At 59.6% G+C, this 57,671-nt stretch carries 50 protein-coding genes and 1 other RNA gene (2 of these 51 only partly in view); 38 read left to right on the forward strand and 13 right to left on the reverse strand.

Annotated elements, in window-relative coordinates; genetic code table 11:
• The 6 genes from ACFVTJ_RS02170 to ACFVTJ_RS02195 form a co-directional block, all read left to right on the forward strand.
• Positions 1–52: the 3' portion of a glutamine synthetase family protein gene (locus ACFVTJ_RS02170; RefSeq protein ID WP_386904244.1), read on the forward strand. The gene continues 1,316 nt to the left of window position 1, outside the view; the window shows 52 of its 1,368 coding nt (coding positions 1,317–1,368); its start codon lies off the left edge, out of view; its stop codon occupies positions 50–52.
• An 18-nt stretch (positions 53–70) separates the two neighbouring features.
• Positions 71–1,459, forward strand: coding sequence for an aldehyde dehydrogenase family protein (locus ACFVTJ_RS02175; protein ID WP_386904246.1), 1,389 nt, complete (start codon positions 71–73; stop codon positions 1,457–1,459).
• The gene (locus tag ACFVTJ_RS02180) at positions 1,456–2,601 is read left to right on the forward strand and encodes an iron-containing alcohol dehydrogenase (protein WP_386904248.1); all 1,146 of its coding nucleotides are present in this window, start codon (positions 1,456–1,458) and stop codon (positions 2,599–2,601) included. Before ACFVTJ_RS02175 ends, ACFVTJ_RS02180 begins: the two co-directional genes overlap by 4 nt.
• 157 nt (positions 2,602–2,758) lie before the next feature.
• Positions 2,759–3,475: an AAA family ATPase gene (locus tag ACFVTJ_RS02185; RefSeq protein WP_386904250.1), complete on the forward strand. Its 717-nt coding sequence runs from the start codon at positions 2,759–2,761 to the stop codon at positions 3,473–3,475.
• 166 nt (positions 3,476–3,641) lie between these two features.
• Entirely contained in the window at positions 3,642–4,265 is a 624-nt protein-coding gene (locus ACFVTJ_RS02190; RefSeq protein ID WP_386905249.1) for a TetR/AcrR family transcriptional regulator, read from the forward strand.
• A gap of 46 nt (positions 4,266–4,311) precedes the next feature.
• A complete protein-coding gene (locus tag ACFVTJ_RS02195) occupies positions 4,312–5,517 on the forward strand; it encodes an MFS transporter (RefSeq protein ID WP_386904252.1) in 1,206 nt (401 codons plus the stop codon).
• Between the two features lie 57 nt (positions 5,518–5,574).
• Here ACFVTJ_RS02195 and ACFVTJ_RS02200 read toward each other — a convergent pair whose 3' ends face one another.
• On the reverse strand, positions 5,575–6,978 hold the full coding sequence (locus ACFVTJ_RS02200; RefSeq protein ID WP_386904254.1) for a L,D-transpeptidase family protein: 1,404 nt from the start codon (positions 6,976–6,978) through the stop codon (positions 5,575–5,577).
• A gap of 155 nt (positions 6,979–7,133) precedes the next feature.
• Between ACFVTJ_RS02200 and ACFVTJ_RS02205 the strand changes: the two genes are divergently transcribed.
• From ACFVTJ_RS02205 to ACFVTJ_RS02215, 3 genes are all read left to right on the forward strand, one after another.
• Positions 7,134–7,967 (forward strand): aldose 1-epimerase family protein, encoded by an 834-nt coding sequence (locus ACFVTJ_RS02205; protein WP_386904256.1) that lies wholly within the window; start codon positions 7,134–7,136, stop codon positions 7,965–7,967.
• A 117-nt stretch (positions 7,968–8,084) separates the two neighbouring features.
• On the forward strand, positions 8,085–8,423 hold the full coding sequence (locus ACFVTJ_RS02210; RefSeq protein WP_386904258.1) for a TIGR01244 family sulfur transferase: 339 nt from the start codon (positions 8,085–8,087) through the stop codon (positions 8,421–8,423).
• A 47-nt stretch (positions 8,424–8,470) separates the two neighbouring features.
• The gene (locus ACFVTJ_RS02215; protein WP_004442838.1) at positions 8,471–8,812 is read left to right on the forward strand and encodes a RidA family protein; all 342 of its coding nucleotides are present in this window, start codon (positions 8,471–8,473) and stop codon (positions 8,810–8,812) included.
• Positions 8,813–8,981: 169 nt separating this feature from the next.
• Here ACFVTJ_RS02215 and ACFVTJ_RS02220 read toward each other — a convergent pair whose 3' ends face one another.
• The 4 genes from ACFVTJ_RS02220 to ACFVTJ_RS02235 form a co-directional block, all read right to left on the reverse strand.
• Positions 8,982–9,734 (reverse strand): HugZ family protein, encoded by a 753-nt coding sequence (locus ACFVTJ_RS02220; RefSeq protein WP_386904261.1) that lies wholly within the window; start codon positions 9,732–9,734, stop codon positions 8,982–8,984.
• Positions 9,735–9,921: 187 nt separating this feature from the next.
• Positions 9,922–11,574, reverse strand: a complete 1,653-nt coding sequence (locus ACFVTJ_RS02225; protein WP_386904263.1) for a thiamine pyrophosphate-binding protein — start codon at positions 11,572–11,574, stop codon at positions 9,922–9,924.
• Positions 11,571–12,773 carry a CaiB/BaiF CoA transferase family protein gene (locus ACFVTJ_RS02230; protein ID WP_386904265.1) on the reverse strand — a complete coding sequence of 401 codons (1,203 nt, stop codon included), beginning with the start codon at positions 12,771–12,773 and terminating at the stop codon, positions 11,571–11,573. Before ACFVTJ_RS02230 ends, ACFVTJ_RS02225 begins: the two co-directional genes overlap by 4 nt.
• Positions 12,774–12,874: 101 nt before the next feature.
• The gene (locus ACFVTJ_RS02235) at positions 12,875–13,825 is read right to left on the reverse strand and encodes an alpha/beta fold hydrolase (protein ID WP_386904267.1); all 951 of its coding nucleotides are present in this window, start codon (positions 13,823–13,825) and stop codon (positions 12,875–12,877) included.
• 147 nt (positions 13,826–13,972) lie between these two features.
• Between ACFVTJ_RS02235 and ettA the strand changes: the two genes are divergently transcribed.
• The 3 genes from ettA to metF all read left to right on the forward strand — a co-directional run bounded on the left by ettA (position 13,973) and on the right by metF (position 17,855).
• Positions 13,973–15,622, forward strand: a complete 1,650-nt coding sequence (gene ettA, locus ACFVTJ_RS02240; RefSeq protein ID WP_386904269.1) for an energy-dependent translational throttle protein EttA — start codon at positions 13,973–13,975, stop codon at positions 15,620–15,622.
• Positions 15,623–15,946: 324 nt separating this feature from the next.
• Positions 15,947–16,960 carry an ArsR/SmtB family transcription factor gene (locus tag ACFVTJ_RS02245; protein ID WP_386904271.1) on the forward strand — a complete coding sequence of 338 codons (1,014 nt, stop codon included), beginning with the start codon at positions 15,947–15,949 and terminating at the stop codon, positions 16,958–16,960.
• 1 nt (position 16,961) lies between these two features.
• Positions 16,962–17,855: a methylenetetrahydrofolate reductase [NAD(P)H] gene (metF, locus tag ACFVTJ_RS02250; RefSeq protein WP_386904273.1), complete on the forward strand. Its 894-nt coding sequence runs from the start codon at positions 16,962–16,964 to the stop codon at positions 17,853–17,855.
• 466 nt (positions 17,856–18,321) lie between these two features.
• Here the strand turns inward: metF and ACFVTJ_RS02255 are convergent, their stop codons facing one another.
• The 7 genes from ACFVTJ_RS02255 to ACFVTJ_RS02285 form a co-directional block, all read right to left on the reverse strand.
• Positions 18,322–19,548 carry a lytic murein transglycosylase gene (locus ACFVTJ_RS02255; RefSeq protein ID WP_386904275.1) on the reverse strand — a complete coding sequence of 409 codons (1,227 nt, stop codon included), beginning with the start codon at positions 19,546–19,548 and terminating at the stop codon, positions 18,322–18,324.
• Positions 19,549–19,671: 123 nt separating this feature from the next.
• Positions 19,672–20,451, reverse strand: coding sequence for a GH25 family lysozyme (locus tag ACFVTJ_RS02260; RefSeq protein WP_386904277.1), 780 nt, complete (start codon positions 20,449–20,451; stop codon positions 19,672–19,674).
• A gap of 235 nt (positions 20,452–20,686) precedes the next feature.
• Positions 20,687–21,406, reverse strand: coding sequence for a class I SAM-dependent methyltransferase (locus tag ACFVTJ_RS02265; RefSeq protein ID WP_386904279.1), 720 nt, complete (start codon positions 21,404–21,406; stop codon positions 20,687–20,689).
• A complete protein-coding gene (locus ACFVTJ_RS02270) occupies positions 21,403–22,653 on the reverse strand; it encodes a DUF3419 family protein (protein ID WP_386904281.1) in 1,251 nt (416 codons plus the stop codon). The genes ACFVTJ_RS02265 and ACFVTJ_RS02270 overlap by 4 nt, the downstream gene beginning before the upstream one ends.
• Before the next feature lie 234 nt (positions 22,654–22,887).
• Positions 22,888–23,961 (reverse strand): transglycosylase SLT domain-containing protein, encoded by a 1,074-nt coding sequence (locus ACFVTJ_RS02275; protein ID WP_386904283.1) that lies wholly within the window; start codon positions 23,959–23,961, stop codon positions 22,888–22,890.
• A gap of 136 nt (positions 23,962–24,097) precedes the next feature.
• A complete protein-coding gene (locus ACFVTJ_RS02280) occupies positions 24,098–24,733 on the reverse strand; it encodes a LysE family translocator (RefSeq protein WP_386904285.1) in 636 nt (211 codons plus the stop codon).
• A gap of 52 nt (positions 24,734–24,785) precedes the next feature.
• A complete protein-coding gene (locus ACFVTJ_RS02285; protein ID WP_386904287.1) occupies positions 24,786–25,997 on the reverse strand; it encodes a pyrophosphate--fructose-6-phosphate 1-phosphotransferase in 1,212 nt (403 codons plus the stop codon).
• A gap of 331 nt (positions 25,998–26,328) precedes the next feature.
• Between ACFVTJ_RS02285 and ACFVTJ_RS02290 the strand changes: the two genes are divergently transcribed.
• The 19 genes from ACFVTJ_RS02290 to ACFVTJ_RS02380 all read left to right on the forward strand — a co-directional run bounded on the left by ACFVTJ_RS02290 (position 26,329) and on the right by ACFVTJ_RS02380 (position 46,980).
• On the forward strand, positions 26,329–27,069 hold the full coding sequence (locus ACFVTJ_RS02290) for a DnaJ family molecular chaperone (RefSeq protein ID WP_186376822.1): 741 nt from the start codon (positions 26,329–26,331) through the stop codon (positions 27,067–27,069).
• A complete protein-coding gene (locus ACFVTJ_RS02295; protein ID WP_386904289.1) occupies positions 27,066–27,845 on the forward strand; it encodes an N-acetylmuramoyl-L-alanine amidase in 780 nt (259 codons plus the stop codon). Before ACFVTJ_RS02290 ends, ACFVTJ_RS02295 begins: the two co-directional genes overlap by 4 nt.
• 246 nt (positions 27,846–28,091) lie before the next feature.
• Complete coding sequence (locus tag ACFVTJ_RS02300) at positions 28,092–28,631, forward strand: lytic transglycosylase domain-containing protein (protein WP_386904291.1); 540 nt, start codon at positions 28,092–28,094, stop codon at positions 28,629–28,631.
• 92 nt (positions 28,632–28,723) lie between these two features.
• Positions 28,724–29,911 (forward strand): FAD-dependent oxidoreductase, encoded by a 1,188-nt coding sequence (locus ACFVTJ_RS02305; RefSeq protein ID WP_386904293.1) that lies wholly within the window; start codon positions 28,724–28,726, stop codon positions 29,909–29,911.
• 59 nt (positions 29,912–29,970) lie between these two features.
• Positions 29,971–31,161, forward strand: coding sequence for an NAD(P)/FAD-dependent oxidoreductase (locus tag ACFVTJ_RS02310; protein ID WP_386904295.1), 1,191 nt, complete (start codon positions 29,971–29,973; stop codon positions 31,159–31,161).
• Between the two features lie 56 nt (positions 31,162–31,217).
• An RNA gene (gene rnpB, locus ACFVTJ_RS02315) (RNase P RNA component class A) lies at positions 31,218–31,619 on the forward strand.
• A gap of 401 nt (positions 31,620–32,020) precedes the next feature.
• Positions 32,021–32,461 carry a division/cell wall cluster transcriptional repressor MraZ gene (gene mraZ / locus ACFVTJ_RS02320; RefSeq protein ID WP_386904298.1) on the forward strand — a complete coding sequence of 147 codons (441 nt, stop codon included), beginning with the start codon at positions 32,021–32,023 and terminating at the stop codon, positions 32,459–32,461.
• A gap of 14 nt (positions 32,462–32,475) precedes the next feature.
• Positions 32,476–33,501: a 16S rRNA (cytosine(1402)-N(4))-methyltransferase RsmH gene (gene rsmH / locus ACFVTJ_RS02325; protein WP_386904299.1), complete on the forward strand. Its 1,026-nt coding sequence runs from the start codon at positions 32,476–32,478 to the stop codon at positions 33,499–33,501.
• Position 33,502: 1 nt separating this feature from the next.
• Positions 33,503–34,063 carry a hypothetical protein gene (locus tag ACFVTJ_RS02330; protein WP_386904301.1) on the forward strand — a complete coding sequence of 187 codons (561 nt, stop codon included), beginning with the start codon at positions 33,503–33,505 and terminating at the stop codon, positions 34,061–34,063.
• Positions 34,063–35,805: a peptidoglycan D,D-transpeptidase FtsI family protein gene (locus tag ACFVTJ_RS02335; RefSeq protein ID WP_386904303.1), complete on the forward strand. Its 1,743-nt coding sequence runs from the start codon at positions 34,063–34,065 to the stop codon at positions 35,803–35,805. The genes ACFVTJ_RS02330 and ACFVTJ_RS02335 overlap by 1 nt, the downstream gene beginning before the upstream one ends.
• A 57-nt stretch (positions 35,806–35,862) precedes the next feature.
• Complete coding sequence (locus tag ACFVTJ_RS02340) at positions 35,863–37,332, forward strand: UDP-N-acetylmuramoyl-L-alanyl-D-glutamate--2,6-diaminopimelate ligase (protein WP_386904304.1); 1,470 nt, start codon at positions 35,863–35,865, stop codon at positions 37,330–37,332.
• Positions 37,329–38,762, forward strand: coding sequence for a UDP-N-acetylmuramoylalanyl-D-glutamyl-2,6-diaminopimelate--D-alanyl-D-alanine ligase (locus ACFVTJ_RS02345; protein WP_386904306.1), 1,434 nt, complete (start codon positions 37,329–37,331; stop codon positions 38,760–38,762). The genes ACFVTJ_RS02340 and ACFVTJ_RS02345 overlap by 4 nt, the downstream gene beginning before the upstream one ends.
• Positions 38,763–38,785: 23 nt before the next feature.
• Positions 38,786–39,886 carry a phospho-N-acetylmuramoyl-pentapeptide-transferase gene (mraY, locus tag ACFVTJ_RS02350; RefSeq protein ID WP_003494882.1) on the forward strand — a complete coding sequence of 367 codons (1,101 nt, stop codon included), beginning with the start codon at positions 38,786–38,788 and terminating at the stop codon, positions 39,884–39,886.
• Between the two features lie 3 nt (positions 39,887–39,889).
• Positions 39,890–41,299, forward strand: coding sequence for a UDP-N-acetylmuramoyl-L-alanine--D-glutamate ligase (gene murD, locus ACFVTJ_RS02355; protein WP_386904308.1), 1,410 nt, complete (start codon positions 39,890–39,892; stop codon positions 41,297–41,299).
• 5 nt (positions 41,300–41,304) lie between these two features.
• A complete protein-coding gene (gene ftsW / locus ACFVTJ_RS02360; protein WP_386904310.1) occupies positions 41,305–42,459 on the forward strand; it encodes a putative lipid II flippase FtsW in 1,155 nt (384 codons plus the stop codon).
• 6 nt (positions 42,460–42,465) lie between these two features.
• Entirely contained in the window at positions 42,466–43,602 is a 1,137-nt protein-coding gene (murG, locus tag ACFVTJ_RS02365) for an undecaprenyldiphospho-muramoylpentapeptide beta-N-acetylglucosaminyltransferase (protein WP_386904312.1), read from the forward strand.
• On the forward strand, positions 43,599–45,014 hold the full coding sequence (gene murC / locus ACFVTJ_RS02370) for a UDP-N-acetylmuramate--L-alanine ligase (protein WP_386904313.1): 1,416 nt from the start codon (positions 43,599–43,601) through the stop codon (positions 45,012–45,014). The genes murG and murC overlap by 4 nt, the downstream gene beginning before the upstream one ends.
• Positions 45,011–45,976, forward strand: coding sequence for a UDP-N-acetylmuramate dehydrogenase (murB, locus tag ACFVTJ_RS02375; protein WP_386904315.1), 966 nt, complete (start codon positions 45,011–45,013; stop codon positions 45,974–45,976). The genes murC and murB overlap by 4 nt, the downstream gene beginning before the upstream one ends.
• A gap of 194 nt (positions 45,977–46,170) precedes the next feature.
• Complete coding sequence (locus tag ACFVTJ_RS02380; RefSeq protein WP_386904317.1) at positions 46,171–46,980, forward strand: GGDEF domain-containing protein; 810 nt, start codon at positions 46,171–46,173, stop codon at positions 46,978–46,980.
• Positions 46,981–47,071: 91 nt separating this feature from the next.
• Here ACFVTJ_RS02380 and ACFVTJ_RS02385 read toward each other — a convergent pair whose 3' ends face one another.
• Entirely contained in the window at positions 47,072–48,376 is a 1,305-nt protein-coding gene (locus ACFVTJ_RS02385) for an MFS transporter (RefSeq protein WP_386904319.1), read from the reverse strand.
• A gap of 544 nt (positions 48,377–48,920) precedes the next feature.
• On the opposite strand from ACFVTJ_RS02385, the gene ACFVTJ_RS02390 reads away from it, so the two are divergent.
• The 7 genes from ACFVTJ_RS02390 to recN all read left to right on the forward strand — a co-directional run.
• Entirely contained in the window at positions 48,921–49,847 is a 927-nt protein-coding gene (locus tag ACFVTJ_RS02390) for a D-alanine--D-alanine ligase (RefSeq protein WP_386905251.1), read from the forward strand.
• Complete coding sequence (locus ACFVTJ_RS02395; RefSeq protein WP_386904320.1) at positions 49,835–50,764, forward strand: cell division protein FtsQ/DivIB; 930 nt, start codon at positions 49,835–49,837, stop codon at positions 50,762–50,764. Before ACFVTJ_RS02390 ends, ACFVTJ_RS02395 begins: the two co-directional genes overlap by 13 nt.
• On the forward strand, positions 50,761–52,092 hold the full coding sequence (ftsA, locus tag ACFVTJ_RS02400; RefSeq protein ID WP_063950569.1) for a cell division protein FtsA: 1,332 nt from the start codon (positions 50,761–50,763) through the stop codon (positions 52,090–52,092). Before ACFVTJ_RS02395 ends, ftsA begins: the two co-directional genes overlap by 4 nt.
• Positions 52,093–52,183: 91 nt before the next feature.
• Positions 52,184–53,932, forward strand: coding sequence for a cell division protein FtsZ (ftsZ, locus tag ACFVTJ_RS02405; RefSeq protein ID WP_386904322.1), 1,749 nt, complete (start codon positions 52,184–52,186; stop codon positions 53,930–53,932).
• Positions 53,933–54,203: 271 nt separating this feature from the next.
• Positions 54,204–55,163 carry a UDP-3-O-acyl-N-acetylglucosamine deacetylase gene (gene lpxC / locus ACFVTJ_RS02410; protein ID WP_386904324.1) on the forward strand — a complete coding sequence of 320 codons (960 nt, stop codon included), beginning with the start codon at positions 54,204–54,206 and terminating at the stop codon, positions 55,161–55,163.
• Between the two features lie 233 nt (positions 55,164–55,396).
• Positions 55,397–56,263: an outer membrane protein assembly factor BamD gene (locus tag ACFVTJ_RS02415; protein ID WP_386904326.1), complete on the forward strand. Its 867-nt coding sequence runs from the start codon at positions 55,397–55,399 to the stop codon at positions 56,261–56,263.
• A 15-nt stretch (positions 56,264–56,278) separates the two neighbouring features.
• On the forward strand, positions 56,279–57,671 hold the 5' portion of the coding sequence (recN, locus tag ACFVTJ_RS02420) for a DNA repair protein RecN (protein WP_386904328.1). 281 nt of this gene lie beyond the right edge of the window; only the first 1,393 of its 1,674 coding nucleotides appear in the window; the start codon lies at positions 56,279–56,281; its stop codon lies off the right edge, out of view.

Genomic DNA, 57,671 nt, shown 5'->3' on the forward strand with positions numbered 1-57,671 from the left:
CGACCGCCGCGTGACCGACTGGGAAGTGGCGCGCGGTTTCGAACGGGCCTAATCATTACGGGAAAACATCATGACCATGATCCAGAATATCTCGCCCATCGACGGTTCGGTCTATGCCGAGCGGGAGGCGATGTCGCTGGAGGCGGCGCGCGCCGCCGTTTCGAAAGCGCGCAAGGCGCAGAAGGACTGGGCGCGACGTCCGCTTGAGGACCGCGTTCAGCTTGTTCTGAAAGGTGTCGCACGCCTCAATGAAATGGTGGATGAGGTCGTGCCGGAACTTGCCCATATGATGGGCCGTCCGGTTCGTTATGGCGGCGAGTTCAAGGGCTTCAACGAGCGCTCGAACTATGTCGCGTCCATCGCCACCGATGCGCTGGCGCCGCTCGTCATCGAGGAAAGCGGCAATTTCGAACGCCGTATCGAGCGTGAGGCACATGGCGTGGTCTTCGTTATCGCGCCTTGGAACTATCCCTACATGACGGCGATCAACACCGTCGCGCCTGCGTTGATGGCCGGCAATACGGTTGTCATCAAGCACGCGGCGCAGACGCTGCTGGTCGGCGAGCGCATGGTGCGGGCCTTTGTCGAGGCCGGCGTGCCTGACGATGTCTTTATCAATGTCTTCCTCGACCACGGCACGACCTCGGCGCTCATTTCCGAGGGGCTGTTCAATTTCGTCAACTTCACCGGTTCGGTGGAAGGCGGCCGCGCCATCGAGCGCGCCGCGGCCGGCACCTTCACCGGTCTCGGGCTTGAGCTCGGCGGCAAGGATCCCGGTTATGTGATGGAGGATGCCGATCTGGAGGCCGCCGTCGATACGCTGATGGATGGCGCGACGTATAATTCCGGGCAATGCTGCTGCGGTATCGAGCGTATCTACGTTAATGAAAACCTCTACGACGCCTTCGTCGAGAAGTCGGTCGCGTGGGTGTCCAACTACAAGCTCGGCAATCCGCTGGAGCAGGAAACCACGCTCGGGCCGATGGCCAACAAGCGTTTCGCCAAGGTGGTGCGTGCGCAGGTCGCCGATGCTGTTGCGAAGGGCGCCAAAGCGCTGGTCGATCCGAAGCTATTCCCTGCCGATGATGGCGAAAGCGCCTATGTCGCGCCGCAAGTCCTCGTCAATGTCGATCATTCCATGGAGTTCATGACCGAAGAAACCTTCGGCCCATCCGTTGGCATCATGAAGGTGAAGAACGATGACGAAGCCATCGCGCTGATGAATGACAGCAAATACGGGCTGACCGCTTCGCTCTGGACGCAGGATGCCGCCCGCGCCGGGCGCATCGGCCGCGACATAGAAACCGGTACCGTGTTCATGAACCGTGCGGACTATCTCGACCCGGCGCTTTGCTGGACCGGTGTGAAGGAAACCGGCCGTGGCGGCTCGCTCTCCGTCCTCGGCTTCCAGAACCTGACCCGTCCGAAATCATACCATCTGAAGAAAGTCACGAAATGAATATCGTCGCCAACTGGAGCTACCCCACCGCCGTGAAGCTTGGCCGTGGCCGGATCAAGGAACTGGCGGAAGCCTGCAAGACGCTCGGCATCAAGAAGCCGCTTCTCGTTACGGATCGCGGCCTTGCCAATATGGCGATTACCGCGCATGCGCTGGATGTGCTGGAAGAGGCGGGTCTCGGCCGGGCGATCTTCGCCGAGGTCGATCCGAACCCGAACGAAATCAACATGGAAGCCGGCGTGAAGGCCTATCGCGATGGCGGCCATGACGGCGTCGTCGCTTTCGGCGGCGGTTCCGGGCTCGATCTCGGCAAGACCATTGCCTTCATGGCCGGGCAGACCCGCCCGGTCTGGGATTTCGAAGATATCGGCGACTGGTGGACACGGGCGGACGCTTCCAAGATCGCGCCTATCGTTGCCGTTCCGACGACGGCGGGCACCGGTTCGGAAGTCGGTCGCGCCAGCGTTATCACCAATTCGCAGACCCATGTGAAAAAGATCATTTTCCATCCGAAGCTCTTGCCCGGCGTCGTCATCTGCGATCCGGAGCTGACGGTCGGCATGCCCAAGGTCATCACGGCCGGCACGGGTATGGATGCCTTTGCCCACTGCCTCGAAGCCTATTCGTCGCCGTTCTTCCATCCGATGAGCGCCGGCGTGGCTCTTGAGGGTCTGCGTCTCGTCAAGGAATTCCTGCCACGCGCCTATAAGGACGGGACGGATATTGAAGCCCGCACCAACATGATGGCAGCGGCGGCGATGGGGGCGGTAGCCTTCCAGAAGGGTCTCGGCGCCATCCATTCGCTCTCGCATCCGATCGGTGCAGTCTACAACACCCATCACGGCATGACCAATGCCGTCGTCATGCCGGCCGTGCTGCGCTTCAACCGTCCGGCCATCGAGGACAAGATTGCCCGCGCCGCTGCCTATCTTGGCATTTCCGGCGGTTTCGACGGCTTTTATGACTATGTGCTGGAGCTTCGCAAGGAACTCGGCGTGCCGGAGAATCTCACCGCCATGGGCATCAAGCCGGATCGTATCGACGAACTGGCGGCGGAAGCGATCAAGGATCCGAGCTGCGGCGGCAATCCGGTGCCGATGACGCTTGAGAACACGAAGAAATTGTTCGAGGATTGCTTCTGACGCAGACGAGCCCGCGAGATCAGTCGCGGGCTTTTCTTAAAACGCTTCGCCCCGACGTTAGCTTTTTATTAACCCTGTTCGTTAAGATTATGGAAAGCACCATGAAGAGGTCGGTGCGTGAATGAGCATGAAACGGCTCTGACAAACAGGGGGTATCATGTCAGTCATCACTTTCGCCAATACCAAGGGCGGCGCGGGGAAAACCACGGCCGTGCTGCTTCTCGCCACCGAACTCGCCCGCAGCGGTCATCGAGTGACGGTTCTGGATGCCGATCCGCAATTGTGGATTTCCCGATGGCACGAATTATCCGGCGTGGTTGAAAATTTGGCTGTAATCTCGCATGTGACGATGGCTTCGCTCGAAGCGCACATTCGCGAGAATAGAGCCAATACCGATTGTTTCATCATTGACCTTCCGGGAGCGAAAACGCCGCTGCTAACCATGGCTCTCGGTATTTCCGATCACGTTCTGATCCCTGTTCAGGGCTCGGCAATGGACGCGCGAGGCGCCGCCGAAGTGCTCGACCACATTGAATTCCTTAACCGAAAGATGAGGAAGCAGATTGCGCATTCTATCGTTTTAACACGGGTTAACGCGATGGTGGCGACGCGGTCGTTACTGCTCGTCAAAATGCTGCTGTCGGAAAAAAACGTTTCCATGCTCAACACGGCGATTGTGGAGCGGGCGGCCTATCGCGATATTTTCGACTATGGTGGAACTCTTCTCTGTCTGGATGGAAAGAAGGTCAGTAATATCGACAAGGCGGTCGAAAATGCTGCAGCCTTTGCCGAAGAAGTCGTTACTCTTCTGCCGAAAAGACTTCCGAGGCGCGTCGCGCACCTTGCACGCCTGGTGACGCGCAGGGCTGCCTGATCCATTATTTCGATCCCAGCTGCTTGCACGCAAATCGCGGCGTTGGGCGAAATGGACTTCCCACAAAATACGTAGCAGAAGCGCCGTTACGAGGCGCTTTCTGGTACCTCTTCGCGGCGCGAAAATTTTTCTTGATTTGGAAACGATCGTTTCCTATATTCCGGTGATGAGCAATTTGAGCCAGTCCAGTTCCCCCCAACAACGCCATCGCGGCCGCCCGCGCGAGTTCGATCTCGATCGCGCGCTCGACGGCGCAATCAAGGTGTTCTCGCGGCGCGGCTACCACGCGACCTCGGTTGGCGATCTAACCGATGCGATGGAACTGGCGCAGGGCAGTCTCTACAAGGCCTTCAAGGACAAGAAAGCCATCTTCATCGCAACGATGGAGCGCTACAGGATTATACAAACCGAGCGTTTCGAGGCGGCTGTGGCTGGTTTCGAGACCGGTTATGAGCGTCTGAGAGCCGGGCTGATGTTTTATGCCGAACGATCTCATGGCGGAGTCGGCTCCGACGGCTGTCTCGTGGTTGGTGCTGCTGCCGATCTGGCTGCGCTAGATGACGACATCGCCGTCGTGGTCGAGCGGGCGGTGAAGGCGAGGGAACGGATCGTCGCCCGCATCATCACCGAAGGGCAGAAGGATGGTTCAGTGCATTCGAAGGCCGACCCGGATGATCTTGCCCGGGCGATGCTGTGCATGATGTATGGTATGCGCGTGGTGGGTAAAACCGGGCGCAGCCTCAAGGACATGGTGGCCGTGGTTGATATCGCCATGAAGCTTGCCGCGTAATTTTGTGAATATTTAGGAAACATTCGTTTCCATATTGGAGAAAATGATGACGACGCGTGTAATTGATGGGGAGGATGTTGAGGCAACATCCATTTCCCCGGCTCTGACGTTTTTGCTCGCGACAGCCTGCGGGCTGATTGCAGCCAATCTTTATTATGGCCAGCCGCTTGCCGGCATCATTGGATCGGAGCTTGGTCTTTCCGCCGGTGCCACTGGCCTGATCGTCACGCTGACGCAGATCGGTTACGGCGTCGGCCTGCTGTTCGTCGTGCCGCTCGGCGATCTCATCGAAAACCGCAAGCTGGTGGTCAGTTCGGTCTCGATGGCGGTATTGTCGCTCGCCGCCGCTGCGTTCGCCCCGCACGCGGCACCGTTCCTGATCGCGGCCTTTCTGGTCGGCGTCAGTTCGGTGGCGGTACAAGTTATCGTTCCCTATGCCGCGCATATGGCGCCGCATGCCATTCGCGGAAGAGTGGTCGGCAATGTTATGAGCGGGTTGATGGCCGGCATCATGCTGGCGCGGCCGGTTTCCAGCCTGCTGTCTGAAGTTGTCTCCTGGCGGGGCGTTTTTCTGACGTCGGCGGCCGTCATGGCGCTTCTCGCCGTGGTGCTTTTCCGGCTTCTTCCCATCCGCATGCCCGAGGCCCGGCTGAGCTATGGCTCATTGATGGCCTCCATGGGCAGGCTCGCCCTCCACACGCCGATCCTGCGGCGGCGGGCGATCTACCATGCTTTCCTCTTTGCCGCCTTCAGCCTGTTCTGGACGACGACGCCGCTTTATCTGAGTGGACCGCATTTCAATCTCAGCCAGGGTGAGATCGCGCTGTTCGCACTGGCGGGCGCAGCCGGCACCGTGGCCGCACCGATTGCCGGGCGAATGGCCGATCGTGGCTGGACCCGGGTGGCTACCCTTTTTGCACTGGTATCGGTGGCACTCTCCTTCGCCGTCACGCATCTGGCGCCGGAGGGCTCACATCTGGCGCTCGCCATTCTGGTCGTCGCCGCCATCGTTCTGGATTTCGGTGTTACCACCAATCTGGTGCTTGGTCAGCGGGCGATCTTCACGCTCGGAGCGGAATTCCGCAGCCGCCTGAACGGCATCTACATGGCGACGTTTTTCATGGGAGGCGCGATCGGTTCCGCCGTGGGGGGCTGGGCCTATGCCGTTGGTGAATGGCAAGCCGCCTCGTGGATCGGTTTTGCCCTGCCGGTGGCGGCGCTACTTTATTTCCTGACGGAAAAGCGCGGATAAACCCCACTGACGAAAAAGCCCGCGTCGAGACGCGGGCTTTTCTTTTTTGCCGTCGATTTATTCGGCGAATTCGACCACGACGCCGGGGCGGACCATTTTCGCCAGTTCGGTCGCATCCCAGTTTGTGAGGCGAATACAACCGTGGCTGTTGGTCTTGCCGATCTTGGACGGTTCCGGCGTGCCGTGAATACCGTAGGTGGGCTTCGACAGGGCGATCCAGACCGTACCGACCGGACCATTCGGGCCGGGCGGGATTTGCAGGATCTTGTCGTTCTGGCCCTGCTTGAAGTTGATCTTCGGATTATAGGTATAGCCGGGATTAAGCGCTACGCGCTCCACGGTATGCGTGCCGCTCGGCGAAGGGGTATCCGTGGAGCCAATGGTGGCAGGATAGGCCGCAATCAGATTGCCGTCCTGACCATAAGCAAAGACTTGCTTGATCCCTTTATGCGCGACGATGCGGGCGACCTGGCCCTTCTTCGGCTCACCGGGATTGACGACCTTGATGATGGTGCCTGGCACGGTGAAATCAATGCCGGGGTTCAGTTCCTTCAAATAGGTCTCGTCCATATGAAAGCGTTCGGCCAGCGCTTCCGTGGTCGAGGTGAAGGAGAGTGCGGGCAGCTGCGATTTCGCGGCATAGTCATCCGGAATGGAGGCGACGTAGGGGCCGGCGGCATCGGCGGCGGTGATCGTGTAGTCGACGATCGGCATGCCGCCGGAAGCACGCAGCCTTTCCAGAATATCATCGGAATTGTTCGGATCCAGCTTTTCGCCGGTCATGTCCTGCCACGCGGCAATCGCCTTGTTGACGTTGTCGCCCATCTTGCCGTCGATGACGCCGGGCGAAATGCCTTCGCGATCGAGGAAAGTCTGGAGCGCGACAATCTCCTGGCGCGAGCGGTTGACCGGCGTCGTCACCGGCGTGTGGCGCTCGATCAGATGTTCAGGCTGTGGAACGGCGGCCGTGGTGCTTTCGCCCGGCATCGGCTGTCCAAGTGGTCCGCCTTCGACCGCGCCGGGGGCGGGAACGGAGCCGGTATAGACATCGTCGTCGGAGCCATCGCCGCGATATTCGCGATAGTCGCGTACGCTGCCATTGTCCTGATAGCCGTAGTCGCGCTGCGGTTCCCGGTACTGGCCGTCGTACTGGCCACCGGGGGCAGGCGGATAATAGGTGGTGTCGCGCTGGCGGACTTGCTGCCGCTGCTGATAACCGGAGGGCATTTCGGTGGCCAGCAGATTGCCGTAGCGATCGTAAAATACAGTGCGGCCCATCGTGTCACGGCTGATGACGATATCGCCACGCTCGGGCATGAAGTCGAGAACACGACCATCCGGCGTGACCAGCATGGTCTGCTGTTGGTCGCCATAACGCTGCTGCGCGCCAGCCTGTAGCGGGGCGAAAACCGACGCCAGCGCGACCGTCAGACCTAGAGCTGCGTTAAGAAACTGTTTCACGATTCTGCTATCCCTTGCTTCGTCACCGATAAACACACGCTAATCTTGACCCTATTGTGAAAAAGGTGAATTCGCGGTTAATGCAATCTTAATTTCCGTCACGGTTAGTAGCGTTTCCGTGATCCATGCGTTTTTACTGCCACAGGGAGGTTGTCTTGCGTTCGTTTCAGGCTGGCAGATCGCCACGCATTTTCCTCGACGAAACCTCCGTTTTCGATATTGGCTCCTGTGTCGTCGACGGCATCGACATCGCGCCCGGCCGCGCCATTCCCGACGATGGCGATGCACGCATCGACCACTCACTGGAAGGTTTTCTGTTCACCTGCGGTCCCGATCACATCCGCCATCCCGAGCCGATCCATGGCGACGGTGAGGGACGTCGATATCCGCTGCATGGATCCTTTTCCTCGCATCCGGCGACGGTCATTGCGTTCGATGTTCATGAGTCCAATGCACTAGCGCGCGTCGAGGTTCCCGTGAAGCTTGCCGATGGCGGCACTGCGCTTCTAGAACGGACATGGCGAATCGACGGGGAAAGCGGCGAAGTCAGCCTCGATGATAAGATCGTCAACACCTCGGCGCGGCCCATCCCGGTGTTTCTGATGTATCATATGAATGTCGGCGCGCGCCTTTTCGACGATGCCGTGCGGCTTGAAGGCGCGATGTTGGATGGTGGCGGCCACGGCTGGCGTTTCGGCGAAGAGCCGGGCACCGTTTTCTGCGTTCCCGCCGGTGATGACGAGTGGGCGTCGCTCGCGCTCGGACCGATTGCGGCCATCGGCGGGAAGACGCTGACCGTGCGTTTTCGCACGGAAACGCTGCCCTATCTGCAGATGTGGCGCAACCAGCAGGCGCCGGCCAATGTGCTCGGCATCGAGCCGGTTTCGCATCGCTGGGTGGGGCGGAGCGAGCTTGAGGCTTCCGGCGAGTTCAATATTCTCCAGCCGGGCGAAAGCCGTTCCTTCGGCCTGCGCTTTTCCATCCTCTGAACTGTAGCGAATGACGGTGCGCCATCATTGACGCACAGGGTTTGACCGCTTACATCGGATGCGGATTTCAAGGGTGACAGCCAGCGGCGCGGGCGCCGGTTTCAGCGGAGGCATGACATGGATATCAGGCGCATAGACGACGACTATTCGGTAACGGGACAGATCAGCGTCGCCGATCTGGATGAGGTCAAGGCGCTCGGCTTCAAGTCGATCGTCTGCCACCGCCCTGACGGCGAAGAAGAGGGCCAGCCGCTCTTTGCCGATATTGCCGAGCGCGCAGAGCAGCTCGGTATTACCATCATGCACGTCCCGGTCGGCCGCTATGGCGTCGATGCCGATGCCGTTGCCGGCATGGTGGATGCACTCGATGAATTGCAGCGCCCGATGCTCGGCTATTGCCGTTCCGGCGCGCGGTCCACGGCGATCTACGAAAAGACCCACCATCTGCGCGGCTGATTTTCCGCGCATCTTCGATTTTTAATGCCAATCAACAGGAGTTCTCCATGACCATCAAGCGTATCGAGCCGGGCAAGCGCATGAGCGGCGCCGTCGTTCACGGCAACACCGTTTATCTGGCCGGCCAGGTTGGTGAAGGCACCAGCGTGACGGAACAGAGCAAGTCGGCTCTCGCTGAAGTCGATCGCCTGCTGGCCGCTGCCGGTTCCGACAAGTCGAAGATCCTGCAGACCATCATCTATCTCTCCGACATGTCCACCTTCGGCGAAATGAATGCCGTCTGGGAAGGCTGGATCGATCCGGCAAATCCGCCGGCCCGCGCGACAAGCGAAGCAGCGCTGGCAACGCCGGACTACAAGGTTGAATTCATCGTGACCGCTGCTCTCTGAGCAATGGTTTGATTTTTTAAGAAAAGGCCGGGATGCGGAATGCATCCCGGCTTTTTTTGATGGAAAATTCGAAGTGCCTGTTTCGTCGTCCTCGGCACAGGCCTGAGCACGACGGTGGAGAGGCGATTGTCCCAGGTTTTTGAATCGCTTGCGCCCTTCACCTCAAAAGCTAAGAAAACGCCTTCTTAAACTGCTTCAACGTCGTCACCCGCTCTGGAAACCACAGCCGGGCCAGATCGCTGGCCGAGGCGAGATCGATTCCATCCGGGTCGATGGAGGTGATCTTCCAGCGGCCGGTTTTTGCGCCAGCTAGAACGGCGAGCCGAGCTGCTTCGCCCTTGACGGCGTTAAGGCGGGTCGCTTCGCTTTCCGCCGCCGCCATCAGTTCCTCTGCGCCTGATAGATCGGTGCGCAGATCGGCGGGGATAATATTGCTGGCGTTGCGGGCCGGGCCGCCATTGATCTGCACGCCTTCCGTCCGCAGCCGGTAAAGCCTCGTGTCGGGAAGGGAGAGATAAAGTTTCGCTTTGGGGTAACGGGCAATGTAGCGCGCGATGGCGAGCGGTACTTCATCCGGGCTGATTTGTTCCGCCTTGCCCACCAGTGTCAGGCGCGGCAGCGTCAGCGCGTCACCCTTGCCGAAGGGGGCGAGTGTCAGCGAGATGCGCGCGTCCGTCTCCATGTTACGGGCGTGCAGCGTCAGCCCCGCTGCAAAGAAGAACGGTGTGCCATCGGGCTCGATGCCGATATTGGTGGCGGTCGTATATGGATAACCGCTGACGGGATCGAGGGTCGCAAGTGCTGCGGTGCGGGAAGTGTGTAACACATCCCGGGCCACGCGCACAGCCTCGAAAGGCGCGCCGGCGGAGGGCTCGATCTTTGTACCGCGTGGGGTGATGACGGGAGGGGCAACGTCCGGCATGTTTTATCCTGAGTTAGTGTATGCTGAGAGAAGCGTAAAACCTCTCCACGTCATGCTCGGGCCTGTCCCGAGCATCTGCAACCCATCGATTTAACACGACGTGTTTGGATCCTCGGGACAAGCCCGAGGATGACGTCCAGCGAGCGTCAGGATTTACACCATGCCGGAGGCATGTCCATGCGTCATGTCAGCTTTTTGTCCTAATCTGCGTCAGGGTACGCGTCGGCGTGATGGCTTCGGCATCCAGTTTCACCTCGATGATGGCCGGCTTGCCGCTCGCACGCGCCCGCTCGAAGGCAGCGGCGAAGTCTTGCGTTCTTTCCACGGTTTCGCCGTGTCCGCCATATGCTTTGGCAAAGGCGTTGAAATCCGGATTGACGAGATCGGTGCCGCTCACACGGCCGGGATATTCCCGCTCCTGATGCATGCGGATCGTGCCGTAGGTGCCATTATTGACTAGCACGGTGATGATCGGCAGACCGTAACGCACAGCGGTGATGAATTCCTGTCCATGCATCATGAAGCAGCCGTCACCGGCAAAGCAGATCACCTCGCGCTCGGGGAACAGATGCTTGGCCGCGACCGCCGCCGGCAGGCCGTAACCCATGGAACCTGATGTCGGGGCCGATTGCGTGTTGAAGCGGCGGAAGCGGTGGAAGCGGTGGACCCAGGTAGCATAGTTGCCCGCGCCATTGGTGAAGATCGCGTCCTCTGGCACATTGGCCTCGATCCAGTCCATGATTGGACCCATCTGCACAGCGCCGGGGCCGGTCTGCGGTGGGGTAGACCAGCTGAGATAAGCTGCATGCATGGCGGCGGTGCGATCCGCCCATTCGGCGCTGCCGGAAAGTGCGATGGAGGATAGGGCGGCGATAAAATCATCCGGTGCAGCGCAGATCGCGAGATCGGGGCGGTAAACGCGGCCAAGCTCTTCGGCTTCCGGATAGATATGGACGAGTTTCTGCGACGGGTAGGGGATATCGAGCAGCGTATAACCGGATGAGGGCATTTCGGAAAGGCGGCCGCCGAGGAGGATCACAAGGTCCGATTCCTTGATCTCCTTTGCCAGCGCCGGGTTGATGCCGATGCCGACATCGCCGGCATAGGAAGGGCTCAGGTGATCGAACAGCATCTGGCGGCGGAAGGAACAGCCGACAGGCAGCTTGTTCTGTTCCGCGAAAATTCTGAAGTTCGTCACGCTCTCCTCGGACCAACGGGTGCCGCCGACAATGAAGATGGGCCGCTTTGCCTCGCCGAGCATTTTTGCGAAGGTCGTTATCTGCGACGGGCCCGGGTGCGCTTCAACGGGCGTGTACGGCTTTGCGTCGGGTGCTTCGACCTCTTCCACCAGCATGTCTTCAGGCAGCGTCAGAACCACCGGGCCGGGGCGGCCGGACGTGGCGACGGCAAAGGCGCGGGTGACGAATTCGGGGATGCGGCGGGCATCGTCGATCTCGCCTACCCATTTTGCGAATTCGGTAAAGGCGCGGCGATATTCTACTTCCTGAAAGGCTTCGCGCTCGCGCGCTTCGCGCTGCACCTGACCGATGAACAGGATCATCGGAATGGAATCCTGCCGTGCGATGTGCAGGCCGGCCGAGGCGTTGGTTGCACCCGGGCCGCGCGTCACCATGCAGATGCCGGGTTCGCCCGTCAGCCGCCCCCAGGTGTCGGCCATCATGGCGGCGCCACCTTCCTGGCGGCAGACCACGGTTTCAATGCCGCTTTCATAGAGCGCGTCCAGCACCGCCAGATAGCTTTCGCCCGGAACGCAGGACACGCGGGAGACACCGTTGGCCTTCAGCGCTTCGACGATCAATTGCCCGCCTGTTCTTTTCATGGCGTCGTGGTCCTTTCGATGTTTTCCAGTTCGGCCAGCACCTGCGCCTGATGTTCGCCGAGCTTCGGGCTCGGGCGTTCGTAACGCAGCGGCGTCTGTGACATGATAATCGGTGTCCGCACTCCGGGGATGACAGTGCCATCCTGAGCCTCGAGATCAACACGCAGGCCGCGTGCCTGAACCTGTGGGTCGGCGAACATTTCCTCGATGGAATTGATTGGCCCGGCTGGCACCGCATTCTGTTCGCAAGCCGTCAGAAGATCGCGCTTCTGCCATTTCAGCGTTTCGGTGGAAATGATCTGCCGGACCTCGACCTTGTGCGCCACGCGGGCTTTGTTTGTCGCGTAACGCTCGTCATCGGCAATCGCGCCAATGCCGAGAATATTGCAGAGGCGGCGGAACTGGCCGTCATTGCCGACCGCGAGGATCAGGAAGCCATCGGCCGTTGGCACCACCTCATAGGGCGAAATATTCGGATGGGCGTTGCCGAGCCTGACGGGTGGCGTGCCGGAAATGAGGTAATTCATATTCTGGTTGGCGAGCACGGCCGACTGCACGTCCAGAAGCGCCATGTCGATATGCTGGCCTTCACCTGACCGCATGGCGTGGATGAGGGCGGCCTGAATGGCTGTCACGGAATAGATACCGGTGAAGATATCGGCAACCGCCACGCCAGCCTTCATCGGCTGGCCATCCGGTTCGCCAGTGATCGACATGAAGCCCGACATGCCCTGCACGATGTAATCATATCCGGCGAAATCGGCATAGGGACCGGTCTGGCCGAAACCGGTGATGGAGCAATAGATCAGCTTCGGATTGAGAACCCTCAGGCTCTCGTAATCGAGGCCATATTTGTCAAGCCCGCCGCGCTTGAAGTTTTCGATGACGACATCGGCGGTGCGCACGAGGCGGCGCACCAGTGCGCAGCCTTCGGGTGTCTTGAGATCGGCAACGATGGAGCGTTTGCCGCGATTGGTGGCGTGGTAATAGGCGGCAGACAGGTTTTCTCCGTCGGCACCTTCAACGAAGGGCGGGCCCCATGCGCGGGTATCGTCGCCGCCTTCGGGGTTTTCCACCTTGATGACGTCTGCGCCCATATCGGCCAGCATCTGCCCCGCCCAGGGACCGGCCAGAACGCGCGCCAGCTCGATGACGCGAATGCCTGATAGCGGCGGTTTCCTGTTCGGCATGTCGGTCATCTGTCCCCCGGGATTTTCTGCTTGCCGGTTTATAGACCGCTGCCTGCCGCGCCGCATGTGATTTTATCTCATGGGCTTATTCCGTTTCGGCAAAGAGGTTTTCAGTCACCCACGACGCGGCCGCACCAGGCGGCGAAATCCGCCGCCACCGCCTGCCAGCCGATCTCGTTCAGCGTCTCGTGCCGCATGCCCTTGTAGATGGTGTGCTCGACATGGCTGAAACCTGCCTCCCGAAACCGCTCCGCCAGCCACACAATTTCCCTGCCGTCATTGGTCGCGGCGTCCTGATCGCCGCTGACCAGCAACAGCGGCAGCGTTTTCGGCAGGCGCGCGATGAGGTTTGGGCCACGATAGGAGAGTGCGAAGACATCCTGCCAGAGGGAAACGCTCGCCTCGAACTGGCAGAGTGGATCTTCCACATAGGCGTCCACCGCTGCCTTGTCGTGGCTCAGCCAGTCCGCATGGGTGCGCTTTTCCGGCATTTTCGCGTTCCAGGCGCGGAAGGTGGCTTGAGGCAGGATGGCGCTCGGCACATCCGAGCCCTTGAACATCTTTTCAAGCCGCAGCACCGCCTGCGCGAGGCGGCCCATGACGCCGGGATTGAGATTGGAATTCCAGATCGACAGACCATCGAAGGCATCAGGATGACTGACGGCGGTGTTGAGCGCAACAAGGCCGCCCATGGAATGGCCGAACAGGATGACCGGCAGGCCGGGATGTCTTTCGCCGACCATCCGCCGCATCGCCATGACATCGGCCACGACCTTGTCCGCGCCATCCTTCCAGGCAAAGCGGCCGAGAGGCGCATCCGCCGCTCTCGTGCGACCGTGGCCACGATGGTCATGGGCATAGACCTCGAAACCCTGCTGCGCCATGACCTCGGCAAAACGGCGGTAGCGTCCGACATGTTCAACGAGGCCGTGGCAGATCATCAGCACGCCGCGGGCGGAAGCGAGGGCGGAAGGCTGATGACGGAAGGCGATGGATGCGCCGGAGGGGGCTTCCAGCCTCTCAATCCGGCTGAAGGCGAAGTTATCCGTCGTCTCATTCATCGTCATACCCGTCGTGTCATCACTGAGCTTGTCATAATCATGGGGTCATAATCGTGCCAGAGGTTGCCCCAAGGTCCTATTTACCCTACATAGCGGCAAATTTCCCGATACGTACTCTTAAAAATCCGATGTGGAGCATTCGCTACAATGGCACGTCAATTCATCTATCACATGGCTGGGCTGAACAAGTCCTATGGCGCGAAGAAGGTTCTGGAGAACGTTCATCTCTCCTTCTACCCTGATGCCAAGATCGGTATCCTTGGCCCGAACGGTGCCGGTAAGTCGACCGTCCTCAAGATCATGGCCGGCCTGGACAAGGAATATACCGGTGAAGCCTGGCTCGCCGAAGGTGCAACGCTTGGCTATCTCGAGCAGGAGCCGAAGCTCGACGAAAACAAGACCGTGATGCAAAACGTCATGGAAGGCGTGGCGAGCAAGACGGCGATCGTCGACCGCTACAACGAATTGATGATGAATTATTCCGACGAAACGGCGGATGAGGGCGCAAAGCTTCAGGACATCATCGACAGCCAGAACCTGTGGGACCTCGAAAACCAGGTTGAAATGGCCATGGACGCGCTGCGTTGCCCGCCCGGCGATTCGCCCGTGACCGGCCTTTCGGGTGGTGAGCGCCGCCGCGTGGCTCTGTGCCGCCTGCTGCTGTCGCAGCCGGACCTGTTGCTGCTCGACGAACCGACCAACCATCTGGATGCCGAAACCATTGCCTGGCTCGAAAAGCACCTGCGCGACTATCCCGGCGCCGTGATGATGATCACCCACGACCGTTACTTCCTCGACAACGTCACGGGCTGGATTCTTGAGCTCGACCGTGGTCGCGGCATTCCTTACGAAGGCAACTACTCCGCCTACCTGCAGGCGAAAGCCAAGCGCATGCAGCAGGAAGCCCGCGAAGATGCCTCGCGTCAGAAGGCCATCAGCCGTGAACAGGAATGGATCGCATCCAGCCCCAAGGCCCGCCAGACGAAGTCCAAGGCACGTATCAAAGCCTATGACGAGCTGGTGGAAGCAGCGGAAAACCGCCGTCCCGGCGATGCGCAGATCGTTATCCCGGTTGCCGAGCGTCTCGGCCGTGTGGTGATCGAGGCCGAGAACCTCACCAAGTCCTATGGCGATCGCGTGCTGATCGAGAACCTGTCTTTCAAACTGCCTCCGGGCGGTATTGTGGGCGTCATCGGCCCGAACGGCGCCGGTAAGACGACGCTGTTCAAGATGATCACCGGTCAGGAAAAGCCTGATAGCGGTTCTGTAACCGTTGGTGACACCGTTCAGCTCGGCTATGTCGACCAGAGCCGTGACGCGCTGGCGGGTGACAAGACCGTGTGGGAAGAAATCTCCGGCGGCAACGACATCATCAAGCTCGGCAAGTTCGAAGTGAACTCGCGCGCTTATTGCGGCGCCTTCAACTTCAAGGGCGGCGATCAGCAGCAGAAGGTCGGCAACCTTTCAGGTGGTCAGCGCAACCGCGTGCACCTTGCCAAGATGCTGAAGGCCGGCGGCAACGTGCTGCTACTCGACGAACCGACCAACGACCTTGATACGGAAACGCTGGCAGCGCTTGAAGAAGCTCTGGAAGCCTTCGCCGGCTGCGCCGTTATCATCAGCCACGACCGCATGTTCCTCGACCGTCTGGCCACGCACATCCTCGCATTTGAAGGTGACAGCCACGTTGAATGGTTCGAAGGCAACTTCGAAGACTATGAAAAGGACAAGGTCCGCCGCCTTGGCCCGGAAAGCATCAAGCCAGGCCGGGTGAGCTACAAGCGCCTGACACGGTGATCCTGTCAAAATTTCTTCATGAAGGCCCGCCTACAGCGGGCCTTCGGATTTATGAGGACGTTCCGAACGCTCTCTGACGTCATCCTTGGACTTGTCCCAAGGATCTAAGCACGCCACCAAAATCGCTGTGTTGGCAGATCCTCGGGACAGGCCCGAGGATGACGGCAGAGTGTTCGGAGACGTTCGTCTTACGGCTGACAGCAAAGCGCTTTTTCCAATAAGAGATAGTCTTGTAGGGCGTAGGTACCACTTTGCGCTTGCATCTCGCGCCACATCGACATAAAGATATCTTTATATCTTGATTAGTATGTGAGGCGCGACAGAGTGGCGTTCGGTCTGGACAAATTGGTGGATCTCTTGAAGGCGGCGGGTGAACCGACGCGCTTCCGATTGCTGGCGCTTCTTTCTGCCGGCGATCTGACGGTCACTGACCTTACCGAAATTCTTGGCCAGTCTCAGCCGCGTATTTCCCGTCACCTCAAGCTATTGACGGAAGAGGGGCTGATCGAGCGGTATCAGGAAGGCGCATGGGCTTATTTCCGCCTGCGGCAGGATGGTGAGCCCGCCATTGTCATCCGGCAGCTGCTTAGCGCCGCATCGTCCTCGGACGCCGTTCTTCTGCGTGACAGCGAGCGTCTTGCCACCGTCAAGCGGGTGCGCGCGGAGCGGGCGCAGGATTATTTCAGCCGCAACGCATCCGCATGGGACGAGCTGCGCCGTCTGCATGTCAGCGACGAGGCCGTGGAAGGCGCGCTGCTGAAGCTCGTGGGCACAACGCCGATCGATTCGCTTCTTGATCTGGGCACCGGCACTGGCCGCATCCTCCAGCTTCTGAGCGGTATCTATCGCCGCGCGATCGGTGTGGATGCCAGCCGCGACATGCTGTCGGTGGCGCGCGCCAATCTCGATAAGGCGGGCGTGGTGAATGCATCCGTTCGCCATGGCGACATTCTGAACCTGCCGCTTGAGGGACAGGATTTCGATCTGATCGTCATCCATCAGGTTCTGCATTTTCTCGACCAGCCGGAAATCGCGCTGTCTGAGGCCGCGCGCATGCTGCGTCCCGGTGGGCGGCTGATCGTCATCGATCTTGCGCCGCATTCCTTCGAATATCTGCGCGATGAACACGCGCATGTGCGGCTCGGCTTCTCGCATCCGCTGATGGAGGAATGGTTGAAGAAGGCCGGGCTTTCATTGGAGCGCGCCGTCGATCTTCATTCTGAAAAGGCGTCCGACGAAGCTTTGGACGTGACTATATGGGTTGCCCGCGACCAGCGGCTGCTGATGGCAGACGATGTGTTGCAAGAGGCGGTTTTACTTCGCTCCGGGAGGGCATGATATGTTGAGGTCAGAAACCGCACGCCGTGACGGCGACATCCGGTTGTCTTTCGAATTTTTCCCGCCCAAGAACGCCGAGATGGAAACCCAGCTCTGGGAAACGGTTGCCGAGCTGAAGAAGTGGAACCCGGATTTCGTCTCCGTCACCTATGGCGCGGGTGGCTCCACCAAGGCGCCGACGCTGGATGCTGTGCGCCGCATGATCGGTGACAGCCATCTGCCGACCGCTGCCCATCTGACTTGCGTCGATGCCAGCCGTGATGACGTACATCAGGTCGTGGACGAGTTTCGCAATGCCGGCGTTCGCCATTTCGTGGCACTGCGCGGCGATCCCTCCACCGGCATCGGCACAGTCTACCAGCCGCATCCGGAAGGGTATGAGAACGCCGCCGCTCTGGTAAAGGGGCTGCGTGAAATTGCCGATTTCGAGATTTCCGTTTCGGCCTATCCGGAAAAACATCCGGAAAGCGCAAGCGAGGCTGTCGATATCGACATGTTGAAGCGCAAGGCCGATAATGGTGCGACCCGGGCGCTGACACAGTTCTTCTTCGATAATGACGTGTTCGAACGTTACATGGAACGGGTCACGGCGGCGGGCATCACCATTCCGGTGGTTCCGGGCATTATGCCGATCCAGAATCTCACCCAGCTCAAGCGTTTCGCCGGCCGTTGTGGCACGAGCATTCCCTGTTTCCTGGATGAGCGTTTTGAAGGCTATGACGAGGATCTGGAAGGTCGCGCCCGCGTGGCAGCAGAGGTTGCCGCCGAGCAGATAGCCGATCTTCAGCGGCGCGGTGTGAACGAATTCCACCTCTATACCATGAACCGCGCCCCGCTGGTCGACGCGGTACTTGAGAACCTCGGGCTGGAGCGTTTGCGCCGCAGCGCCGCCTGATTTCCGGCAGTGGATTACCGACATGAAAAAAGCGCAGGTCCCTTAAGGCCCTGCGCTTTTTAAATTCGTGTCATCTACGGTTCTTAACTGCGTTTGGTCTTCACGTCTCGTCAGATGAACAGCATCATCGCTACGAACAAAAACGCCAAACCGACTGCCAAGGCATTGAGAGATTTTGTAAGTCCCATGGGTGCCTCCTGTTGTTGACAGGTTCGATAATATGACCGTTTTGTGGCAGTTGAAAAGCGGTTTTTGTGATGCGGTGCAGCACAGCTCGGCACGCTGTGAAAAAGCGGTTTCTGTAATTCATTGAAAATAAAAGATTATTTATCCATCACGCAGTGCTTCATAAGTTTAAAAAAAGTAAATGACCGGGGTGTTATCCCCAGTCATCAGGTCGAGATTAACGATTTCTGCCTTGATTCCGGCCGACAGATTAAGGGCCGGAGAGCGCCGTTAAGAGGTGTTAAAGCGCCTGCAAAAGAGCAGCCGTCGGCCAGCCATCCGCGGGCAGTCCGAGGAGCTGCTGTTCCTTCTGGATGGCGACGCGGGTGCCGGAACCGAGAATGCCATCCACCTTGCCGACATCGTGTCCGCGCGCTTCGAGCTTGGTCTGCAGCTGCTTCATGGTCGCATCATCGAAGCCGGGATCCGGGTTGCCCTTCTCGTAGACGGGCGCGCCCATCAGACGGTTGGCGAAATAGGCAGCCGAGGTCGTGTAGATGAACGACTGGTTCCATTCCAGATAGATGTTGAAGTTCGGGTAGGTGAGGAAGGTTGGTCCCTTGCGACCCTGCGGCATAATGAGCGCGGCGGGCAGGGCGGCAAAGTTCCGGTTGCCGTCGCGCGGGGTGACGCCAAGCGCGAACCATTCGCCGGCCGTCAACGGGCCACCAAGGCCGGATTTTTCCCAGGGCAGATTTTCCGGCAGTGAAACTTCCTGAATCCAGGGTTCGCCCTTCTTGAAACCGAGATGCTGGATGAATTTCGCCGCGGTCAGGATGGCGTCCGGCGCGCTGCTCTTGACGTTGATATGACCGTCGCCATCACCGTCGACACCGAAAGCGATGATGTCCTTGGGCAGCATCTGTACCTGGCCGATTTCGCCGGCCCATGCACCCGTATTGGTGGCGGGGTCGAGATCGCCGTGCTGGACCATTTCGATCAGCGCCAGCAGCTGCGGGCGGAAGAGTTCCGGGCGGCGGCAATCATGAGACAGGGTCACCAGCGCGTTGCGGGTGTTGAAATCACCCTGGACGGCGCCGAAATCGGTCTCCATGGCCCAGAAGGCGGCGATGACGCCGGCCGGCACGCCATATTCACTTTCGGCGCGCGCGAAGGTCGAGGAGAGCTCCTGCAGCTTCCTGCGGCCGATATCGAGGCGCGCTTGGCTGACGGTGCGCTGGGAGAATTCCAGGAAGGTCTGGCGGAAGACGCCCTGGGCGCGGTCACGCGAGAGCACTTTCGGGTCGATCTGTGCGCCAGCAAGCGCCTTCTGGATTGCGTCGGCCGGGACGCCCTTGGCGAGCGCATCTGCTTTCACGCCCTCGAGAAACGCGCCGAGATCACCGCCGCAGGCAACCTGCTTGGGATCGTCAGGCGAGGCGACGGGCGGCGTCGCGAGTGCGGAGCCAGTGGAAAGAAGCGACAAAGCGGCGGCAAAAACGATGCTGCGCGACCGGAAGGTGGGCATGGGGAATTTCCTCGATAGGTTGTCGGCCCGCTTTACCCATATGTTTGCGACAAAAAAACGGACCGAACGATCTGACGTTGCAGAACAACGCCGATTTTTCGAAAGTGTTGCTTCTTGGCCGTGTTATTTGGCGGAAGCAATCCATTTCCGCCAGTTTTTCTCACTTCCGGCGAAGACATTGATGTCTGTGGGACCGTTTACGCCGGGCACGACGCCGGTTGCGGTATATTGCCAAAAGGCCCATTTCCGGTCTTCGTAAATCTTGGCCGGATGGGCGGCAACGGAACGCACCCAGAAATGGTAGTCCTTGAATTGGCCGACGAGATTGTCACGGTGGAAATCGACCGAGGTATAGATGATCGGGCGCTTGCCATAATGGGCCTCGAGGCGGTCGAGGAAGCGCTGCATTTCGGCGCGCACGATACCCGGGGCAGGGCGGGTCTTGCAGGTGGGGGAGGAAGGATTCCACTCCACGTCGAGAACCGGCGGCAGGGTGACGGCTTCTTTCGGCACGTTGCTGATGAACCAGTCGGCCTGAGCGTCCGCCGTCGAACAGAAATAATAGAAGTGGTAAGGCGCATGCAGAATATTCGCCGAGGCCGCGCTGCGCCAATGGTCGCCGAATTTCGGATCGATGCGGTCCGACCCTTCGGTCGCCTTGATGAAGACGAAGGAAACGCCCGACTTGCGAACGGTTTGCCAGTCGACATCGCCATTCCATTTGGACACGTCGATACCGTGTACCTCATGGCGGTGCGGGTTGTTGATGCCGAAATCCTGTGGGTCGGTATCGGAGAATTTCGGTTTGGAAACGGATGCGGTTTCCAGCAGGTCGTAACTGGTGGACGTGCAGCCGCTGATCAACAGCAAAGCCGACAATAGTGCCGAAAAACGCAGCCGCATTGGAACCCTGATGATTATTGTTGCCCATCCCGCGGCCGCAAAACGGCGCGCCGTATCTCCCGATTTACCCATAACATGGTAAACAAATCGATATGGCAAGGGGGAGCGTGTTTTTTGCACCTCGCAAGCCGCTGGATTTCAAGCGATTTGCGGTTTTAATGCGGAGCTTCGGCCTGGAGGAGGCCTTGAAGTGGGTGCCACATGCTATTGGCTCGGTTTCGCAATCCGCCGGGAATCAGGCGTCGGCCAATATGCGGTGAACCTTCGGCTGCTGTGCTTCGGCAACCGGAAGCGTGATGACAGCCCGCCATGCATAACCCCGGGCGATTTCCTCGAAGACGAGATTGCCGTCGAAACGGCCGGCCATATTGGCGAGGACGTAACGGAGATTAGCGCGGGGCGTCACGTGAAAGCGGGTGAGCCAGGCCTGCAGAAGGGTGCGGAACCACTTCGGCAATTGCTCCTGCTGGCCGAAATCGACGATATGCAGCGAGCCGCCGGGTTTCAGGGCCGTGAGTGCCTGTTCGATCGCCTTTTCCCAGTCCGGTATCATCGACAGCGCATAGGGGATCATGACGCGGTCGAAACCGTCGGGATGGCCGAATTCCGACGCACGGAAGGCGGTGGCATCGGCGACACGCAGAATGGGGCGTTCGGCTTTGCCGGCAAAATTCTCGGATGCGGTCAGCAGCATTTCGGCCGAGATATCGAGACCGAAGAGCTTCGCATCCGGGAACCGACGGCTGGCGAGCAGCAGGTTGCGGCCGGTGCCGCAGCCGATTTCAAGCAGCGTGCCACCCTTCGGCACATCAAGGCCGGAAATGGTCCGGTCACGGCCGAGAAGGTAATATTTGCGGGTGATATCGTAGATATGCCGCTGGTGGCGATACATGCGGTCCATCAGGGTTGCATGTGCGCTGTCTGCAAGGCCCACATTCTCGCCGACGGTTTTCATGCCATAGCCCTCTGGTAGATATGGAAACCGCCGTAGATGGCGGAGCGGTCCATGGCGTTGAGCTCGTTGGAGCGCTCTTCGAGATAGACCCACTGATTGCGGATGTCAGGCGAAAGCCGGCCTTCGATCACGCTCTTTTCCGCCGCCGTGCGGAAGATGACACGCGCGCCGGGTGCGGCGGTGCGGCTGATCTGAGACCACAATTCGTTGAGCTGCACATCCGTCATCCAGTCCTGCGCGTCGAGCAGGATATAGCGGTCGACACCACTTGCCGGCTTGCGGGAGAGAAGCTCGGTATAGGTGGCGTGATGGACGGCGACGCGGGCGGTGTTGTTACGGATCGTCTCGTAATATTCCGGTTTGAGATAGGCGGGCAGGGCACCCTCGTGCGGCTCGGGATAACGGCGCGCGAAGGCCTGCCAGGCGAAATAATTGTCACGCAGCGGAAAGTTGCAGGCGAGCTTTTCCAGCCTCTCCCTCAGCACCGAGGCAACCGTACCGTCGCTGGAAAGGCTTGCCAGCTCGTCATATTGGCGCGGCGGAATGCCGAGACCGAAAAGCGAGCTTTTGCGCTTCGTCAGCCAGCGCACGACGGGCTTGTCGAACAGCGGCGCGACCTTGCTGTCGAAGAACTGGCGCTGTTCGTCCAGCGTGCGAGTCTTGGCCATTTCGGTGAGCTTCACGCCGTGCAGCCGGGCCATGAGGTGGCCGGCGCCGATGAAGCGGCCGAGCAGGCCGGTACGATAAATGTTCCTGTCGAACACCGAAATGCGGCGGCGGCCGGAAAGGGTGCGCTTCGACCAGTATGCCTTGGTCGTGGCATCCAGATGCTCGGCGATGAAACGGTCATAACCGACGCTGTTGCTGCGAGTGCCGGCGCGGCCGAATTGACGCACTACATCCTGATAGGCGGGCAGATGGCTGAAGGCGGCGAGCTTCAGCTTGTTCAGTGCGATGTGGTGCGGGTTGAGGTCCACCACATCGATGCTGGCCGGATTGCGCGAGAGATAAGCCAGCATGTTGCAGCCACCGGAGCCGATGGTGACGATGCGGTGACCTTCGCCAAGCTCCATCGCTTCCATGTCGATCTCGGGGTCTTCCCAGATCTGCGGATAGACGAGGCCGGAAAAGAGGACGCCGAAGAACCGCTCGGACAGGCCGCTTTTGGAGAGTGCCTTGTGCTGGAGCAATGCGGACTTCAGTTTTGTGTTTTTGCTGAAGCCGGTCTTGGGTGCCGCACTCGTCATATGTTCACCTCTCAGTCGATTGAGAGGCGTCTACAGCCGTGACGCTACAGTTTGATGACACGGACTGGCGACGTTCAATGTTTCGATTGCATTGAGCAACGGCCTCAAAACAATACTCCACGGCGCAGACGCGCCATGGTTGGGTGCAGAGTTAAGCCCAGCGTGATGGAGGGTGGTTTTTCAATTCTGGCGCGAGGCCGGAATGCTGCTTGGAAGCACTCGGCGGTCTTGCAGCTATTTCCGCAGAACGTGCAGCATGCCCTTGCGTTTTGCGTCGTAATAATAGCCGCGCGCATAAAGACGGACTGCATTGTCGCGGTTGTTATCGGCGACAAGCCATGCGCCGCGCAAGTATTTCACGGCATATTTGAGGTTCGTTTCCGCATCGAACAGGCCGGAGGCCGGGCCATCGAAGCCCATGGAACGGGCCGTGGCGTGCTTGATCTGCATCAGGCCGAAATGGCCGCCATTATAGGCGCCAGGATTGTATTTGCTTTCGCGCTGCACCACACGGTGAACCAGATCTTCCGGCACATCATACATGGTCGCGTATTTGGTAATAAGGCCGCTCAGCTTTTCGCGTCCCGCGGGTGCGGGTCTCAGCGGTGCCGTCAATGATTCGTTCTGGCGGATGGCGGCAAGAGCAGCATTGGTCGGGCCAGCGGCATAAGCGAGAACCGTGCTGTCCGGTTTCGGCAGCGGAATGACTTTGCGTTCCGCCGTCAACTCGGTGCCGATGGAGGGCGAGCCGGGTGGTGGCGGTGCGGCCGGGAAGCTGCCCTTGACCGCTGCCACCTGCGGCAGATCGGCGGCGGTATTATGCATGGCCGGTTTTACCGCCGCATTTGCCGTTTCAATGGCTGCTACCGCCGGCGTGGCGTGTGTCGGTGCAAGCGCCGCGGCTGTGGTCGGTGCGGCTGTCGTTGCTGCGGCTCCAGCCACCTCGGTCGCCTGCATCTGCGCGGCAATGGCGGCGGCGGCTGCAATTTCAGAGGCAGGCGGCAGCGCCACGCGTCCGCCCTTGACGGCGACGGCAGTGGGAAGTGTTGCTGCTTGAGAAGAGGATGCGGCTTCGGTGGCCTGAACTGCCGATGCAGCCGGTGTGGCGCCAGCCACGGCTTCAGCCGTTGCGGGCTGCGGGGATGTTTGGCCCGGGGCGGTGGGGGTGACCGCTGCAATTTTCGGCCCGTTCGGCCCTTCTTTCGCGGCGTACTCAACGCTGGTGCATGCGCTCAATGCCAGTGCCAGACCCACGGTGGAAGACAGAAGAAGTGCACTTCTTCCGCGGAATTTGCCCGAATTTCGCATGTTGCCGCCTTCGTTATGCCTGTCTCTCGATACCCCCGCGTCAAGCGAAGCAGGCAGTGTCCCGTCGCGCTTTCATTAACCTATTGTAAGGAAAGCGGCAAGCGGGGACGTGGCACCCCTGCTTTCAGGCAGATTTTCAGGCGGCGATCCGCCTGTATCCGGCACTGACGGCACGGCCGGAAATGAAGTGGGTTCGGTATTTCGGCCGGATTTTTTTATCGCCGGACATGCGGCGTACCAGCGCAAGCGTCGGGGCGGCGAACGTGGCCTGCGCAGCCAGAATCACACATGCCAGAACCAGGATAGCGGCCTGCGCCATGGCGAAAGTTTCAACCGCATTGCCCGATGTGGAAACGAATTGCGGCAGCAGCGCCAGGAAGAAAGCGAAATAGCGCGGGCGCAAGGCGGCAATGGCGTAACAATCTCGGAAGATGCCGCTCCAGGATTTACCCGGCAGATTGTCATTGTCGGCATTGGCCGCCTGGGCGGCAGGCGTAGCGAAAGTCCATAACAGGAAGAGCATCAGCCAGCCGATACCTGCCCATTGCACGATTTCGACGAAGGGTTGCGGGACATAGACGAGACCGGCTACCGGAATGGCGGAAATCGTCATGGCCGTGACGATGCCAAGCGCGCCGCCGCCAACGGAGGCGAAGACCGTCTTCCTGCCGCGAATGGCGGCATAGGAGGCGACAGAGAATACAAGGGGAGAGGGAAGTGCGAACACAATGGCACATGCTGCACAGAAAATCAGCCACGCCTGTCCGGACATTCTCTTCCTCCTTGCCCTCCCTGTCGCAGTCTTATTTTAGACTATCGTAAAATCAGGCCGCTGTGAACGGCTGACCGACGTGTTCCATCACTTCGGTAAACCATTTTGCAGAGAGGTCGAAATGCTTCCCGCCCTTGATACGCGGAAACTCGATGGTCCGCAATTTGCCATTCTGGTCTTCGTCATGGCCGGTGACGCCGGAGACCTTGTTGAGGGCGCTTTCAACGGCGAGATCGACCATGCCCTGGATGAGGCGCAGGTCATCACCATTGGCCGGAGCGGAGCGGGCGAAATAGCCTGATTTCTGCACCATGGAGCGTTCCGCGCCGATGAGGCTGGCAAACTGCTTCTGGAACCAGCCGCCGACATTGATGGTGTCGATCTTGACGTGACCGAAGGCGTCACGCTTGACGGCTTCGCCGGAGGCTTCACGTTCGGCAACGATCGAATCAAGGCCGGCGCCTTCCGAAACGAACAGCGTCACATAGCCGTGTCTGTCCATGATTTCCTTGAGGCGCTCGGCTTCCGCTTCGATGTCGAAGGCCATTTCCGGCAGGTATATGCCGTCTATGTTCTTCATCTGCGAGTTCATCATCAGGCCTTCGACATAGTCGTTGCGGCTGGTCTTCTGAATATAGGCACGGGCGGTGGCGGCCGTCAGCCAGCCGCAATGGCGGCCCATGACTTCATGGATAACGAAGGTTTTCGGGGCCGCGCTCTGCTCGTTGCTGACATTGTCGAAGAAGGCGGCGCCGACTTCCGCGGCCGTCCAGGCGCCGAGCGACTGCTTGATCGGCACGACGTCGTTATCCACCGTCTTTGGCAGGCCGACGACGGTGAGGTTGTAGCCGTTGGCGCCGAGATAGGCTGCAAGGTCCGCAGCCGTCGTGTTGGTGTCGTCGCCACCGATGGTGTGGAGAATGGTGATGCCGTCAGCCGCCAGCCGTTCGGCGGCGACGCGCAACGGATTGTCGCCTTCCTTGACGAGGCCGCGCTTGGCGCAATCGGCGGCATTGGTGAGCTTGACGCGGCTGTTGCCGATCGGCGAGCCGCCGTAACGGTGCAGCAGATGCGCCTTTTCACGCATATCCTTCGTGATCTCTATACGGTCGCCCAGAAGCACGCCCTGATAACCGGAGCGGTAAGCGATGATATCGATTTCAGGCGCGATGTCGCTGTAGCGTTCGATCAGGCCACCCACGGCCGAAGAGAGACAGGGCGCAAGGCCACCCGCGGTCAGCATTGCGACTTTCTGTTTGGCCATCATGGCTCTCCTTTTTGCATAAACTCAAAGACATCTCTGGCAAATGGATGCGACAGCCGCGTGTAGGTGTAAAGTGAATTTATCAAGAAAAACTCCGATTTCTCGCGGTTTTTCAGCGGCTTGACGAAACCAGTCGAATATAATCGTTTCAATCCGTATTCGCGCGGTCGCACGGACGCCTTGGCCTGCCACGCCTGTGGAAAACCACGTCTGCGGCTTACGTCGCGCACTTGTTCCTGAAGCAAAACTGTCGCAAAGATGAATAAAAGTTAATGCCATCGGGCTGCCCGGTGTATTGCATTCGCGGCAATATCCCGTCATGCTTGCCAGCATGATGTTTGATTTCGCCTGTCTGCAAATTTCATCCCTGTGGGAACGGCTGCTCGGCGCAATCGGCGACGCGGCAGGCAATGCGCTCGGGCGCGTTGTCGAAGCCATCCGCACCCTGTTCGAGGGCGACCCGGAAACCCGCCGCAAGGTATCCTTTTCCGTGGCCATCATCGCACTTTCCGCCAAGATGGCGAAGGCTGACGGCGTGGTCAACGATGCCGAGGTTCGCGCCTTCCGGCAGATTTTCGATTTTCCGGAAGAAGAAGCTAAGAACGTTGCCCGTCTTTATAATCTCGCGCGTCAGGACGTTGCCGGTTACGAGGCCTATGCGGAGCGGCTCGCGGGTCTTTGCGGTTCCGGGCACGACAATTGCGAGATGCTGGAAAGCGTCATCGACGGTCTGTTCCACATTGCCAAGGCCGATGGGCTGATCCACGAGCGGGAACTGGCCTTCCTCGGCCGTATCGCAGAGATCTTCCGTATCACCGAAGATCATTTCGAAACGATCATGGCGCGGCATGTGCATATGGACGGGCGCGATCCGTACCGCGTGCTCGGTGTTTCGCCGTCCGACGACTTCCTGGATATACGCAAGCGTTACCGTTCACTGGTCGCCGAGCATCATCCGGACAAGCTCATCGCCCGCGGCGTTCCCATGGAATTGCATGCGGCCGCGAATGAGCGTATGGCGGCTCTCAACGCCGCTTATGCGGCCATCGAGAAAGAACGCCGCGTCGCATGAATGAATGTCTGCCGGAATTTACCCCGGATTTCGGGGGCGCGACTGTTGCGCCTTCGCCTAACCATGGCGAAAGGCTGGGCGTTGCTGGCCCCAATATTATTCTTCTCCACTATACCGGCATGACGACGGCTGACGGCGCGCTTTCGTGGCTCTGTAACCCCGAAAGCCAGGTGTCCAGCCATTATTTCGTTTTTGAGGATGGACGCGTCATCCAGCTCGTGCCGGAAACCCGCCGTGCGTGGCATGCGGGGAAAAGCTTCTGGGCAGGGGATGAAGACATCAATTCCCGCTCCATCGGCATTGAAATCGCCAATAAGGGCCATCCCGGCGGCCTGCCAGAGTTTCCCAAAGCGCAGGTGGCAGCCGTCATCGAATTGTGTCGCGATTGCGGCCAGCGCTGGTCAATCGCCCCTGAAAGAGTGCTTGCCCATTCGGATGTCGCGCCGATCCGCAAGGTCGATCCGGGTGAAAAATTCCCGTGGGACATCCTGTCGCAACACGATGTCGGCCACTGGGTGGAGCCCGCGCCGATCCGCGGCGGACGCTTTTTCCAGCGCGGCGACCACGGTCAGCCCGTGGAGGCGCTGCAGTCGATGCTGTCCATTTACGGATATGGCGTTGAAATAACTGGTGCTTATTGCGAGAAAACCGAAGGTGCCGTGGCCGCCTTCCAGCGGCATTTCCGCCCCGCGCTGGTGGATGGCATCGCAGATTTTTCCACCATTGACACGCTTCACCGGTTGATTGCCAGCCTGTCGAAATTTTCGGCCGCCTAAACGCTAATTCTGGAAAATGGTTCCCCGTTTCCCGACTGTTTAAGTCGCTTTTTTTGATGTGCCACAGTTAATCCGCATTGAGGAAGTTTAAGAACAGCACTGGATGCGGTGCCGTTCTTCAGGGGAACCAGCCGTCAATATCAATCAAGGAGACTGGACTGCGGAGGTTGCAATCGACTTTCTGCGCGCTGGACATTTGTATCGTTTCATTGTTCCGGTTATCCGATCTGGAGACTTTTTCTACATATGAACAGAGTTTTTGTTGCTGTCGCAGCGGGCGTTGCTATGCTCGTTTCGCAGGCGGGGATTGCTTTTGCCAAAGACGAGGACGTCAAGACCAAGATCGTGACGCTGGGGACCTTCTTCCGCAAGCCCGGTTATCCCATTCCGGAGAAAAGCCTGCCTTCCGCTCTCAAGAACGGCTATTCCGATCTGATCGTCAAATATGCCAAGCGTTACGGCGTTCCCACCAATCTGGCGCATGCCGTGGTTTCGGTGGAAAGCAAGTTCAATCCCAAGGCTCGTGGTAGCGCCGGCGAGGTCGGGCTGATGCAGATCAAGCCGGCGACGGCGCGGATGATGGGCTATCGCGGCACGACCAAGGCGCTCTACGATCCCGAGACCAATATTCGCTGGGGAATGCAATATCTGGCGACGGCGCATCAGCTTGGCGGCGGCGAAGTTTGCAGCACCATCCTGCGTTACAATGCCGGGCACGGTGCCACCCGCATGAATCCGGTGTCCAAGCGCTATTGCGGCAAGGTGCAGGCGCTGCTGGCGAGCTGACGCCGGCATCGATCGTCTGCGACATTGCGAAAAGCGATTCCGGTTCGGGCGCACATGCTGTAGTCAGAAGCAAAGCTGATACGGAGCATGACATGCCGGATTTCAAATATATCGTTGTCGGGGCCGGGATGATGGGAGCGGCTGCGGCGCGGCATCTCTCAGTGCAAACGGATGGCGTGGTGCTGATCGGGCCGGGTGAACCCGCGGATCGCAAGACACATCAGGGTGTGTTTTCAAGCCATTACGATGAGGCGCGCATCACCCGCGGGTTTGACGGTGATCTCGTCTGGGCGGAACTCGCGCAGCGCTCCATCCGGCGTTATGCCGAGATCGAGGCAAAAAGCGGCATCCCGTTCTTCACCGAAGCGGGCTGCTTGTTTACCGGCAACGGCAGGGGGCTTGCGGGAGACTACGTAACGCGGGCGCTTTCCTCGGCAGATCGTCTCGGTCTTGAGGTGGAAACGTGCGGCAATGCTGCGTTGGCCGATCGCTTTCCAATGTTCTCGCTGCCTGCCGATCACGGCGGTTATTTCGAAGCCAGCAAGGCCGGCCACATCAATCCGCGGGCGCTGGTGAAGGCGCAATGCGCCATTGCCGAAGCGCAGGGTGCTCGACTTCTGCGCGAGACCGCCGCGCATATCCGCGATACCTCCCATGGCGTCGAGGTCATGACGCGGGAGGGTGCCACCTATACGGCAGAAAAGGTCATCGTCGCGGCGGGTGGTTTTACCAACATGGCGGCGCTTTTGCCGTCATCGGTCGATATGGCGGCAACCGGCCGCACAATCGTGTTCTTCGAGCTTGATGAGGCGCGTCAGACGTTGTTCGGGGCGATGCCCTCGACAATCGTGCTGGCGGAAACCGAGGACGAGATCGTCTACATCCTGCCGCCGGTGCGATATCCCGATGGCAAGGTCTATCTGAAGATCGGTGGCGAAAGCGAAAAGGGCAGGCTTGAAACGCTTGCTCAAGCGGTGGACTGGTTCCACTCGGACGGCGCGCCTGACGAGGTGGATTTCCTGAAGAAAAAAGCCTTGTCGCTGATGCCGGAGCTTGCCGGCTCCCCGGTCACCTCGGGATCCTGTGTCGCCTCGATCACCCGCACCGGTTATCCCTATATCGGCTATACGCAACCTTCCAATATCGCCGTTCTGACCGGCGGCAATTTCGTTTCCGCCAAGTCTTCGGACGAGATCGGGCGACTGGGCGCACAGCTGCTGCTCAATGGTCAGCTCATGGAAGATGAATTTGCCGCCGAAATGTCGCCTGTTTTTGTCTGACAATCCCATGGGAAGCAGCTAAAAGAATGCGGCTGAGCGGAACGGGTAAAGAGGGCGGCATGTCGGGACATTTCAATTATATCGTCGTCGGTCGCGGTATGATGGGTGCCGCCGCCGCCCGTCATCTGGCGGAAACGGTGGAGGGCGTGGCGCTGATCGGTCCCGGTGAGCCTGCCGATATAAAATCGCATCAAGGCGTCTTCGCCAGCCATTACGATGAAGCGCGGATTACCCGCACTATCGATGGCGATGCCGACTGGGCGTTGCTCGCCAACCGTTCTATCGCACGTTATGACGATATTGCCGCACGCAGCGGCGTCGAGTTTTACGCCCCGGTCGGCTGCCTGATGGTGGGACCCGAACGGGGCGGCGCCAATCCCTTTGTCGATTATGTTCTGAAAGCGGCGGCTCGGCTCGGAGTTTCCACGGAACTCCTGGATGACCAGAGCCTGAAAAGCCGCTTTCCCTATTTCTTCTTCGAACAGGGCGGCGAAGGCGTCTTCGAGAGGGATAATGCCGGTTACGTCAATCCGCGCGCGCTGGTGAAAGCACAGGCCATACTGGCGGAAGAGGCGGGCGTTACGCTGATTGACGATATCGTCGTCTCGACGCGGGAAGAGGATGGCCGCGCCCGTGTGCGGACGGCTTCGGGCGCGGTTTATTCCGCAGACCGGGTGCTGGTGGCGGCCGGTGGTTTCTCGATCACCAGGGATTTGCTGCCTCAGCCGGTTGGGCTCGATGTCTATGCCCGTACCGTCGCTTTCTTCGAGATAAATGAGAGCGATCTGGAGCAGTATGCGGACATGCCGTCGCTGATCTATGAGCCGCGCGACACCACAAAACACATCTACCTGCTGCCGCCAGTGCGTTATCCCGATGGCAAATTCTATCTGAAGATCGGCGGCGATCCCGATGACAAGAGGGTCGGCAGCGACCCGGAAATCCGGGAATGGTTCCGCTCCGGCGGACGTGAAAGCGTGCGTGACCACCTTTCGGCGATTGTTGGAACGCTGGTGCCTTCCGTTGATCTCTCTCGCGTCTCGATGGCCGCTTGCGTCGTCTCCAAGACCAAGAGCGGCTATCCTGCCATCGGTTTCACCGCCTCGCCGCGCATTGCGGTCTTGACCGGCGGTAACGGCACGGCGGCCAAGAGTTCCGACGAGATCGGGCGGCTGGGTGCTCTGTTGCTGCGTGAGGGAAAAATCGCCGATGGTGCCTTCTCGACGGATTTCAAACCGGCATTTCTTTGATGTTTCTCTGCGCTTTTCGGTGGCTTTCGCTGCGGAACATGGTTATGCAGCCCATGCCAGTTGGCCGGGCAGCCGCGCTTTACCAATGTCGAAAGACGGTAAGGTGAGGAAAGTCCGGGCTCCACGGAAATACGGTGCCGGATAACGTCCGGCGGGGGCGACCCCAGGGAAAGTGCCACAGAGAGCAAACCGCCATGCATCGCATGGTAAGGGTGAAAGGGTGGGGTAAGAGCCCACCGCGCTTCTGGTAACAGCGGCGGCAAGGTAAACCCCACCGGGAGCAAGACCGAATAGGGATGACACGGGGCGGGCGAAAGCCCGTTCACAGCCGGTTTCCGGGCCCGTCATCCGGGTGGGTTGCGCGAGGCGGCATGCAAATGCCGTCCCAGATGAATGGCTGCCACGTTCCGGGTCAAACCGGGGCCATACAGAACCCGGCTTACAGGCCAACTGGCGAATTTCCTCTTTGGCTTCGAGGGTGGAAATTTTGGCGGGATGAAGACATCCTGTTGTTTCATAAAAGAAAATAGCTTTTTCCATGATGCATTATTGCGTCGTGAAGGGGGATTGCTGCGCGCAAAGTAAACCATTCGTTAAACTTAACGGCTTATGAATTTCCGATGCGAAGGCGGTATCGTGCCGGCTTCATCCCATTGACGCCCATAGTGTCCCATGGTATCCCAAATGCACACCACATTGGGTCGTGTTTTTGACCCGCAATCGCTGAAACGTTTGAGGAGCCTGCAAGGGGCTGCTGCAGGGCATGTCGCCCTGGCGCTTGGCGATGTGTCGTGCGTACCGGTGTCGGCTGCGGAGCGGATGAATCGCTTTGCGGCATGCGGTTTTGGCGAGTTGAGTAATGGACCGCTTTTTATCGAACGTGACGAACAGGATCGACGCCAAGGGGCGCGTCTCGATTCCGTCTCCGTTTCGTTCGGTGCTGGCGAAGCGCGGCATTCAGGAGCTTTATTGTCTCCAGGATTTTGCGTTTCCGGCAATCAGCGTCGGCGGTCCGGATCTGCTGGAGCGCTACGAGCGGCAGATTGCGTCCATGGATGCCTTCTCGCCGCAGGCAAACGCAATGTCGCTGCTGGTTCACGGCGGCGGTGTTTTCATGAAGCTCGACCAGGAAGGTCGATTGATGGTGACGGATTTTGTGCGGGAATTCACCGGCATCTCTACCGAGGTCACCTTCGTCGGACGGGCGGATCATTTTCAGCTTTGGCAACCGGATGCGTTTTTGGCGGCGCAGGCGGAAGCAAGAGCGGGGCGCGGTTTTTCGGCTGCTCGCCCCGCCTAGGACGGGGACAGTCAATGGCGGCGAATTCTGGCGGACGATCTTCTGATGCCGATGGCGGACCTCAGCGCCATATTCCTGTGCTGCTTCGTGAAGTCATCAGCGCGCTTGAACCCGCCCCCGGCAAGGTCATTCTGGATGGCACTTTCGGTGCGGGCGGCTACACCCAGGCCATTCTCGATCAGGGCGCCAATGTCATCGCCCTGGACCGCGATCCAACGGCGATCGCCGGCGGTCAGGCGATGGTTGCAGCCAATGGCGGCAGGCTCTCGCTCATCCAATCGCAATTTTCCGATCTCGCAAAACATGCGCCGGAGGGCGGGCTTGATGGCGTCGTTCTCGATATCGGCGTGTCCTCCATGCAGATCGACGAAGCCGAGCGCGGCTTCTCCTTTCAGAAGAACGGCCCGCTCGACATGCGCATGTCCGCTTCCGGCGTTTCGGCGGCGGATGTCGTCAACCGCGCCAAGGTTGGCGACCTCATTCGCATCTTCGGTTTTCTCGGCGAAGAAAAGCAGCCGGGTCGCATTGCCCGTGCTATCGAGAAGAAGAGGGCTGAAGAGCCTTTCCGCACCACGCGCGATCTGGCGGGCCTGATCGAGATCGTTACGCCACGGAAAGCGAAAGACAAGATTCACCCGGCAACGCGGGTGTTCCAGGCGCTGCGCGTTTTCGTCAATGATGAACTGGGCGAGCTGGCGCAGGCACTGTTTGCCGCCGAGCAGGTTCTGAAGCCCGGTGGCCGGCTGGTCGTCGTCACGTTTCATTCGCTGGAAGACCGAATCGTCAAGAAATTCTTCTCCGACCGTTCGGGCAAGGCCGCCGGTTCCCGGCATCTGCCGATGGTGGAGGACAAGCCCGCCATTTTCGAGAATATGGGTAAGCCGATGATTGCCGCCACCGACGAGGAGGCGGAGCTTAATCCGCGGGCCCGTTCGGCCAAGCTCCGCGCTGGCCTGCGCACCACGGCACCGGCACGCGCTGCGGATTTCTCGATTTTCGAGCTTCCAGATCTCGCCAGCCTTGAAAAGATGGGAGGCTGATATGCTGCGCACTTTCGATGTCATCTTGATGGGGGTCATGGTCGCTGCGGCGGTCGTGACCTATTCGATCAAGCACAAGGCTGATCTCAAGCTAGAGGAGGTCCGCAAGCTGGAGGCCGAAATCAAGCTTGAGAAGGATACGATCGATCTCCTGCGGGCCGACTGGGCGCTGCTGACGCAGCCGAACCGTCTGCATCGCTTGGTCAATGCCTATCAGACGGAGCTTGGCCTTTCGCCGACACTGCCAACGCAACTGGCGCAGCCGCGCGAGCTGCCGATGTTGCGTTCGCAATTGCCGCAGCCGCCCGAGCCGGAAGGCATGAGCGTCGAAGACGTTATCGCAGCCGCGGTCAATGGCTCCAAACCGGGTGCTACGTTGGGTGGCGCTTCCAAACCCAAATCACCGCCGGCGGGTCAGATTGCCGTCAACGGCGTTCCGGTTCCGACGCCGCGCGCCCGCGTTTCCCGCCCGTCGGCGCCACCCATGCCGGTTGCTTCTGCCGCTGTTGGTGACGAGACCGACGACATGGACGACACGATAACAGGATCGGTGAACCGCTGATGTCTTTTCTCTCCCGCGCCATGGTTCTGAAGAGCAAGGCTCATTTTTCCGCCAGCACCACCGGTGTCTATACGGATCATGCGGCTTTTGAGGGCGCCCGCAAGAAACGCGCCGCCCAGGCGAAAAGCCGCGTCGGGCTTCTCATTTTCGGTTTCATTGCCTTTTATGGCGTCGTCGGTGGCCGTCTCGTGCAATATGGCATGGCGGAACAGGAAACGGTGTCGAGCATTGCGCCCGCCGACCGCCTGATGGCGTCGAGACCCGATCTGCTTGACCGCAATGGCGAAGTGCTTGCGACCGATATCCGCACCGTGTCGCTGTTTGCCGAGCCGCATCGTATCGTCGATATCGATGAGGCCATCGAAAAGCTGCGCACCGTCCTGCCGGATCTCGACCAGCGCAGCACCTATCAGAAGCTCACTTCCAATTCGCGTTTCCAATGGCTGCGCCGTCAGTTGACACCGAAGCAGCAGAGCCAAATTCTGGCGCTCGGCATTCCCGGCATCGGCTTTAGACCAGAGAAGCGCCGCTTTTATCCGGGCGGGCCGACCGCAGCGCATGTGGTCGGTCACGTCAATATCGACAACCGCGGCGTTGCCGGCATGGAGCGTTACGTCGACAGCCAGGGTCTTGCCGATCTGACGGCGCTCGGCATGACCAGTGACCAGCCGCTGGAACCTGTAAAGCTTTCCATCGACCTGCGCGTGCAGTCCATCGTGCGTGAAGTCGTGACCTCGGCCATCACCAAGTTCCAGGCGATCGGCGCCGGTGCCGTGGTTCTGGATGTGCATACCGGCGAAGTGCTGGCCATGGCCTCGGTGCCGGATTACGATCCGAACAACCCGGCCGAAGGCGCGAAAGAAGGCTGGCTCAACCGCATGTCGAACGGCACGTTCGAAATGGGCTCCACCTTCAAATCCTTCACCATTGCCATGGGCCTCGATTCAGGCCGCGTGCGTCTCGGCGATATGTTCGACGCGCGTTACCCGATCCGCATCGGCGGCTTCACCATCAAGGACTTCCACGGCAAGGGGCGCATGCTCTCGGTGCCGGAAATCTTCCAGTATTCGTCAAACATCGGTACGGCCAAGATCGCCGACACTGTTGGAACGGAAGGGCACAAGGAATTCCTGACGCGGCTTGGCCTTCTTACCCGCATGCAGACCGAACTGCCTGAAGTGGCGCTGCCGTCGCAGCCGCGCGAGTGGAAGAAGATCAACTCCATCACCATCTCCTTCGGTCACGGCGTTTCCACCACACCGCTGCAGACGGCGGTCGCCGGTGCTGCACTCGTCAATGGCGGCAAACTCATCGAACCGACCTTCCTGCCGCGCACCCGCGAACAGGCGGATCAGGTGGCAAAGCAGGTGCTGAAGCCCGCTGCCAGCAAGGATATGCGTTTCCTCTTCGAGTGGAACGGCGTCAATGGTTCCGGCCGAAATGCACGCGTCGATGGTTTCAACGTCGGTGGCAAGACCGGCACGGCCGACAAGGTCGTCAACGGCCGCTACGTGCACGACAAGAACTTCAATGCCTTCCTGTCGGCTTTCCCGATGGACGACCCGCAATATGTGGTGCTGTCCTTCATCGACGAACCGAAGACGGACAAGGGCAATGGCGCGGCACTCGCCGGCACGTCTGCGGCACCGATGGTGCACGACATCATTACGCGCACGGCGGCGGTCTTGGGGGTGAAGCCGAAGTTCGGCAAGGATGGCTCGGCCTTGCTCGTGTCTTATTGATTGTTAGCTTATGATGTTCCGGCGATTCGTGCCGGGGGGACAAGACGGAAACAGTCGATGAATTTGCGAGATATATCCGGAAATGCGTTTCCGGAATTGAAAGAATTGCTCCTGTCTGAGATCGGGGCGATCGAAATCGGGGGGATCACCGCAGACAGCCGCAAGGCTGCGCCGGGTAGCCTGTTCGTTGCGGTTTCTGGCACCAAGGCTGATGGTGCGACCTATGTGAAGGACGCGGTTGCCAAGGGCGCTGTCGCCGTTGTTTCCGGGCACGCGGTGGAAGCCGACGTGCCGGTTCTAGTCGTCACCGACCCACGCCTTTATCTCTCCCTTGCCGCCTCCCGCTTTTACGGAAAACAACCGGAAACCATGGTTGCCGTTACCGGTACCGCCGGAAAGACCTCCGTTGCTTCCTTCGTGCGGCAGATTTGGGCTTTCGCCGGTCATGCAGCGGCCCAGATCGGCACAACCGGCGTCATTGCTCCCGGTCGCGAGGATTATGGCGCGCTGACGACGCCCGATCCGATCACGCTGCATGCGCTTCTGGCCGAGCTTGCGAGCGAGGGCGTCACCCACGCCGCGATGGAAGCTTCCAGCCACGGTCTCGACCAGCGCCGCCTCGATGGCGTGCATCTTTCTGCCGCCGGTTTCACCAATCTTGGCCGCGACCATATGGATTACCATCCAACCGTCGAGGATTACATGGCCGCGAAGATGCGGCTTTTCGATACGCTGATGGAAAAAGGCGCTCCTGCCGTGATCTTTGCCGACGACCCCTGGTCGGACAAGGCGATCCGCGCGGCGCGCGAAGCGGGTCTCGATGTCCGCACCGTTGGACGGAACGGCCAATATCTCACTTTGAAGCGCGTCGAGCATTTCCGCCACAAGCAGATGATCGAAGTGCATCATGACGGCGTCATCCACGAAGTCGATGTCCCGCTGGCGGGTGATTTCCAGGTGGCCAATGCGCTTGTTGCCGCCGGTCTTGCCATGTCGACGGGTGTTCCCGCCGCAACGGCGCTTAAGGCGCTCGAAAAGCTGGTTGGCGCCGCCGGCCGTCTGGAACTTGTCGGCCAGACAGGGAACGGCGCGCTTGCCTATGTGGATTATGCCCACAAGCCTGACGCGCTCGAGAACGTGCTGACTTCGGTGCGGCCCTTCACCTCCGGCCGCATCATCACTGTCTTTGGCTGCGGCGGCGATCGCGACAAGGGCAAGCGCCCGATCATGGGCGAGGTCGCGACGCGTCTTTCCGATATCGTCATCGTCACGGATGATAATCCGCGATCTGAAGACGCGGCGACGATACGCTCGGAGGTCATGGCCGCCGCACCAGGCGCTCTGGAAATCGGCGACAGGGCGGAGGCGATCCGCCATGCGGTATCGATGCTCTCGCACGGCGATACGCTGATCGTCGCGGGCAAGGGGCATGAAGAGGGGCAAATCGTCGGTTCGGTCACGCTGCCGTTTTCCGATCATGAACAGGTGCGCGCTGCACTGGCAGGGCTGGAAGGATCGAAGATTTGAGCTGGTTATGGACAGTCGCCGATATGATCGCCATCACCGCAGGACGCCCGGTGGGCAACCTGCCGACAGGAATCACCGGCATTTCCATCGACAGCCGGACGGTCAAGCAGGGCGAGGCCTTTTTCGCGATCAAGGGTGATCGGGTGGACGGCCATGACTATACCAGCTTTGCCGTTGCCAATGGGGCTGGTCTTCTGGTGGTGGCCGAAGCCAAATTGCCCGCGCTCGGCCGTCTGACGGTGCCCATGATTGTGGTGGAAGACGTACTTGCCGCACTCGGCAAGCTCGCCATCGCGGCGCGTGAAAGAACATCGGCGCGCATCATCGCGGTGACGGGCTCGGTCGGCAAGACCACGACCAAGGAAATGCTGCGGCAGGCGCTCGTGCCTTCGGGCCGGGTGCATGCGGCGGTGGCGTCCTTCAACAACCATTGGGGCGTGCCACTGACGCTGGCGCGCATGCCTGCGGACACGGAATTCGGCGTGTTCGAAATCGGCATGAACCATTCCGGCGAAATCCGGCCACTGGTGAAGATGGTCCGCCCACATGTGGCGATCATCACGACGATTGCACCTGCCCATCTCGGCAATTTCAACAATATCGAAGAGATCGCCGCCGCCAAGGCGGAGATTTTCGAAGGCGTGGAAGACGGTGGTTCGGTCATCCTCAACCGCGACAACGCCCAGTTCGAGCAGCTTGAAGAGGCGGCGCAGGAGCAGGGTATCGAGCATATCCTCACCTTCGGCCAGCACGCCAAGGCGGATTTCCGCCTGGCCGATTTTGAGAGCACAACGACCGGCTCGACGATCTGGGCGATCCTCAATGGCGAAACCAGCGAACTGCATCTCAATATTCCGGGCCGGCACATTGCCGACAATGCAATGGCGGTGCTTGGCGCTGTGGCGATCACGGGCGCCAATCTCGACCGCGCCTTCGAGGTGCTTGGATCGCTTGAGGCGGTAAAGGGGCGTGGCCAGCGTCACCATCTTCAGATCAACGGTGGCTCCTTCCTGCTGATCGATGAAAGCTACAACGCCAATCCGGCCTCCATGCGGGCCTCGATTGCCGTGCTGGCGGAAACGCCGACGCAGGGGCACGGCCGGCGTGTCGCCGTTCTCGGCGACATGCTGGAGATGGGCGAATTTTCGGCACAGTTGCACGAGGAACTGGCTGGACCTTTGCTTGCGGCGGGTATCGAACATGTGTGGCTGGCGGGCGAGGCGATGGCGGCGCTGCGTGACGCGCTGCCTGACAGCGTGACCGTCATATGGTTCCCGACGACGGCGGAACTCACCGATTTTGCCCTGCAATGGGTGCAACCGGGAGACGCGCTGATGGTAAAATCGTCACTTGGCCTCGGTTTCGGCAAGATTGTCGCCGCGCTGCTTGACAAGTATCCGGCATTCCCCGAGACGGAACGCCAAGTCTGAAATAGCCTTTTGAAAGGGCAATTATGCTGATCTGGCTCGTCGAACTGTCGGATAAAGTTCAAGTCTTCAACCTCTTCCGGTACATCACCTTCCGGGCGGGTGCTGCGATGTTCACCTCTGCGTTGATCGTCTTCCTGTTTGGGCCGGCCATCATCAACTCGCTGCGCGTGCGCCAGGGCAAGGGCCAGCCGATCCGCGCCGATGGGCCGCAGACGCATTTCAAGAAGGCCGGCACCCCAACCATGGGCGGCTTGATGATCCTTGCCGGTATCCTCGGCGGTTCGCTGCTCTGGGGTGACCTGTCGAATGTCTATGTCGTCGCCGTTCTGATGGTGACGCTTGGTTTCGGAGCCATCGGCTTCTACGACGATTATCTCAAGGTCACGAAACAGAGCGACAAGGGCTTTTCCGGCAAGGCACGTCTCGGCATCGAATTCCTGATCGCGGCGATTGCCGTGTTCTTCATGATGAAGATGGCGCTCGCTTCCGCGCCGCATGGCGGCACGCTCGGCAGCTCCATTGCCTTTCCCTTCTTCAAGGAATTCGTGATCAATCTCGGTTATTTCTTCGTGCTGTTCGGCGCTTTCGTCATCGTCGGCGCGGGGAATGCGGTAAACCTGACCGATGGTCTCGATGGTCTTGCCATCGTGCCGGTCATGATCGCGGCCGCCACTTTCGGTGTGATTGCCTATCTCGCGGGTAACGCGGTTTTCGCCAATTACCTGCAGATCAATTTCGTGCCCGGCACGGGCGAACTTGCCGTTATCGTTGGCGCGGTCATCGGCGCGGGCCTCGGCTTCCTGTGGTTTAATGCACCGCCCGCGGCCATCTTCATGGGCGATACGGGGTCGCTCGCGCTTGGCGGCCTGATCGGCTCCATCGCAGTCGCCACCAAGCACGAGATCGTCATGGTCATCGTCGGCGGTCTCTTCGTCATGGAAACCCTGTCGGTCATCATCCAGGTCTTCTGGTTCAAGCGCACCGGCAGGCGCGTCTTCCTGATGGCGCCGATCCATCACCATTTCGAGAAAAAGGGCTGGACGGAAAGCCAGGTGGTCATCCGTTTCTGGATCATTTCCGTAGGCCTCGCGCTGCTCGGCCTCGCCACCCTGAAGCTGAGGTGAGCGATGATCCCGGTCACGTCGTTCAAAGGTAAGAAGGTCGCGCTTTTCGGGCTTGGCGGTTCGGGTCTCGTCACGGCCCGGGCGCTGGTGGCTGGCGGGGCGGATGTCGTTGCTTTCGACGACAATCCCGACAGTGTCGCGAAGGCTGAGGCCGAGGGCATCAAGACGGCGGACCTTCGAACGATAGACTGGTCGAGTTTCTCCTCCTTCGTGCTGGCACCGGGCGTGCCGCTCACTCATCCGAAGCCGCACTGGTCGGTCGATCTGGCGAAAGCCGCCGGCGTTGAAATCATCGGTGATATCGAGCTATTCGTCCGTGAGCGTCGCGCTCATGCGCCGGATTGCCCTTTCATCGCGATTACCGGGACCAACGGCAAGTCGACCACCACGGCGCTGATCGCGCATATTCTGAAATCGGCCGGCCGCGATACGCAGCTTGGCGGTAATATCGGCACGGCGGTACTGAGCCTCGATCCCCCGAAGGCGCAACGTTTCTACGTTGTCGAGTGCTCGTCCTACCAGATTGACCTGGCACCCACGATCAATCCGACTGCTGGCATTCTTCTCAATCTCACTCCCGATCATCTCGACCGGCACGGTACGATGCAGCACTATGCCGACGTCAAGGAACGGTTGGTCGCGGGCAGCGGCACGGCCATCGTCGGTGTCGACGACAGCTATTCGACGCTGATTGCCGACCGGATCGAGCGCGCTGGTGTGAAGGTCGAGCGCATTTCCAAGCGCAATGTCGTTTCCGAAGGTCTTTATGCGGAAGGCAGCCGCATCTTGCGTGCTCATGGTGGCAAGTCCTCGCTGCTGGTCGATCTCGACGGTATCCAGACACTACGCGGCAGTCACAATGCGCAGAATGCCTCGGCGGCAATTGCGGCCTGCCTTGCAGTCGGGGTTTCCGAAGATGAGGTTCGCGCCGGTCTCAACTCTTTCCCCGGCCTCAAGCACCGCATGCAGCCGGTTGGCCGGCGTGGCAACGTGACCTTCGTCAATGACAGCAAGGCCACCAATGCCGATGCGGCGGCGCCTGCACTTTCGAGTTTCGATCGCATCTACTGGATTGCTGGCGGCCTGCCGAAGGCGGGCGGCATCGCCAGCCTTTCGCCGCTCTTCCCGCGCATCGCAAAGGCCTATCTGATTGGCGAGGCGGCCGCGGAATTTGCCGCAACGCTCGGCGAAGCCGTGCCTTACGAAATATCCGGCACGCTTGATAAAGCCGTACAGCACGCGGCGGCGGATGCGGAAAAAGATGCGACGGCCGGCAATGTCGTGATGTTATCCCCGGCTTGCGCAAGCTTCGATCAATATAAGAACTTTGAAGTCAGAGGTGATTCGTTCGTCGCAGAGGTTGCGGCGCTCGATGGCATGACGATGCTCGTTCACTCTGGAAAAGGGGACTGAAGGCCATGGTAAGCCGAGTTGATCGCGGTCCGGTCGCGGAATGGTTCTGGACCATTGACCGTTTCTTTCTGGCAGCGTTCATCGCGCTGATGGGTATCGGTCTGATGCTGTCCTTCGCGGCGTCACCCGCGGTTGCCGAGCGTATCGGCCTCAACAGCTTCTTTTTCGTCGAGCGTCAGGCGATGTTCATGGTGCCGTCGCTGGCGATCATGGTTGGCCTTTCGTTCCTGTCGCCGCGCCAGGTGCGCCGCGTGGCGGTCATCATGCTGATCGCCTCGCTGCTGACGATGATCTTTGCACTGTTCTTCGGCATCGAGGTGAAAGGAGCGCGGCGCTGGATTTCCATCGGCAGCTTCTCGATCCAGCCATCGGAATTCATGAAGCCGGCTTTCGTCATCGTTTGCGCATGGCTTTTTGCCGAGCGGGCGCGCCATCCCGAGATTCCGGGCAATCTCTTCGCCATCATCACTTTCGGTATCGTCGCCGCACTCCTGATCGCCCAGCCGGACTTCGGCCAGACGATCCTGACTTCAGTGGTCTGGGGCGGCATGTTCTTCATGGCCGGCGTGCCGTGGTTCTGGATCATCATGCTCGGCGGCCTTGGCGTCGGCGGTATTGTGACCGCCTATTTGATGTTGCCGCACGTCGCGGGCCGTATCGACCGTTTCTGGACGGGTGAGGGCGACACGTTCCAGGTTGATACCGCACGCGAGGCGATCATTCGCGGCGACTGGTTTGGTCGCGGGCCGGGCGAAGGTATCGTCAAGCGCATCATTCCCGATAGCCATACCGACTTCATCTTCTCGGTGGCGGCGGAAGAATTCGGCATTGTTTTCTGCATGTTCCTTGTCGCGATCTTCGCCTTCATCGTGCTGCGCGGCCTGTCGCACGCCATCAAGGAGAAGGACGATTTCTGCCGTTTTGCCGTGGCCGGTCTGGTCCTTCAAATTGGCATGCAGTCGATGATCAATATCGGCGTCAATCTGGAGCTGATGCCCGCCAAGGGCATGACTTTGCCGCTGATTTCCTATGGCGGTTCGTCGATGATGGCGATATGCGTGACTGCCGGTTTCCTTCTGGCGCTGACACGTCACAGACCCGAAAAGCGGGCGCAGGAGCGGAGTTTCTTCCGCGTCGGTTCCGGCGTTCCCGCGGAGTAAACGATCATGAGCAAGGGTATTGTTCTTCTCGCCGCCGGTGGAACCGGCGGCCATGTGTTTCCGGCAGAAGCGCTCGCGCATACGCTGAAGGCACGCGGTTATCAGGTGCATCTCGTCACCGACAGCCGCGCCGAGCGTTATGCGGGCAAGTTCCCGGCGGATGAGATTCATGTAGTGCCATCGGCGACGATCGGCTCAAAAAATCCGATTTCCGTAGCGCGTTCGCTCTGGAAGCTGTGGGTAGGCCTGCGCGCCGCACGCCGGCTGGTAACGAAACTGAAGCCGGTCGCGGTCGTCGGTTTTGGTGGTTATCCCACCGTGCCGCCGCTTCTGGCTTCGACCGGCCTCGGAGTACCGTCGATCATTCACGAGCAGAATGCGGTGATGGGCCGCGCCAACAAGGCGCTGGCTGCCCGCGTGAAGGCGATTGCAGGCGGTTTCCTGCCGCCCGCCAACGGTCAATATTCAGACAAGACGGTGGCGACCGGCAATCCGGTGCGTCCGGCGGTGCTGGCGGCATCTGAAATTCCCTATACGCCCTCTCAGACGGGCGACACCTTCCAGCTCGTTGTTTTCGGCGGCAGCCAGGGTGCGCAGTTCTTTTCCAGCGCCGTTCCGGCCGCGATCTGCCTGATGAAGGATGAGCAGCGCAAGCGTATCGTCGTGACCCAGCAGGCCCGGCCGGAAGACAAGGACAGCGTCATCGCCTCCTACCAGAAGCTTGGTGTGAAGGCTGACGTTTCGCCCTTCTTCGGCGACATGGCCTCGCGCATCGGTGAGGCCGATCTGGTCATCAGCCGCTCGGGCGCTTCGACGGTATCTGAGCTTTCGGTGATCGGCCGTCCGTCGATCCTCGTGCCTTATCCCCATGCCCTCGATCACGATCAGGCGGCCAATGCCGCGGCGCTTTCGGCTGCGGGCGGGGCAAGCGTCATCAAGCAGGCGGAACTGTCACCGCAGAAGCTTTCCGGCCTGCTGACGTCGGCGCTCGCGGAGCCGGATCGACTTTCCGCAACCGCGGCGGCGGCCAAGGCAACTGGTAAACCGCACGCGGCGGATGTGCTGGCCGATCTGGTAGAGGCGATTGCCTCCGGCCAGTCCGTACAGGAATTCAAGAAAAAAAATGAAGGAGTTGGGGCATGAAGATGCCGAAAGCCATAGGCCTTGTGCATTTCATCGGCATAGGCGGGATCGGCATGAGCGGCATTGCCGAAGTGCTTCATAATCTCGGCCACCGCGTGCAGGGGTCCGACCAGGCAGACAGCGCCAATGTGCAGCGCCTGCGTGACAAGGGCATCGAGGTTTTTGTGGGCCATACGGCTGACAATATCGGCGATGCCGAAGTCGTGGTCGTTTCCACCGCCATAAAGAAGAACAATCCGGAACTCATCGCTGCGCGGGAAAAGCACCTGCCGATCGTTCGCCGTGCCGAAATGCTGGCGGAGCTGATGCGCTTCCGTAACGCCATCGCCATTGGCGGCACCCACGGTAAGACCACGACCACCTCCATGGTCGCGACGCTGCTGGAAGCCGGTAATCTCGACCCGACCGTCATCAATGGCGGCATCATCAATGCCTATGGCACCAATGCCCGCATGGGTGAGGGCGAGTGGATGGTGGTCGAGGCCGATGAATCCGACGGCACCTTCCTGAAGCTGCCAGCCGATGTGGCCGTCATCACCAATATCGATCCCGAGCATCTGGATCACTACGGGAATTTCGATGCCGTGCGCGCCGCATTCCGCCAGTTCGTGGAAAATGTGCCGTTCTATGGCTTTGGCGTCATGTGTCTTGACCATCCTGAAGTGCAGGCATTGGTTGGCCGGATCGAGGACCGCAAGGTCATCACCTACGGTGAAAACCCCCAGGCCGACGTACGTTTTTCGAATGTGCGTATCGATGGTACGCGGTCGGTCTTCGACGTGGAAATCCGCCGTCGCCGCACCGGCAAGATATTCTCCTTCAAGGATCTCGTCCTGCCGATGCCCGGCCGCCACAATGTGTCGAACGCGACGGCAGCAATCGCTGTTGCCAATCGTCTCGGCATTTCGGAAGCCGACATCAAGAAGGGCCTTGCCTCCTTCGGCGGCGTCAAGCGGCGCTTCACGCTGACGGGCGAAGCCAATGGCGTGCAGGTCTTCGACGATTACGGCCATCATCCCGTCGAGATCAAGGCCGTGCTGGCGGCTGCGCGCGAGGCCTGCAAGGGCCGCATCATTGCCGTGCATCAGCCGCATCGCTACAGCCGTCTTTCCAGCCTGTTTGATGATTTTGCGCATTGTTTCAACGATGCCGATACGATTCTTCTTGCTCCGGTTTATGCCGCGGGCGAAGATCCGATCGAAGGCGCAAGCTCCGAAGCGCTGGTTTCAGCCATCAAGGCTGCCGGTCACCGCGACGCCCGTTTTCTGGAAAAGCGGGAAGACCTTGCGTCGCAGGTTGCAGCCATTGCGAACCCGGGTGATTTCGTGGTTCTCTTGGGGGCTGGAAATATCACGCAATGGGCAGCGGCGCTGCCTTCGGAATTGAAGAGCATATCAGGAAAGTCTGAATGAGACAGGTCGATGGGGTTAAATTGCTGGGGAGGCTCGGCGACGGGGTAAAGGAATTGCGGGGACGTCTGACACCGGATGCGCCTATGGACCGCGTGACGTGGTTCAGAGCCGGCGGTCTTGCGGAAGTGATGTTCCAGCCGCACGATACGGATGATCTGATCGCCTTCCTTAAAATTCTGCCGGAAGATGTGCCGCTAACCGTAGTGGGCGTCGGCTCGAACCTGCTCGTGCGTGACGGCGGTATTCCGGGCGTTGTCGTGCGTCTGTCCGCAAAGGGCTTCGGCCAGGTTGAGCTTGCGGGCGAAAACCGTATCAAGGCTGGCGCGATCTGCCCGGACAAGCATATTGCGGCCATGGCCATGGATAATGGCATTGGCGGCTTCCATTTCTATTACGGCATTCCCGGCTCCATCGGCGGTGCACTGCGCATGAACGCGGGCGCCAACGGCGGCGAGACGCGCGAACGTGTCGTTGAGGTTTATGCGGTCGACCGTCAGGGCAACCAGCATGTCATCTCCAATGAGGAGATGGAGTACAGCTATCGCCATTCCGGCGCCGATGCGAGCCTGATCTTCACGGGCGCGCTGTTTGAGGGGTACCCGGAAGACAAGGCGAAGATCCGCGCCGAGATGGATGCCGTGCGTCACCACCGCGAAACCGTGCAGCCGATCCGCGAACAGACGGGTGGTTCCACCTTCAAGAATCCCGAAGGTCACTCCGCTTGGGAACTGATTGACGAAGCGGGTGGCCGTGGTCTCGTCATCGGCGGCGCGCAAATGTCGTCGCTGCATTGCAACTTCATGATCAATACCGGCCACGCGACCGGTTATGATCTGGAATATCTGGGCGAGACCATTCGCAAGCGCGTGTTCGAGAAATCGGGTATCCGGCTGGAATGGGAAATTAAGCGCCTTGGGTTGTTCATGCCGGGCCGCGAAGTTGAGCCTTTCCTCGGGGCCTGATACGAGGCCATCGCTGCAGTTAGAAAGATACCAATATTGATCGGCCGTTTCGTTTATCGTAACGGTCGATCAATATTTTTTGCTATACTGTGGGGGCGAAACACTTCGGCGGGCGAGACTAAATATCGACCCGCGATATTAAATACTTTTTATTTGGGAATATTGGCGCATCGGTGACTTAGGCACTTTTGAATATGATGTTGGGTCTTTGGAAAAAACAGATCAAAATGATTAGTTTTTCGGTAGCGGCGCCGCAAGGCCGCCGACGCCTTGAGCCACTGGAATTCTCCATTCGTATCGCATGCCTTGTGACGATCATCGTGGTCCTGATGTGCACGGGGGGCCTGTCTCTCTTAGCAAAACTCGGGTTCGTGACGGATTTAGCCAATGGTCTATTTTTGAGCCTAACGCTAGGGAGCGCTGTCGCCTTTACGGTGACGTTCCTCGTCAGTTGGCTGAATGCAAAGGAAGTTCAGCTTCTTGCGCAGTCGCACGAACGCTTTCTCCATCTGAGCCATACCGACGCATTGACCGGTTTGAGCAACCGGCTTGGCCTTTATGCAGCCAGCGCCGAACTTGGCAGTGACTATTGCGTTGCCTTTCTGGACATTGATCACTTCAAATCCGTCAACGACACCTACAGCCATCTCGTCGGCGATCTCGTCATTTCAAGCGTCGCCAGCACGATAAGGGAGCATTTCGATACTGAGGCGCATGTCGCCCGCCTGGGCGGCGAGGAATTTGTGGTCGTGCAGGAAACCGGTCGGCTGGCATTTATGCAGAGGTGCGAGAAGGTTCGCGCGGCAATCGCTACCACGCCCGTGCAATATCAGGATCTGCAGATCCCGGTCACGATTTCCATCGGGGTGGCTTTCCGCGGTGAGGCCGAAATCTTCGACAAGGTCATGCACGATGCCGATCTCGCGCTTTATCGGGCGAAGGGAGGCGGGCGCAACCGCGTCTGCATGACCGGACATGTCGAGCGGCGTCAGGCTGTTGCGTGAAGGTTGAAGCAAGTCAGATAAAGATCAAGGCAGATAATAAAAAGCCCGCGAAACTAAGGTTTCGCGGGCTTCTTTGATCGCTGGTCCGGGTTCAGACTTCGTCCTTGCGGGACAGAAGAATGCAGGCCAGCGTGATGATGGCGGAGACGCAGAGGTAATAACCGACATAGCCCATGCCGTAGTTCACCTGCAGCCATGTGGCGATGTAAGGCGCCAGCGAGGCGCCAAAGATGCCTGCCATGTTGAAAGTGATGGAGGAGCCGGTGTAGCGGACGCGGGTCGGGAAGGGGGCGGCAAGCGCCGTTCCGATCAGGCCGTAGGTCATGCCCATAAGCATCATGGCCAGAGCCGCGAAGACGAAGATCGAGCCTTCGCCGCCGGTCATCAGGCTGGGCAGAAGGAAGGAAAACAGGCCGATCAGCACAGTCGTGATGATCAGGATTTCACGACGGCCGAATTTCTCGGCAAGCTTGCCGGCGATCGGGATGAAGATACCGAAAACGACGGAGCCGAGGATCTGCACTTCCAGCGCGTCGAGGAACGGAATTTTCAGGACCTTGACGTTGTAGGAGAGCAGATAGGCGGTGCCGATATAGAAAAGCACGAAGGTGGCAAGCGCCACGAAGGTGCCGAGCACGAGGCTGCGCTTGTGGTTGCGGAACAGTTCCGCGACCGGCACGGCCACACGTTCTTCCTTTTCGATGGCTTTCTGGAAGTCGGGCGTTTCGGTGATGGACAGGCGAACCCACATGCCGACGGCGATCAGGATGATCGAAGCGACGAAGGGAATGCGCCAGCCCCAGCTCAGGAGCGATTCCTGCGACATGAAGTGCAGCAGAATCCAGAACACGCCTGACGAGAGGAACAGGCCGACAGGTGCGCCGAGCTGCGGGAACATGCCGTACCAGCTGCGTTTGCCGGGAGGGGCGTTCTCCGTCGCGAGCAGGACGGCGCCGCCCCATTCACCACCAAGGCCGAAGCCCTGGCCGAAGCGGCAAAGCGCCAGCAACAGCGGTGCCAGAACACCCGCTGTTTCATAGGATGGCAGCAGGCCGATCACGACAGTCGAGACGCCCATGGTCAGCAGCGCTGCGACAAGCGTGGTCTTGCGGCCAACGCGGTCACCATAGTGGCCGAAGACCACCGCGCCGAGCGGGCGGGCGAAAAAGGCGATGGAGAAGGTGGCGAAGGACGCCAGAAGCGCCGTCATCGGGTCGTTGTTCGGGAAGAACAAGGCCGGAAACACGAGCACTGCGGCCGTGGCGTAAACATAAAAATCGAAAAACTCGATGGTCGTGCCGACCAGGCTGGCAGTGAGAACTCGTGCAGGCGAATTTGTCTTTACAACGTTCGAATTGCCAGCTGTCGACGATACCCGTGATACCGCGTCAGTCATGGTTTGGTTCCATTTCGCAGGATTGGAATGTCATGCCTTTAAAAGGCAGTGTCTGCGTTAACGCAATTTTTGTTCTTATGGAATGCAAAAAAAGAAATAATGCAAATAATGTGATTGTTGAACATGTCGGGCCTTGCGGCAGGCCGCCGCCCGCTGTCCGGCGATTGAGAGACTGATTCAGGCCGCGGATTTAAAATGCTGAAACACCAGATAATTTTGCCTGGGGAATAAGCCCGTCTGTTAACGTTTCGACCTTGCCTTCTTCGCGAAGCGGCGAGCCTACCAGGGCGGTTTTATTTCCGATCATTGAAAACCTGCATGTTGCAATCCGCGCAACTCTCTGATTCCAAGGAGGGAATCCGGATCAGTGCTGATTCTTTAACGAAACTCAGCACGTTGGACGCGGCGGTTAACGAAAGTAAACGATTCATTAACCTTAATGGCGTTTAACTGATCTCAAGGATCATGTGCCAGAATCACCGTTGATCGAAATGGGTCGGTTCGCAGCATGGTTCGTAACGGAGAGTTGGTGTCAGAGGGTTCGATGGGCGGCAAGCACGTAGCTGTTCTTTTGGGTGGGTTTTCGTCGGAGCGGCCGGTCAGCCTGTCGTCGGGCAACGCTTGCGCGCAGGCTCTGGAAGACGAGGGCTACAAGGTCACCCGCGTCGACGTCGGTCGCGATATCGCTGCCGTACTCGATGAGCTGCGTCCGGACGTTGCCTTCAATGCACTGCACGGTCCTTTCGGCGAAGACGGCACCATTCAGGGTATTCTCGAGTATCTCGCCATTCCCTACACACATTCCGGTGTGCTTGCTTCCGCGCTTGCCATGGACAAGGCGCAGGCCAAGAAGGTGGCTGCGGCCGCTGGCGTTCCTGTCGCTGCCGAACGCGTCATGAACCGTTTCGAATTCACCAGCGAGCATCCGCTTGCACCACCTTATGTGGTGAAGCCGGTGCGTGAAGGTTCGAGCTTCGGCGTCGTGATCGTCAAGGAAGATCAGTCGCATCCACCGCAGATACTGACGTCCTCTGAATGGAGATACGGCGACCACGTCATGGTCGAGCGTTACATTCACGGCCGCGAATTGACCTGCGGCGTGCTGGATGGCCAGGCGCTGGGCGTTACCGAAGTGGTGCCGCTTGGTCACAATTTCTATGATTACGATGCGAAATACGCGGCTGGTGGCTCGAAACATGTCATTCCCGCAGAAATTTCACCGAAAATTTACCAAAAGATTCAAACATTGGCGGTTATGGCGCATCAGGCGATCGGGTGCCGTGGCGTAAGCCGTTCAGACTTTCGTTACGACGACCGTTTCTCAGAAGATGGCGAAGTTATCTGGCTTGAAGTGAATACGCAGCCGGGAATGACGCCGACCTCCCTGGTGCCGGAAATGGCGGCCCATGCTGGCCGCTCCTTTGGTAACCTTGTCAGCTGGATGGTGGAGGACGCTTCGTGTTTGCGGTGACCGGCAAAAAGTCGACGGCAAAAAAGCGCGAGCAATTTGCGGCGGCCAGTGCCGACGATCGCATGGTATTGCCGCGTCCGCTACGCCGGGTCGTGCGTTTCGGCGTCAGCCTTGCGACCGGACGCATCCATATTCCCGCCCATACCGGTACTATTGCGGCCGTTGCTTTTTATGCGGCGACAGGCCTCTACGGCATGTCGCTCGGCGGCCACACCAACATCGTCACTCAGACCACGACATCTGCGGCTGGTTTTGCGGTTGAAGACGTGAAGGTTTCCGGCAATCTCCAGACTTCGGAGATCGACGTCTTCCAGCTTCTCGGCCTCGATGGCAGCACCTCCTTGATCGCACTCGATATCGATGCGGCGCGGCGCAAGCTGGTGCAGCTTCCCTGGGTGGAAGATGTCGATATCCGCAAGGTCTACCCGAAGACGATCGAGGTGCGCCTCAAGGAGCGTCAGGCCTTTGGCATCTGGCAGCATGGAACGGAACTGTCGTTGATCGAAAAAAGCGGCAGCGTTATCGCGCCGCTGCGTGACAATAAATTCGCTGCTCTGCCGCTCTTTGTCGGACGGGACGCTGAAACCGGTGCTGCCGGTTTCGTCGAGCAGCTGGCCGACTGGCCGGAAATCCGCAACCGGGTTCGCGCCTATGTGCGCATCGCCGGCCGCCGCTGGGACCTGCATCTCGACAACGGCATCGTCGTGAAGCTGCCGGAAGAAAATCTGCCGAAGGCGCTGCAACTGCTGGCGCGGCTCGATCTGGAAGAAAAGGTCCTGTCGCGCGACGTCGCTGCGGTGGACCTGCGCCTTTCGGATCGCACGACCATTCAATTGACCGAAGGCGCTGCCGAGCGCCGGCAGGCTGCTGTTGACGCGCGCACCAAGGCTCTCAAGAAAGCGGAGAAGAACACATGAGCTTTTTCGGTTCTTCCCATTTCGGTCTGCCTCGGCTGAAGCCGCTTTCTTCCAAGCGCAGCCACATCGTTTCTGTGCTGGACATTGGCTCGACCAAGGTCGTTTGCATGATCGGCCGGCTGACGCCGCGCCAGGAAAGCGAAATCCTGCCCGGCCGCACCCACAAGGTGGAAATCATAGGCATCGGCCACCAGCGTTCGCGCGGCGTGAAGTCAGGCGTGATTGCCGACCTCGATGCGCTGGAAGGCGTTATCCGTCTCGCCGTTGATGCGGCCGAGCGCATGGCGGGGCTTACCGTCGACAGCCTGATCGTCAATGTTTCGGCCGGCAGGCTGGCAAGCGATATCTATACCGCGAGCATCGATCTCGGCGGGCAGGAAGTGGAAGCAAGCGATCTGCGCAAGGTTCTGGTGGCGGCAAGCCAGCAATCCATGCGTCAGGACCGGGCCATCCTGCATTCGCTGCCAACAGGTTACTCGCTGGATGGTGAGCGCGGCATTCGCGATCCGCTGTCGATGTATGGCGATCTTCTCGGCGTCGACATGCATGTCGTCACGGTCGAACGGACGGCACTGAAGAACCTCGAGCTTTGCGTCAACCGCGCGCATCTGTCCGTCGAAGGCATGGTGGCGACGCCTTACGCCAGCGGTCTTGCAGCGCTGGTAGACGATGAAGTTGAACTCGGCTGTGCGGCCATCGATATGGGCGGCGGCACCACGACGATTTCGGTTTTCGCCGAGGGCCGGCTCATCCATACGGACGCGATCGGCCTTGGCGGTCATCACGTTACGACAGATCTTGCACGAGGCCTCTCGACACGAATCGAAGATGCGGAGAGACTGAAGGTGGTGCATGGTTCGGCTTTGCTGAATGGCGCGGATGAGCGCGACATGATTTCGATCCCGCCGATTGGCGAAGATGATCGCGATCAACCATCGCAAGTTTCAAGAGCATTGGTCACCCGCATCGTGCGGGCACGTATCGAAGAGACGCTGGAATTGATCCGTGATCGCATCCAGAAGTCCGGCTTCAGCCCGATTGTCGGCAAGCGCGTCGTCCTCACCGGCGGCGCAAGCCAGCTGACGGGTCTGCCGGAAACGGCGCGGCGCATTCTTGCCCGCAACGTCCGTATCGGCCGCCCCATGGGTGTGGCCGGTCTTCCGGTCGCGGCAAAGGGGCCTGCCTTTTCAACGGCGTGCGGACTGATGATCTATCCGCAGGTGGCGGACATCGAAATTCATGCGGCGCAAGGCGGAATGTTCTCGCCGTTTGGCAACGGTAGCGGCCGGATAGCCCGGGTAGGGCAATGGCTGAAAGAAAGTTTTTGAGTAGCCTCGGGGCGCAAGCCGGAGGTTTCAGAGTTGAGTTTCAAGAATCGGCCAGCGGGGCGATGCGGCCAGAGAAAGAAGGAATGGTAAAATGACGATACAGCTGCAAAAGCCTGATATCACCGAGCTGAAGCCACGCATCACTGTTTTCGGTGTGGGCGGCGGTGGCGGTAACGCTGTCAACAACATGATCACGGCTGGCCTCCAGGGTGTCGATTTCGTCGTCGCCAACACGGATGCACAGGCTCTGACCATGACGAAGGCAGACCGGGTCATCCAGCTCGGCGTCAACGTCACCGAGGGTCTCGGTGCCGGTTCCCAGCCGGAAGTCGGACGCGCCGCCGCTGAAGAATGCATCGATGAGATCATCGATCACCTGAACGGCACCCACATGTGCTTCGTCACTGCCGGCATGGGTGGTGGTACCGGCACCGGTGCTGCCCCTGTCGTCGCACAGGCTGCCCGCAACAAGGGCATCCTGACGGTCGGCGTCGTTACCAAGCCTTTCCACTTCGAAGGCGGTCGCCGCATGCGTCTTGCCGAACAGGGCATCGAGGAACTGCAGAAGTCCGTCGATACGCTGATCGTCATTCCGAACCAGAACCTCTTCCGCATTGCCAACGACAAGACGACCTTTGCCGATGCCTTCGCCATGGCTGACCAGGTTCTCTATTCCGGCGTTGCCTGCATTACCGATCTGATGGTGAAGGAAGGTCTCATCAACCTCGACTTCGCTGACGTTCGCTCGGTCATGCGTGAAATGGGCCGCGCAATGATGGGTACTGGCGAAGCTTCCGGTCCGGGCCGTGCGATGCAGGCTGCGGAAGCGGCAATCGCCAACCCGCTGCTCGACGAAACCTCGATGAAGGGCGCACAGGGCCTCCTGATCTCCATCACCGGCGGTCGCGATCTTACCCTGTTCGAAGTAGACGAAGCGGCTACCCGTATTCGCGAAGAAGTCGATCCGGATGCGAACATCATCCTCGGCGCAACCTTCGACGAGGCACTTGAAGGTCTCATCCGCGTCTCCGTCGTGGCGACCGGCATCGACCGCGTTGCGGGCGTTGGCGAACAGAACGTTGCCGATATGCGCGCCGCAGCCGCCAAGCCGCTTATCCGTCCTTCCGCGGCCGTTGCTCCCGCTCCGGCCGCAGTTCAGCCTGCACAAGCAGTATCGCAGGCACCAAAGACCGTAGACCAGATCGCCCAGACCATCCGTTCGGCGGAAGCCGAAATGGAACGTGAACTTGGTTTCGCAGCACACCAGCAGCCCTCTCAGGATTTCCGTCCGCAGAGCAAGCTGTTTGCATCCGCTCCGGCTGAAGCACCGGCAGCTCTCCGTCCGGCCCAGCCGGTTCAGCAGGCTGCTCCGGCACCGGTTGCCCCGGCACCGGTCTATCACGCGCCGGAACAGGTTGCCGCTCCGCGTCTGCAGCAGCCGCAGGCTCCGGTCTATCAGGAGCAGGCTCCTGTTGCCCGCCAGCCCGAGCCTGTCCGCATGCCGAAGGTTGAAGACTTTCCGCCGGTCGTGAAGGCCGAGATGGATCACCGTGCCCACGCAGCTCCTGCAGCCCAGGAAGAGCGTGGTCCGATGGGTCTTCTGAAGCGCATCACCAACTCGCTTGGCCGACGCGAAGAGGAAGAAGTTCCTTCCGAAATGATGGATGCGCCGAGCATGGCGCCGCAGCAGCGCCGCGCGCCGCTTTCGCCGGAAGCAAGCCTCTACGCACCGCGTCGTGGCCAGCTTGACGACCACGGCCGTGCAACGCCTGCCTCGTCCAGCCATCACGATGATGACCAGCTGGAAATCCCCGCCTTCCTGCGTCGCCAGTCCAACTAAAGGCGATTCCATAATCCCTTTGAAACGCCCGGATCTCACGATCCGGGCGTTTGTTTATTTTGCGTTATTAACACTAAATTAATTCGCATTTTCAATGGGTTGTGCATGTAACAATCCGAAACGAACAGTGATTTGTCGTGGCACCTACATGTGCGTATGTATGAGGCTGGGTAAAGGAACAGACTGACTCCGCCGGTCGTTAAAACCCGGCTTGAAAACTTTGAACGGCGCTGGCCCAAGCGGCGCGGTTTGCAAAACAAGGCATAGACGCATGACCATCGGACTGCTCGGATTTCAGACAACTATCGCACATGCTGTTCAGCTTAAAGGCATTGGCGTGCATTCCGGCAATCCGGTCTCGATGACGTTCCAGCCCGCAGAAGCTGGGACGGGCATTTTGTTTCAGCGCCTTCACGAAAATGGCAGCGTCACAGAGTTGAAGGCGGTTTCGGCCAATGTCGGCAATACCGATCTGTGCACCGTGCTCGGCCGTTCGCTCTCCCAGTCGGTGGCGACGATCGAGCACGTCATGGCCGCCATCTACGCCATGGGCCTCGACAACCTCATCGTTGAAGTCGACGGTCCGGAAGCGCCGATCATGGATGGCAGCTCCGCTCCCTTTATCGAAGCGATCGAATCGGTCGGCATCAAGAATCTCGGTGTGAAGCGCCGTTACATCCGCGTTACCAAGCCGGTGCGTATCGATTCGGGTGCTTCATGGGCGGAATTCCGTCCCTACGATGGCACGCGTTTCGAAGTCGACATTGATTTCGACACGCCGCTGATCGGCAGGCAGTCCTGGAAGGGTGATCTGACGGCAGAGACCTTCAAGAATGAACTGTCGCGTGCCCGGACTTTCGGCTTCATGCGGGACGTGGAGCGTCTGTGGGCCGCCGGTTATGCGCTCGGTTCCTCGCTTGAGAATTCGGTCGTCATCTCCGACGACAACAGCGTCATCAACATGGAAGGCCTGCGTTACGTCAAGGACGAGTTCGTCCGCCACAAGACGCTGGATGCCGTGGGTGACTTGGCACTTGCTGGCGCGCAGTTCATCGGCTGCTACCGTTCGTATCGCGGCGGTCACAAGGTCAACGCCAATGCGCTGAAGGCGCTGCTGAGCGACCGTACGGCCTATGAGATCGTTGAAGCACCGGCTGCCCGCAACCAGATGGTTCGCGCCCGCGAATTCGTTGCTGTCAACATGCCGGAATTCGCACCCTGGTCTGCGTAAGTTCATTTGCGGGCTATCAATTGACAGGAAAAGCCGCTCCTCTGGGGCGGCTTTTTCGTGAGGCAGGGCAGGAAGTTGCATATTATCGCCCGATAATCGTGCGATTGCATGGAGCGATGCCATAAAAATGCGTTAATGCGTCATCATTGCGTTGCCCTGCGGATGCTTTTATGGCTAGAACGCCAATACAAAGCCGATGCTTATGTATTTGCGCGGGAAGTGGGAACTGTCGAATGAAGCATGTAGGGTCTGGTGCAATGAAGGGTACGATGCGGGGGATCGCCGTTTCGTTGATGTTGGTCGGCGCGAGCGTCGTCGTCACGGCCTGCCAGTCCGATCCGGATATCGACATTACCAAGCTCGGCGTCGAGACCGATCCGCCAGACGTTCTGTACAAGCAGGGCCTGGCGAATATGAACAAAGGCAATATGACGGAAGCCTCACGCAAGTTCGAGGCGATCGACAAGCAGTACCCGTTCACCGAATGGGGCCAGAAGGCGCTTGTCATGCAGACGTTCATCGCCACGCGCACCAACAAGAACGATGTGGCCATCACGGCTGGCAGCCGTTTCCTGCGGCAATATCCGCGCTCGAAGGATGCCGCTTACGTTCAGTACATGATCGGCCTTGCCTATTCGAAGCAGATTTCTGACGTCACGCAGGACCAGCGCGCCGCACAGCGTACGATCGAAGCGATGAACAAGGTCGTGACCGACTACCCGTCTTCGGAATATGTCCCCGACGCACAGGCCAAGATCCGTTTCGCCCGCGACCAGCTCGCCGGCCGCGAAATGCAGGTCGGCCGTTATTACCTTGAGCGCAAGGAATATCTTGCGGCTGTTTCGCGTTTCCGAATCGTGGTTGAGCAGTACCAGAATACCAACCAGATCGAAGAGGCGCTGGCGCGTCTGACGGAAGCCTATTACGCGATGGGTCTTGTGGACGAAGCGCAGACTGCGGCCGCCGTTCTCGGCAACAACTATCCTGACAGCCAATGGTATTCGGATTCTTACAAGCTGCTGAAGGGCCAGGGCCTGGAGCCGCGTGAAAACAAGGGGTCCTGGATTTCGCGCGCCGGCAAGAAGCTCATCGGCGCCTGAGACGGGGCATAGGCCATGCTGGTCCAGCTCTCGATACGCGATATCGTCCTGATAGAAAGGCTCGACCTCAGTTTCGAGGCGGGCCTTTCTGTATTGACGGGCGAAACGGGTGCCGGAAAGTCCATTCTTCTCGATAGTCTCTCGCTGGCGCTTGGTGGCCGCGGCGATGGCGGCCTCGTGCGCCACGGGGAAGAGAAGGGGCAGGTGACCGCCACTTTCGAAGTCCCGAACAATCACCCGACGCGGCTTCTCCTGCGCGAAAACGGCCTTGATGATGATGGCGACCTGATTTTTCGCCGGGTGCAGTCCGCTGACGGGCGAACCAAGGCCTATGTCAATGACCAGGCCGTGAGCGTGCAGATGATGCGCCAGCTTGGCCAGATGCTGGTCGAAATTCATGGCCAGCATGACGACCGCGCACTTGTCGATACCGACGCTCACCGCACACTGCTTGATGCCTTTGCCGGCTTGAGCGATGAGGCGCGCAGCGTTCAGGGCCTCTATCGCACCTGGAAGGATGCCGACCGTGCCCTGAAGACCCACCGGGCCAAGGTGGAGGCGGCGGCACGCGAGGCGGATTATCTGCGGTCGTCCGTCGATGAACTGGAAACGCTTTCGCCGCGTGATGGTGAAGAGGATGAGTTGGCCGAGCGCCGCGCGGTGATGCAGAAATCCGAGCGCATCGCCGGTGATATTGCCGAAGCCAGCGAGTTCCTGAACGGCAACGCTTCGCCCGTGCCGGTCATCGCGTCGATGATGCGGCGTCTGGAGCGCAAGAGCCACGAAGCACCGGGATTGCTGGAAGATACCGTACAATTGCTGGATGCCGCGCTGGACAACCTTTCCAACGCGCAGATGGAAGTGGAGGCGGCGCTGCGCCGCACCGAATTTGACCCGCGTGAGCTGGAGCGGGTGGAAGAACGGTTGTTCGCCCTGCGTGCCGCCGGCCGCAAATATAATGTTGCCGTGCCTGATCTGCCGGCGCTTGCCGAAAAGATGGTGGCCGATCTCGCCGATCTTGATGCCGGTGAAGAAAAGCTCGGCAAGCTTGAGGCCAATCTCGGCGTCGTGAAGGCTGATTTTGACCGTGCTGCGAAGTCGCTTTCCGAAAAGCGCCGCAATGCGGCGGAAGCGCTATCGAATGCGGTCATGGCCGAACTTCCGGCCCTGAAGCTGGAACGGGCGCGGTTTACCGTCGAGGTGACGTCCGATACCGAGCAGGCAACGGCCGAAGGCATCGATACGGTGGAATTCCACGTCCAGACCAATCCGGGCACACGCCCCGGCCCGATCATGAAAGTGGCATCGGGCGGCGAATTATCCCGCTTCCTGCTGGCCCTGAAAGTGGCGCTGGCGGATCGCGGTTCGGCGCCGACGCTGGTCTTCGATGAAATCGATACGGGCGTCG

The sequence above is a fragment of the Agrobacterium sp. NPDC058088 genome (assembly GCF_042885035.1).
GTDB lineage: Bacteria > Pseudomonadota > Alphaproteobacteria > Rhizobiales > Rhizobiaceae > Agrobacterium.

Excerpts from the sequence above, each read along its gene's own strand:
- ACFVTJ_RS02175 (WP_386904246.1), top strand. The coding sequence starts at position 71 with ATGACCATGATCCAGAATATCTCGCCCATCGACGGTTCGGTCTATGCC.
- ACFVTJ_RS02180 (WP_386904248.1), top strand. The coding sequence starts at position 1,456 with ATGAATATCGTCGCCAACTGGAGCTACCCCACCGCCGTGAAGCTTGGC.
- ACFVTJ_RS02185 (WP_386904250.1), top strand. The coding sequence starts at position 2,759 with ATGTCAGTCATCACTTTCGCCAATACCAAGGGCGGCGCGGGGAAAACC.
- ACFVTJ_RS02190 (WP_386905249.1), top strand. The coding sequence starts at position 3,642 with ATGAGCAATTTGAGCCAGTCCAGTTCCCCCCAACAACGCCATCGCGGC.
- ACFVTJ_RS02195 (WP_386904252.1), top strand. The coding sequence starts at position 4,312 with ATGACGACGCGTGTAATTGATGGGGAGGATGTTGAGGCAACATCCATT.
- ACFVTJ_RS02210 (WP_386904258.1), top strand. The coding sequence starts at position 8,085 with ATGGATATCAGGCGCATAGACGACGACTATTCGGTAACGGGACAGATC.
- ACFVTJ_RS02215 (WP_004442838.1), top strand. The coding sequence starts at position 8,471 with ATGACCATCAAGCGTATCGAGCCGGGCAAGCGCATGAGCGGCGCCGTC.
- ACFVTJ_RS02220 (WP_386904261.1), bottom strand. The coding sequence starts at position 9,734 with ATGCCGGACGTTGCCCCTCCCGTCATCACCCCACGCGGTACAAAGATC.
- ACFVTJ_RS02225 (WP_386904263.1), bottom strand. The coding sequence starts at position 11,574 with ATGAAAAGAACAGGCGGGCAATTGATCGTCGAAGCGCTGAAGGCCAAC.
- ACFVTJ_RS02230 (WP_386904265.1), bottom strand. The coding sequence starts at position 12,773 with ATGACCGACATGCCGAACAGGAAACCGCCGCTATCAGGCATTCGCGTC.
- ACFVTJ_RS02235 (WP_386904267.1), bottom strand. The coding sequence starts at position 13,825 with ATGAATGAGACGACGGATAACTTCGCCTTCAGCCGGATTGAGAGGCTG.
- ettA (WP_386904269.1), top strand. The coding sequence starts at position 13,973 with ATGGCACGTCAATTCATCTATCACATGGCTGGGCTGAACAAGTCCTAT.
- metF (WP_386904273.1), top strand. The coding sequence starts at position 16,962 with ATGTTGAGGTCAGAAACCGCACGCCGTGACGGCGACATCCGGTTGTCT.
- ACFVTJ_RS02255 (WP_386904275.1), bottom strand. The coding sequence starts at position 19,548 with ATGCCCACCTTCCGGTCGCGCAGCATCGTTTTTGCCGCCGCTTTGTCG.
- ACFVTJ_RS02260 (WP_386904277.1), bottom strand. The coding sequence starts at position 20,451 with ATGCGGCTGCGTTTTTCGGCACTATTGTCGGCTTTGCTGTTGATCAGC.
- ACFVTJ_RS02265 (WP_386904279.1), bottom strand. The coding sequence starts at position 21,406 with ATGAAAACCGTCGGCGAGAATGTGGGCCTTGCAGACAGCGCACATGCA.
- ACFVTJ_RS02270 (WP_386904281.1), bottom strand. The coding sequence starts at position 22,653 with ATGACGAGTGCGGCACCCAAGACCGGCTTCAGCAAAAACACAAAACTG.
- ACFVTJ_RS02275 (WP_386904283.1), bottom strand. The coding sequence starts at position 23,961 with ATGCGAAATTCGGGCAAATTCCGCGGAAGAAGTGCACTTCTTCTGTCT.
- ACFVTJ_RS02280 (WP_386904285.1), bottom strand. The coding sequence starts at position 24,733 with ATGTCCGGACAGGCGTGGCTGATTTTCTGTGCAGCATGTGCCATTGTG.
- ACFVTJ_RS02285 (WP_386904287.1), bottom strand. The coding sequence starts at position 25,997 with ATGGCCAAACAGAAAGTCGCAATGCTGACCGCGGGTGGCCTTGCGCCC.
- ACFVTJ_RS02290 (WP_186376822.1), top strand. The coding sequence starts at position 26,329 with ATGATGTTTGATTTCGCCTGTCTGCAAATTTCATCCCTGTGGGAACGG.
- ACFVTJ_RS02295 (WP_386904289.1), top strand. The coding sequence starts at position 27,066 with ATGAATGAATGTCTGCCGGAATTTACCCCGGATTTCGGGGGCGCGACT.
- ACFVTJ_RS02300 (WP_386904291.1), top strand. The coding sequence starts at position 28,092 with ATGAACAGAGTTTTTGTTGCTGTCGCAGCGGGCGTTGCTATGCTCGTT.
- ACFVTJ_RS02305 (WP_386904293.1), top strand. The coding sequence starts at position 28,724 with ATGCCGGATTTCAAATATATCGTTGTCGGGGCCGGGATGATGGGAGCG.
- ACFVTJ_RS02310 (WP_386904295.1), top strand. The coding sequence starts at position 29,971 with ATGTCGGGACATTTCAATTATATCGTCGTCGGTCGCGGTATGATGGGT.
- mraZ (WP_386904298.1), top strand. The coding sequence starts at position 32,021 with ATGGACCGCTTTTTATCGAACGTGACGAACAGGATCGACGCCAAGGGG.
- rsmH (WP_386904299.1), top strand. The coding sequence starts at position 32,476 with ATGGCGGCGAATTCTGGCGGACGATCTTCTGATGCCGATGGCGGACCT.
- ACFVTJ_RS02330 (WP_386904301.1), top strand. The coding sequence starts at position 33,503 with ATGCTGCGCACTTTCGATGTCATCTTGATGGGGGTCATGGTCGCTGCG.
- ACFVTJ_RS02335 (WP_386904303.1), top strand. The coding sequence starts at position 34,063 with ATGTCTTTTCTCTCCCGCGCCATGGTTCTGAAGAGCAAGGCTCATTTT.
- ACFVTJ_RS02340 (WP_386904304.1), top strand. The coding sequence starts at position 35,863 with ATGAATTTGCGAGATATATCCGGAAATGCGTTTCCGGAATTGAAAGAA.
- mraY (WP_003494882.1), top strand. The coding sequence starts at position 38,786 with ATGCTGATCTGGCTCGTCGAACTGTCGGATAAAGTTCAAGTCTTCAAC.
- murD (WP_386904308.1), top strand. The coding sequence starts at position 39,890 with ATGATCCCGGTCACGTCGTTCAAAGGTAAGAAGGTCGCGCTTTTCGGG.
- ftsW (WP_386904310.1), top strand. The coding sequence starts at position 41,305 with ATGGTAAGCCGAGTTGATCGCGGTCCGGTCGCGGAATGGTTCTGGACC.
- murG (WP_386904312.1), top strand. The coding sequence starts at position 42,466 with ATGAGCAAGGGTATTGTTCTTCTCGCCGCCGGTGGAACCGGCGGCCAT.
- murC (WP_386904313.1), top strand. The coding sequence starts at position 43,599 with ATGAAGATGCCGAAAGCCATAGGCCTTGTGCATTTCATCGGCATAGGC.
- murB (WP_386904315.1), top strand. The coding sequence starts at position 45,011 with ATGAGACAGGTCGATGGGGTTAAATTGCTGGGGAGGCTCGGCGACGGG.
- ACFVTJ_RS02380 (WP_386904317.1), top strand. The coding sequence starts at position 46,171 with ATGATGTTGGGTCTTTGGAAAAAACAGATCAAAATGATTAGTTTTTCG.
- ACFVTJ_RS02385 (WP_386904319.1), bottom strand. The coding sequence starts at position 48,376 with ATGACTGACGCGGTATCACGGGTATCGTCGACAGCTGGCAATTCGAAC.
- ACFVTJ_RS02390 (WP_386905251.1), top strand. The coding sequence starts at position 48,921 with ATGGGCGGCAAGCACGTAGCTGTTCTTTTGGGTGGGTTTTCGTCGGAG.
- ftsA (WP_063950569.1), top strand. The coding sequence starts at position 50,761 with ATGAGCTTTTTCGGTTCTTCCCATTTCGGTCTGCCTCGGCTGAAGCCG.
- ftsZ (WP_386904322.1), top strand. The coding sequence starts at position 52,184 with ATGACGATACAGCTGCAAAAGCCTGATATCACCGAGCTGAAGCCACGC.
- lpxC (WP_386904324.1), top strand. The coding sequence starts at position 54,204 with ATGACCATCGGACTGCTCGGATTTCAGACAACTATCGCACATGCTGTT.
- ACFVTJ_RS02415 (WP_386904326.1), top strand. The coding sequence starts at position 55,397 with ATGAAGCATGTAGGGTCTGGTGCAATGAAGGGTACGATGCGGGGGATC.